We start from the raw sequence: 50,184 nt of genomic DNA on the forward strand, positions 1-50,184 counted from the left end.
AGTACATACACCCCCAGGCCTGATGGTGGCTATGGGGCGGGTGATCACCTCTTCCCATCCCGAACAGAGAAGTTAAGCCCCGCACCGCCGATGATACTGGTTAACAGCCGGTAAAGTAGGTAGCCGCCACCTCTTCACCACAAGAGCCCCGCCCTTAAAAGCGGGGCTTTGATGGTTTTAAGGCGCTAGAACTCTATGCCAGCTCTTCACAATTTGGGGCTGAACGGACAAGAACAAACAGTTTCTTGTCCGTTAATTATTCCCAATAAGTTATTTTAAATTCCACTCCCATACAGCTTAATCCTTTTTGAAAATGCTCAAAAAAGGAGAGGCCGGCCTGAACATTCTAGCCGGCCTCATTCGAATAATTTATTCTGTGAAACATTTTCCTAAGTACCCAAAGGAAAGCCCACTCCATTTTTGAAAATTAATAAGCCTTCTGGTAATCAGCCAGGGCGTTTTCTACGGTTGCTTTTGCATTAGCCACGGTATCAGCTACTGTTTCTCTGGTTTGGTTTACCGCTTTCTTTACCTTTTTACCCGTCCGGTTTAACTTGTACCGATACCGGGCTTTTTCGTAAGCGTTTAAATTTGAGTAGGAATTGGCTAACGCAAACCCCAACAATCCCACAACCGCCAGTCCAATTCCCATCGCTATCTGGTTTTGGGTCTTTTTAGACATGGACTTCGAGTTCTCGTCTTTAGGCTCCATGTTTTTGCGCATCATGGCCGCCAAAGCCTCTTCGGAAGCAATATGGGCCAATACTTCATACGACTTATTGACCAGGCCGCCCGCCACAACCTTGGCTTCCCCTTTCATCAGCGCCTTGTACCCGTCGCGGGCTACCATAACCGGATCGTCCAGTTGCTCCGTAACCCGGGTGTTTTCTGCCCCGGCTTTATTAAAGAAGTCCGTGTCGGTTGCGTTGGGCATTAGGGCGGTAATAGTCACATTGGTACCTTTCAATTCGTTGACCAGTGACTGCGTAAAATTTTGGACATAGGCCTTGGTGCCCGCGTACACGGCCATCAGCGGAGATGGCATAACCGATACAATCGAAGCCAGATTCAGGATTTTTCCTTCGTCACGGGCCACCATGTCTTTCAGAAACAACTTGGTCAGGTGCGTCAGCGAAATGGTATTCAAATGAATCATGGCGCTTTCCTGCTCCCAATCGGTTTCATTTGCGAACATACCATGTACGCCTACTCCCGCATCATTGACCAGCACATCTACTGTGATGCCCTGCTGTTTCACTTCATTGTATAATTCCTGAGCGGCTTTTTCTTTGGACAGATCCTTTTGAAGGACCGTTACCTTTTGGGTGTCGGTGGTACTCTTCAGCTCAGTTGCCAACTCATTTAAGGTATTTTCACCCCGCGAAACCAGCACCAGATTGTAACCATCCTGAGCAAACAACCTGGCTAGTTCTCTACCGATACCGCTCGAAGCTCCTGTAATCAGAGCTGTTTTACTAGTCCCTGTTTTCATGTTGATGTGTAGTTTAGTATACGTTTTAAAACGTCCAAACCCACTAAATGTTTACGGAAGCGGGCCTCCTGGGATTTCTATAGGAAACCGGAGCGGGTTTATTCAAAATGGCCAGTTTTTAAATAGAGATAGTTTTGGGAGAAAAGTCAGGGGGTATTGGTTCAAGGATTTTTAAGGAAGATGAACCAATGAGTAAAGCCAATAAGACCAGAAATAAGGTAGATTTGAGTAGCCAATTATAATTCAGCGTTCAACAAAATATTCCCCTGCTTTTAGCGAGCCGCCGGGAATTGAATATGGACTAGAGTACCAATGCCATCAGAAGGCTTTTGAAAATAGATTTGACCGCGATGGAGAGAAACCAGCTGATAGGTAATAGCGAGGCCAAGCCCGAATACGGCCACCTTTTCCCTGTTTTTTCCCTGGGCCAGGGGATCAAAAATGGGCGGGATATCTGCTTCGGCTATACCACGGCCCCGGTCTGTAATTTGAATACTGTACTGGGACGGGTTAGCACTTGAAAACTCAATCCTGACTTTTACAGCATCTTCTGAATACTTACAGGCATTCTCGATGACATTGGCAACTGCCGTGGTAAGCAGGGCCTCGTTCCCTTTAACAACGGGAAAGTCATCCAGGCCTTCAACGGTTAGTTCAATGGTCCGGTCCGGGTATTTTTGCTGGACCTGACCCACCGCCGCTATTACACATTCATCCAATCGTACCGGGGTTAGTTCCAGGGGTTCACTAATGAATTTGGTCAGACTTAATAAATTAGTGGTCAAGTGGTTTATTTCCTGTATTTCTTCAATTGTACTTTTCAGATTGCGGCGCATTTCTTCCGGCTCCTTATCGTTATAGAAAGAAGGCTCAAGGGTACCCAATACATGGTTTAAGGGCGTACGGAGACGAGCCTCCGAATACCGTCTTACGGTGTTCGCCAAAACGGCCAGTGGTTTTAAAAACCGGCCTGAGAAAAACCATCCGGCCAAAAATGCCAGCACCAGTCCGCCAACATTGCCCAGTACCAGCAACATCAGCAGGTTGTTGCGCCTGGCATAGCCCAACTCGTCGCTTCCAGCCACAAAAATGGCATACCGCTGATTGTCGTGAAGAAAAACCGTCCCAATGCCCTCTGTTTCGCCCTGGGTAAAACGAACCGGCACGGCAGGGTTGCTTAGTACCTGGGTCAGCAGCTTTTGTTCAATGGAATTGGGCTCTGCATTTTGATTATCAAAAAGCAGCTGCTTTTTTTGATCGTATATACTAATCTGTTCGTCGGTGAGGGTTAGCAAATCACCGGGCGGTATTTTAGCGCTACGCAGGTGCTTCACATCCGGTCGGCCCAGCAGTATTCGTCCGTAAACCCGAGCCCTGGACTGAAGTTGCCCGTAGAATTCTTCCTTGCGGTAAACCGAATAAAGGGTAAACACAAAACCTGAAAAAGTAACCTGAATAACAAGTACCAATCCTGAAAAGAGCAAGGTCAATTTTTTCCGGCTTACCATGTGTCTTACGTAACTTATCCTATTGGTTATCAATGGCCAAACGGTTCGTCAAAGTTGACATCCAGATCTGAGAATAACATAGGAATTGGATTAAATTTTGATTAAAGCTGACTTCTGCACAATTACTTCAACCAGTCGGCTCGTAGGAAACTGCGACGGTATAGAAGGTACGGTAGTCGAAAAGTAGAGTACTATAAGGCAACCAACTAAAAGAGGTGAAGGCCCGGTGGGAGTAGATACCTAGGAGCGCGGTACTTTTCCAATAAAGTACTGATAGACTTTGGCGTTAGTACTTTAACTTTGAAAGCCGAACTAGTATCTATGAGATCAATACCAAAAATAGTACTTATAAGCAGTGTCTGTTTCGCAATTCTGCTGGGGTTTATCAGCTGGAAAAATGAAGAGCCGAGAGCGGGTAAACCCAATGTTGTGGTGATCCTGACGGATGACCAGCGGTGGGATGCGCTGGGTGTAGCAGGGAATCCTTACCTGAAGACCCCCAATATTGACCGACTCGCTGCGGAAGGAGTCCATTTTAAAAATTATTTCTGTACTACCTCACTTTGCTCTCCCAGTCGTGCTTCTATCCTAAGTGGAAAGTACGCCCACGCCCACGGAGTGGTGGATAACTTCACCGAGTACCCGACCAACCTGCCCAGCTTCCCGGCAGCGCTACAGAAAGCAGGCTATGAGACCGGCTACATTGGCAAATGGCACATGGGAGAAGAAAACGACGAACCCCGCCCCGGCTTCGATTATTTCGTAACCCACAAAGGTCAGGGTAAGTACTGGGATACCGAATTTAATATCAATGGGCAGGGCAGCCGGGAAATCAAAGGGTACTATACCAATGTGGTAACCGGAATGGCCAATGACTGGCTCAGAAAAAAGCGTGATAAGCCATTCATGCTGATTCTGGGTCACAAAGCTCCGCATAGCTTTTATATTCCGGAACCAAAATATGCCAACGCGTTTGACGACGTACGTATTACCTACCCCAGGAGCGCTTTTGAACTGGAAGACAAACCCAAGTGGATCGCCCAGCGGTTGCCTACCTGGCATGGCATCTACGGTCCCCTTTTTGACTGGCGCAAGAAATTTCCTGATTCTTCACCCGAAGCAGTTAAGGATTTTGAAGCCATGATTCATGCCTACTGGGGTACGATCCTTTCGGTGGATGATAGCGTAGGGGAAATTTACCGAACCCTGAAGGAAATGGGGGAGCTTGACAATACCATTTTTGTATTTACATCCGACAACGGACTTCTCAACGGGGAGCATGGCATGGTAGACAAGCGAACCATGCACGAGCCCAGTATCCATATCCCGTTAGTAGTGCGCTTTCCGGGCCTGACGCCGGTCAGCAAACCGGTCGTAGTGGAAAAGCAGATTCTGACGCTGGATATTGCACCTACTATTCTGGAACTGTGCGGGGCTCCCGCCTTAAAGGACATTCACGGGCAATCTTTTAAACGCCTGGTTCAGGGTGATACCAAAAACTGGAGAAAGGCCTGGTTCTACGAGTATAATTATGAGAAGCAGTTTCCCTATACGCCCAACGTCCGGGGTATCCGCACGGATGAATGGAAGTACATTCATTACCCCACCGGCGATGAGCGGCCAGATCAGCATTTGGCCGAGCTGTACCATATTGCGGTTGATCCGGGCGAAAATCATAACCTGATTAATGATTCGCGGTACGCCGGCCAGCTCAAAGAGTTAAAAGCCGAGTTAGCCCGACAACTCAAGCAGACCGGCGCTAATCCGGATAAAATGCCTTTAGACCAGGGAATTAAAGCCGAACTACCGGATAAAGCCGTTCGGTAGTCTGGATTTACTAATCAATACTGTAACCCGGGAAGTACCTTATCCAGGTATATTTTTCCTAAATACGATCATCATGCGTACTACCTTTTTTTATAGCTTGCTGCTCCTGGTAGTTGGGGCTCTGTCAGGGAGTCACCTTCCGGCCGTTGAAAAATCTTCTGAAAAGACCCGGGTGAGACCAGCCGAGAGCATCCTAACCGGGGCTAATCAAACCGAAAAGTATATAGGTTATCTGAAGGACAAAAGAGTAGCCATCCTGGCCAATCCAACGACTATTATTGGGCAAAAGCACCTGGTCGACAGCCTGGTTACGAAAGGTATAAAAATTGTAAAAGTATTTGGTCCGGAACATGGATTTCGGGGTAATGCCAGCAATGGTGCCGTCGTGGGAGATGAGAAGGACCCGACAACCGGCATCCCTATTATTTCTCTTTACGGCAAAAAAAGAAAACCGACCGCCGCGGACCTGGCGGACGTTGACCTGATGATCTTTGACATTCAGGATGTAGGGTGCCGGTTTTATACCTACATCAATATCCTTCGCGATGTCATGGAAGCCTGCGCCGAGAACAATAAGGAGTTGCTGATCCTGGACCGGCCCAATCCCAATGGGTACCTGGTTGACGGACCCGTTATGGATATGCGGCTTAAATCGGGGATTGGCCAGTTCCCCATTCCAATCGCCCACGGAATGACCATTGCCGAATTTGCCCAGATGATCAACGGGGAAAAATGGCTGCCGGAAGGGAAAATCTGTCGGCTTAAAATAATTCCGGTGGCCAACTACCACCACGACATGGAATATGTGCTACCCGTGAAGCCATCCCCCAACCTGAATACCCCGCAAAGCATAGTGTTGTATCCTTCCACCTGCTTGTTTGAAGGAACTATACTAAACCACGGACGAGGTACCTATTATCCCTTTACGGTCCTGGGCAGTCCGGCCTTGAAAGACAAGTATTCGTTTTCTTTTACCCCGGTGGGGATACCCGGAATGAGTGAAACGCCCTTACACATGAACAAACTTTGTTATGGCCTTGATCTCAGAAACTATGACGTAACCCAACTGCGGAAGTCAAAAAGAATCAACCTGGACTGGATGATCCAGTTGTACCAGGCCTATCCGGACAAGGATAAATTTTTTGATCGTACCCAGAGCAACCAAATGGGAAATATTGACGGCCTGGCCGGGGTCTATGATTTTAAAAAGCAAATCATGGCCGGCCAGTCAGCCGAGGAAATCAGAGCCTCCTGGGAGCCCCAGCTTTCGGACTACAAAGCCCGGAGGAAAAAGTACCTGTTGTATCCCTGAATCAATGGGTAATAAGTACTTGCGCAAAATTTCTTTGCATTAGAATTATTTACAATCCGTTCTTATACAGTAATTTATATGTCATTGCCTAAAATAGGTTGATTTGTGGTCAACCTATTTTAGGCAATGACAAAAAGCTAATAGCTAAAAACTAATGGCTACCAGCTACTTAACTGCAAGTAATACGTCTAAACGAATATTGCCTCCCCGTCCTTCCCTTCATGTAAGGCGGGCTGGTAGGATATTTCACGAGGACAATTGAGTCCTCCTACCAAACTAGTCCTTCCCATACTAGTTAAAAAACTTACAATTCCCCCAAAAACCTGGGTGGAGGTGCGTAAACCAATCGGCTAGCCACTACCACTCAATCACATTTCTTCACAACTCAACCACTATTTCTGTCCATTCGTAGCGAAACAACCTTTTTCTCCCCATTTGACTCTATAAGTTTGTTTGCTTTTAGTCCCGAAGAAGCATACGTATTAGCCATGTAAAAATTTTCACTAAACTACCCGTTCGGGGCGCGGGAATACTATGTATGAAAAGTAAACTTTTATGGACATTTGTCTGGGTACTTACCGCCTTCCAAAGCTTAGCTTCACCACCCTCCACGACCGGATTTATTCGGGTCGATCAATTTGGGTACCTGCAAAACTCACGTAAAGTAGCGGTTATCGTAAATCCCCAGGTTGGCTCCAACGCCAGTCAACAGTTTAACGCCAGTACCGGCGAGAATCAGTACCAGGTACGCCGGTGGACGGACGACGCTGTGGTTTTCAGCGGCACTATTCAGGCCTGGAAAGACGGCATTACCCAGGCCACGTCGGGTGACAAGGGCTGGTGGTTCGACTTTTCGGTGGTCAATGCGCCGGGGTTGTACTACCTATTTGACGTAGGTAACAACGTAGGGTCCTATCGTTTTGAGATTGGCGATAACGTCTACAACGAAGTACTGAAAGCTGTCGTTCGCACTTACTATTACCAACGCATCAACTTCGCCAAGCAACCACCCTATACCGATGCAAAGTGGGCGGATGCTGCCACCCACGAAGGGCCGGGACAGGACCGCCAGGCCACCAGCCGGTTCGCCAAGGGCGATATGAGTACCGCCCGCGACCTGCACGGCGGCTGGATGGACGCCGGTGATATGAACAAGTACGTAACTTTTGCGGAAGAACCCGTAGCCCTGTTGGTTGAATCGTACCGGCTGAATCCCTCGGTTTTTGGTGACAACTTCAATATACCCGAATCCGGGAACGGTATTCCGGATATTCTGGACGAAGTAAAGTGGGAGCTTGATTTTCTTAAGCGCATGCAGGATGCTACCGGAACGGGTGGCTTGTTTCTGAAAGTGGGTGTTGACAACTACAACGAAACCAGCCCGCCCAGTGCTGACAAGCGGCCGCGCTACTACCTGCCCGAATGTACTTCCTCCACCTTATCGGGAGCCGCTATGTTTGCCGTAGCCGGAGCTGTTTACCGTACTATTCCGGCCCTGGACCCCTACGCGCAGGACCTAATTGTGCGGGCCGAACAGGCTTTTGCCCGCGCAAAAGTTACGACCAATAACTTTACTACCTTCGAGACTGCCTGCGATGATGGCAATATCAAGTCGGGTGATTCGGATAAACCTGCCGACATTCAGCGTCAGTCGGCGGTGGTAGCCGCTATCTACCTGTTTGAAGCCACGGGTAAGGCCGAATACAAAGCATTTGTGGAGTCGCAGTACGCACAGATTCAACCCATTGCCAACGAATGGTGGGGGCCGTATACCATGCACGTACATATTGCCTTGTTGCGCTACGCGGCCAATCCGGCCGCTACACCCACGGTAGCCACGCGCATCCGGAGCCTGAAAAGTCAGCAGAACAGTGTGCTGTCTGTCAACGACTACAACGCGCGTACCGATTTGTACCGGGCACACATGGCCGACGCTCAGTACCACTGGGGCAGTAACCAGGTACGCGGTAACGCCGGCATAGCAAATCTGGACTTTGTAGACTTCAACGTTAATTCGTCCAACAAGGCACTGTACCGGGAAGTAGCCGAACAGTACCTGCACTGGTTTCACGGCGTTAACGCTCAGGGTAAGGTGATGCTGTCAAACATGTACGGAAATGGAGCGGAGAATTCGCAGAATGAAATTTACCACACCTGGTTTGCGGATGGCACCGAATGGGACAACGCGCTCACTTCGCCGAAAGGACCCGCACCGGGCTATCTGACCGGCGGCCCCAACAACATGAACCAGTACGATGGTACGCAGGGAGACATCCGCAATGAGCCCCTGCAAAAACGTTACAAGGACTGGAACGCCGGCTTCCCCGAGAATTCGTGGATTTTTACCGAAGTGGCTATTTACAATCAGGCCCCCTACGTCAGTCTGCTCAGTCGCCTGATGACGCCCACCTCGGACCCGACCGATACGGAAGCACCGACCACCCCCACTAGCCTGGTAGCCTCTGACCTGTCTCCTTATTCGGTCAAGCTGAGCTGGAACGGTTCGGTTGATAACCGCGCCGTCACGGCCTATGAAATTTATCAGAATGGGACAAAGGTTGCCGAAACACCCCAGACGTTCCTAAACCTGACGACGCTGTCGCCGGGTACCAGCTACGAGTTCACCGTAAAGGCCGTTGACTTCTCGGCCAACCGCTCCAATCCCAGCAATACGGTAACGGTCAACACGCCCGCACCCAGTCCGAACGACTACATTATTTACGGGGATGCGCTGAAAAGTACCTTTTCAAACTGGTCGTGGAATAGTAATCAGGATTTTGCCAATACAGTACCCGTAAAGGAAGGCCAGCGGTCGCTGAAAGTGAACGCTACTGCGGCCTGGGGTGCTCTGAGCCTGCGAAACAGCGAAGTACTACGTACAGCCAACTATCCCGGCGGAGTGCAGTTCTGGTTTTACGGAACCGGGAAGAGTGTACGCGTGACCGTAAATCAAACCGAAACCGCCGAGCCTTCTTCCTCCTACCGCATTAGTGCCGAGCCAAACGCCTGGACCCTGGTTCGGATTCCGTGGAGTGAATGGGGAGATATAACCCAAATTCAGCGGATAAATATCATGGATGGTTCAGGAGAACCTCAAAGCTTTATCATTGACGACCTGCGACTGGTTGCGGGTGAGGCAACTCCTGATACGCAGGCCCCAGGCGCGCCGACGAATCTTTCGGCCAGTAACGTGACGGGCACGAGCCTGCGCCTCAGCTGGACTGCTTCGACGGATAACATAGGCGTTACTGCCTATGAGGTATACCAAAACGGTACCTTACTCAACAGTACTATTTCGGGTACTTCGTTAGCGGTAACCGGATTGAGCTGTAATACTGCGTATAACTTTACCGTGCTGGCAAAAGACGCCGCCGGTAATAAATCGGCTCCAAGCAGCGTGCTATCTCTGACAACTACTGCCTGCTCCGATACCCAGGCGCCAACCGCACCTACCGGCCTGGTAGCAGATAATATCACCGCTTCCGGCCTGACCTTAACCTGGACTGCCTCCACGGATAATGTGGGCGTAACGGCTTACGAAGTGTATCAGAATGGTACCTTGCTGAATGGTACCATTACAGGTACTTCTTTAAACGTAAGCAATCTGGCCTGTGGCACGGCCTATACCTACACGGTGCTGGCAAAGGACGCGGCTGGAAACAAATCGGCCATGAGTACAGCCACAAACGCTACCACGCGGGCTTGCCCGCCCGCCCTGCCTACCGGTAGTGAGGTCATATACGAGGAGGCCTTACATACCAACTGGCAGGAATGGGGATGGGGGATTAATCCTAACTATGTAAATACAAATCCGGTCAAGGTGAATCAAAAATCGCTGGCGATTAACTATACCAGCGGTTGGGGAGGGTGGTCCATTATCCGTAACAGTCACTTTATAACGACTCCCCAAACTACCGTTCGGTTCTGGATGTATGCTACTACCAGCAAGACGATAGGAGTATGTACATTTTCGGAAAATGAAACCGGACAGAGTCCCTATGTATCCTTCCAGCCTACGCCTAATGTGTGGCAGGAGGTGGTAATCACTATGCCGCAACTGAGCAATCCAGCTAAGATCAAGCGTATGATTATTCAGTCGCAGGCATCGGATGCCAACCTGATTTACATTGACAACATTCGGCTGGAACCCTCCTTCGGTGTATCGGTTAGCAACCTTACGACCAACAGCCTGCAACTAAACTGGAACAGCGTTTCCCTGAATAATGAAACTGCCGCGGTCTACGAAGTGTATCAGGACGGGACGCTATTGAACGGTAGCGTAACGGGTACTTCCCTGCCTATTACCGGCCTGGTTTGTAACACGACGTATACGTATACCGTGCTGGCCAAAAATGCTTCAGGAAATACGATGGTCCATAGTCTTCCGGTACGGGTAACTACGGCCTTATGCCCCGGCTCCTCTACCGTTGAAATGATTTATGACGAAGCCCTGAAAAGTACCTGGAAAGACTGGTCGTGGGGACTCACAACGAACTACGCCAATTCCAGTCCGGTCAAAGTGGAACAACAATCGGCTTCACTTTACTACAAAGATGGCTGGGGAGCTTGGTCAATATTCAGAAACACGCCCCTGCCCGTTACGGCCAGTACCACGGTACGCTTCTGGATTTATGCTACCACCAACAAAACCTTAGCGCTTACAACTTACGCTGAAAATGATAGTCAGGCCAGTCAAACGTATAGCTTTCAGCCAACCCCCAATAGCTGGCAGGAGGTAGTGGTCACTATGGCGCAACTGGGCCATCCGTCGCGTATCAAACGCCTGGTGCTGCAACTGCCTACCTTTGGACCCAACCAGATCTACCTCGACAACGTGCGAATAGAAACGCCCAACGAAACCGCCCGGATGGCAACTCCGTCGGCAGAGCTTTCTGATGAGGTACGGATGACCGTCAGTCCTAATCCGGCTACTGGTCCGGTAAAGGTGCAGATAATGGCAGACGCAGCACAACCAGGGACTCTTTCAGTACTGGGCCTTACCGGCGTGCCGGTCGTTAGCCAGCCCATATCCGTAGTAGTTGGGATGAATGAGTACACGCTCGAACTGAACGGCCTGAGTCCGGGTCAATACCTGGTACAGTGGAGTACCCCCACCCGGCGACTCGTGCAGCGATTGGTACTTGTGAAGTAGTTTGAAATTTAAAATTAGCCTGGCTACCAGCCTGCCTTGGGGTTGGAGCCAGGCTTTTTCATTAAGAATACCTATTTATTAGCGGGCTGCAACGATTAATTGAACTATGCGTAGCTGACAGCAGCCAGCCGGGGATATTAATCCAGCAAGTTAAGCAGCACCGACTGCCTTTAAAATACTTAAAAAGCGGGATGTTAATGAATACAAGTCCTATTAGAGCGACAGAATACCAGGCATTTACCGTATGAGACAAGTACTTCTGCTTAGGTAGATAATTTACCGAAAAATAGACGAGTTGCGAAAGTCAAAGGGAAGAAGTAATTTAACCCCTCCGTTTCATGGTCTTCTCAAATTGTTTTTTGATGGTACAAAAGATAGTTACATGGTACAATATTAAAGAGAAGAGGCCGTGGAATATGGAATTAGTTATTGTAATAAACAAAACAGGTATCAAGTTTGAAGCTGCCTTATACTATCAAAATGAAGGTGAGGGAGGTTTTTATAGATTAATCGATGAGCGAGGTTATGAAGAAAGAATTCCGTTTGAAGTAGCCTATTGGGCCCCCTTGAATTTTTTTCCAATTGAGTAAATCTGTACCTGTTTACTTAAGTATCCAGGATAGGGCAGGTATAAATCTTCAAGTACTTTAATTGTCATGAAATCAATTAGAAAGGCAGGAAATATAGTACTTGGAATGATACAATAGGTACGGTTCTGAGCTTAGCAGAACCAGCTTCAATAGCCTTGGTACTAAGGTGCCATCAAGGTTATGGTTATTAAATAGTTGTAAAGCCCTGGATTGTAGGAATACCCTAGCGTAGCTACCCCAAAATCAAATTCATAGATATCTTCTTTATCAGCCGTATCATATTCCCGGAACAGCAACTGATCAGCGTTGGAAAGGTAAAAGGGGGTTAACGGTACATTTTTGGCTGGAATGGTATTATCCACCTGAAGGAAAAACAAATTAGGGGGAATTTGAGAAAGGCCCGTGCCTCCATTGGGTTCAATACGGGCATAAAGACTATAATTTGACTTTTTAGCCCGGGTTACCACCCGAATTGCCTTATCAACTACCTTAGGGTTTTCGTAATCGACCGCCGTGGCGTAGACAAGGATAATGGGCTGCTGGGTGAGACTGATGTAATAGTTGGCATTGGACAGGGTCTGACCAAAGGCCCAGGAATGAGAGATTGCCAGGGATAATATAAAGGTAAGCAGGCCCGAAAGCTTTCTTACCTCTACAGCCTTGACCTGCCTGACAAACAAAATAGTAGGATACATTATGGAAAAAGAAGCGTCTATTAGCACAATACAAATTTTTTAAAAGTACTAGTCCAGCAACTATGATTTACATGGGTAAAAGCAATAGTTTTTTATTCCCATTTTTCCCCGGTGTTTAGAAATAGTTGACTTCTGGACTGGAGAAACTTCTCAAGGAAACCCAGGTGCCGGGCGGCAATTGGTTTATTTATGAGGTATATTACGCAGGAGTAACTCAATGACTTTAGCTTATCTTCCGGACTTTTAGAAGCTGATAGTAAGCAAAAGCAGGTCTGGGGAAAGCGGTCCCTGTATCTGATTGAAAATGCATCCAGAAATTCCCACCCATTCATGATGGGCATGTACAAATCCAGAATGACAAGTTCAGGAGCGGGAACATTGGGCTCAGTAGCGAGCAAGTTAAAATAAGACAGGCCTTCACGGCCATTGGCAAGTACCTTAATTTTTTCGGCAAACTGATAATCCCGTACTACATGTTCAGTTAATTCAACGCTGTGCGGATCATCATCTATGATGAGGAGGTTTTTTATCATTACTGTAATAGTGTGTGTCAGGAAAACCTGATGTGCATGAATTTGCAAACCTAACTAAAGAAATGTGATAATACTATACCTGTTCCACATTACATAGTGTAAGGCATTTCTTAGTTTCGAACCTTTTTTATTTATCACAAGGCAGCAAACGCTGATACTGAATTCAAGGCCATTCGGCGCTCCGATTCCAGCCCGGGTAATGAAAAGCGACGCACCACTGATTTATTGACTGGCGGCAATCTATTTTTCATATAATTCTGCAAAGTGTAGCATCTCCTCGATCAATGGTTTTATATTTTTCCCTTTGTCGGTTAAAGAATATTCCACTCTGGGGGGCACTTCCCCAAAATTCTCCCTGTGTACAAGTCCGCTATCAACTAATGTTTTAAGTTCCTGTATGAGCATTTTTTCGCTTATATCTGGGATCAAAGATTTTAGTTCACTTAATCTCAATACTTTATCGTAAAGTTGTTGCAAAATTAAAAGCTTCCATTTGCCACCTACTAATTCCAAAGTAGTGCGAATGGGACATCTGGCGGTTACGAATATCTTTTCTTTCTCCATACACACGAAAAGGTTAGTACTATACCAGTGGACCAGTACTACAAATGTAGGTACCTTCGCTAATAATTTAAAGACTTAATTGAGAACCATGAAAAAAATCGCATTATTCGGTGCATCAGGTCAGACAGGAATGGAATTTGTGACAATAGCCCTTGACAAAGGCTACCAGGTTAATGCCCTGGTCAGAACACCAGAGAAACTTTCCATAAAACACCAAAACTTAGAGGTTTTTAAGGGTGATGTACTAAATCAGAAAGATGTGCAGACTGTTATTAAGGGTTGTGATGTTGTGGTGAGCTTGTTCGGACACGTAAAAGGTTCACCGGAGTGGCTCCAAACCAACGGAACAAAACATATTACTTCGGCAATGAAGCAAGAAAAAGTAGATAAAATAATTTCATTATCAGGTGGGGGATTACCGTACCCTGAAAAGGACCAACCAAAATTCCCCGATAAAATGATACGTTTTATCATGAAAATCGCTGTGCCCAAAATTTTAAATGATGCAGTAGAGCATCACAAAGTACTGGCAAATAGTGATTTAAAGTGGATAATTGTCCGTGGTCCAAGACTTACTAACGACAAAAAGGCAGGTACCTACCGGGTAGGTTGGGTAGGAGTAAACGCAAGTACAAAAATTGCCAGGGCTGACTTAGCAGATTTTATACTGAAACAAATAGAAGACGAGCAGTTTCATTTTCAAATGCCCTTTGTGAGTTATTGAGCAGGTAGTAAAAGAGTCAAGCGATACAGATCAGCTCCAGGCCATTAGTTGCGGACAGATTAACAGGTGTAAGATATACAAACTAAACTTCTGCTGATATGGGAAAGAGTAATAGTAAGCTTATAAATCAACTGTTTGATTTTAAGGGCGCACCGCTGCTGGCCGTAGGAGTACTGGCCCTATTCTATCTCGAAAAGCGGTACGCCCTCCGAAAACGGAAGGACTCGCTCCGGGAAAGGCTGAAAACCAACTCCATGGTTTCTTCCACGGCGATAGTAGCCCTCCGCCTGTCCCTGATCCCCGCTCTGGTAAAGGCAGCATTCCTGGCCGGGGAGCGTAACCTGGGCTTGCTGCGGGTGCTCCGGCTCCCGTCGCCCTTCAATCACATAATTAGTTTTCTCCTGCTTGACTACGGGAGCTACCGCTGGCACAAGCTCAACCACCGGATGCCCTTTCTGTGGCGCTTTCACCAGGTACACCATGCTGATCTGGACCTGGATGTCACGACGGCGCTGCGCTTTCATTTCGGGGAGGTACTTATCTCAGTTCTATACCGGGGGGGCTGGGCCCTGCTGGCCGGGGTGACGCCCCGACAGGTACTGGTGTATGAGCTCATCTTTGAAGGCGCTACCAACTTCCACCATACCAACCTCCGCTTACCGCGGCACATCGACCGCGGACTGGCCCGCCTCATCGTAACGCCCCGGATGCACGGCATACATCATTCGGTAGTAAGGGATGAAACCGATAGTAATTACAGCGTAATCCTGAATATCTGGGACCGGCTGCACCAGTCCCTGCGGCTGGACATTCCCCAGGACCAGATCAACACAGGAGTACCCTACATCCGGCACCATGCCAATGCCAGTGAGCTGATGGTTATGCCTTTACAACCCAAAGCAGAATGGAAATTTCCGGATGGACAAGTACCGCTGAGACTATGATATACTAAAAAGATAGTAATGATTCTGCTGCAATCCGGGCAGGACGAGGGGCTCCTTTGTACAGCACGGAGGAGCTAGCGGGTCCTGCCCGGATTGCGAGTTTTGCCGCTCTACGAAAAACAAAATGCAAAAATATAGGTTCGGAAAAAGATATGAAGGGGTGCAGTAGGTACTAACAATACCCGGTCCCGGAGTAGTTGTAACCGACCATAAAAAGTATGGTTAAATCCAGGTACTTTTCATTTAATACAAAATCTACTATCCACACCTGAACTATGGCAGAACAAAGCACAACACAAAATCAACTTACCAAAGTAGCTTCCTTCAAAGGAGTACAGGTAACGGGGGTAACCATGAGCCCACTCGGACGACTGTTTGCCTGCTTTCCGAGGTGGCGGGAAGGAGTACCCTTTTCGGTGGTCGAGGTTAGGCAGGATGGCAGCTACGTTCCCTATCCCGACGAGTCGTGGAACCACTGGCTGGGAGCCCCGCAGGATAATAAATTCACCTGCGTACAGGCGGTGTGGGCCCAGGATAACTCCCTGTTTGTGCTGGACCCGGCCAACCCCGAAATGAAGGGCGTGGTTGGTAACCCGGCTCTTTATGAATTTGATCTGAATACGGACCTACTAAAGAATAAGTGGATTTTTGACCGGAAAATCGCACCAGAGCAGTCTTATCTGAATGACCTCCGGATCGACGAGGAATTTGGTAGAATATATATTACTGAGTCCGGCACCGGCGCCATTATCCTATTGGATATAGTATCGGGAGTACCTCGTCGACTACTTGATAAACATCCATCCGTAAAAGCCGAAGATATATACCTGACTGTAGAGGGGGAAAAGTGGCTCCGGGATGGCAAACAGCCCCAGATGCATGCCGATGGCATTGCCCTTTCCCCCGATAAGGCCTTTCTGTACTACCATGCCCTGACAGGCTATCACCTGTACCGGGTATCCACGGATATGCTGACCAGTGAGGTCATGGATGAAGAAAAGCTGGAAGAACAGGTTGAGGATTTAGGTAAAACTCCGGCTCCGGATGGGATGATATTCGACCAGAACGGTAACCTGTATATGGCCGACCTGGAAAAAAATGCCATTGTGTACCGGACACCGGAGGGCGACATCAGGACGCTGATTCAGGATGAGCAGATCAAATGGGCCGATACCTTCACGCTGGATGGCCTGGGTAACCTTTTGTTTACCACCTCGCGTCTTCACGAAGCGGTGGGCGACATATCGGACATAGAGTTTTGTATTTATAAAGTACCCCTTGCGGAGCCAGTTGCCTGATTCCGGTATCCCACCTGATAGAGCTATGGAAGTAAAAACGCAGACTACCATTTCTACCGAAACCATCACCCTGACCATCAACGGTACCGAACTGCAGCTGCAGGTAGAGGTGTGGACTTCCCTGATGGACCTGCTGCGGGAGCACCTGCACCTGACCGGGACCAAAAAGGGCTGCGACCACGGGCAGTGCGGGGCCTGTACCATCCTGCTGGATGGTAAGCGAATCCGCCACCTGCCCATCACGCTGGACAAACTACTTTGAAAGCAATGATCAGTAACCAATGACCAATTTGCAGTAGTCAGTGATCAATTGATCCGATTCGGTTGTATGTTCACTGTTTCGTGGTAGGTGTAGCGGTGACGGAGCGACTTCTACCAGCTTACAGCCAGACTTCCAGCGTGTACTGGTGCTTTTGCTGGTTATAGTCGAGCTTGATGGTATAGGTGATGTGGCTGCCTACCGGGAAGTCGTCCTGATCGGTATAGGGAGGCCGAATGCCTTCTACCAGCAGTTTTTCTTCCCCACCATCTACAGTACGGGAGATCATTACCTCCCCGAGACAGTCGCGCCGGAAGGAGATTTTTCTGCCGGAGTCCGTTAGTTCTACGAAGGGCAGTCCGCTTGGATGTTTGGTACTTACATCAGTCATAGTAGGTGTTGGTTTAGCCTAAACTAGTTAGTGAAGAGAAAGGAGGTGCTGGTTTGGCACCTCCTACATATCACCTCCGCCAATAGCCTGGACCCGAAGTACCTCTGCTTTGAACCCAGCTTCCTCCACCAGATTTTTGACGTGTTGGGGCTCTAACTCCTCTCCGGATACGCTCAGTATCTTATCGGGTGTTTGGGTATCTACTTCCCACATTGAGATGCGCTCTTCCCCATCCAGATAAGGGGTTACTTTAGCTACGCAGTCTCCGCAATTTATGTTGGTCTTGAATTTTAGAATTTTCATAAGTGGTAAAAGTTAAAATTAGAAACAAATCAGGAGCTACTTTAAGGCTCCTGGTTTATCATTGTATATAAAACCATTCCAAAAGGAATATTCCTGAGTTTATTAAATTCACCGGCAAGCTAAACTTAACCGCCCGGATCTACCGGAACGGATCAACTTTACCGGTGTTTCCATTTGGATCGTTTTCATGGTTAACCAGCAGGTAGCCCTGTAAAGTCCAATTGAATACTACCCAGGTAGGGCCCCGCCAGATGCATAAGGACGCATCCGGCTTGAAAGCCGGTTCATCAATGGCAAGCGATGGGACCGGATAGGGGACCCTGAATCCATCATTCTGGAACAGGTGCCTTTCCAGTACCTGCCGACACACCCGTCGGGCCTCTGCATTGCAAATAGGCTCCGAAGGTGTTTTTTCGCCATGTCCACTTCCCCAAAAGCATTCAGGGTAAAGACGTGGAAACAGATATCCCAAAAGTACTGGAATGGATAAGTGCCCGGAGAGAGCTTGGTACAATGGTAGTCATAGCCGGCCTTCCGGCCACTTATCATATTTTTATAAAGTACCTCCCGCGCCTGAGATTTAATTTCCTCATCCGAAAGTACCTGCTGATCCGGTATGTCTTTGGGCTTACCTGATGTACTCATCCCAGCCGGCGTAGCGTTGCGTTTTTGGCCCAAGAGGTATAGACAAGGCCGCTACGGCCAACCCCAGCACAACTCCGGTTATATTCAGACTGGTGGGACTATCATCCAGGAACCAGGGAGCAATCGCAACAATTAACCCAATTAAAATATTTAGGTAACGGCCCAGCCGAATGGGCTCTCCCATACAAATGACAGACACCACCACGACCAGCGAACCACCCAGGTGGAATATATCCGCGGGCGTAGCCTTGATGGGTACCCCCAATACTCCCGGAGCGAAAACCATGACAATACCCACCAAAGTAGCTACGGTTAGTGTCCAGGGAAAGCTCATGCCCCAGATGGAAGCTGCGTACACAGCACCTGGCTTCTGCGGGAATTTCATCATTGCGGGTGCTTCATCCTGCTCATCACTTTCTACGGTGCCGCCTTTCCAGAATATTTTCCAGAACTTTTCCCCCTTTTGAAGTTTCTTTTTCATGAACTGTCCCATGGCAATTACCTCATCCACCTCCAGCGGGAGCATAGGTAGCATGATCGCGGCCGCCAGTAAACAAAAGGTACACCAGGCCCCTACCACCACGGGCTGGCTAATAACCAGAAAGATGTGCACCAGCCCCAGGGGGATTACCAGTATCCCAAAGAAAGCCACCATCCAGGGCATTGTTCGCCAGCGGGTAGGGGCTCCCATCCAGCCCATCAGAAACTCGAAGGTATAGGCAATGGCTCCCAGACCGGCATCCGATATGGGCATTGAATGGGACATGCTGGAGTTGAGTACCCGCTCGCTCTGCTCCCCAAAGAAAGGGTCCCAGACCGAATCCAGGTACCCTAACTGAAAGGCCGCCAGGTACCGGGACACTATCCAGCCAAAGAATCCCAGTACCATCATGATCCAGCGCTGCGGCCAGCTGGAGGGGTTGTAGCTCCAGCCCGGAGGAGTTTCGGGCCCCATTTTCATGTACATGATCATGTTGGGCATGCCGGGTATGAGTATCGTCAGGGCTATGATCAGGGCACCTACCAGGGTATCGTTGTAGTAGGCGACTGCCGTCGGAGACCAGAAGACAATGGGCGCTAAGGTCAGCCAGACTCCGATAAAACAGCAGATCCAGAGGCTGACGGGGCGGTTGGGCGTAAGGCCACGCCAGCCAAAAAAGATCAGCAACGCTCCGCTGATGATATCGCTCCACTTCATGAACAGGATACGCTGGTCCAGCGTAAGCCACACACTGCGCCCGCCGGAAGGTTGGACGGTACCGATGCCGTAGTCAAAAGTTAGGGGATTGAATACCATCCAGAAGCCCAGCATCACAATCATCCAGTACACCCACAAGGTCTGCATGTGGTGCATGTGGAGCATCTGTCTGCGCATGTCATCCGACATCATCATGCCATGGTCGTTTCCCTGCCCATGCTGCTCACCTTCGTGCTGCTGCTCCCCGTCCCCGTGCATTTGCTGGTTGTGCTGGCGTACCTCTTTCTCCGCCATGGGCCGGGTTACACCGCGCATCCCCATGCCCCCTTCTTTCATGCCTTTTTTATTGTTTTCCTTATCGTGATTCATCATTGGCTAGTCGTTTTGTCTGCTGTGGGTTTCTCATTCGATAAGACAGAATTCTCTGAGTCAGAATATTTCTTTTCAATCTGGCAGATTCGACGTATAGTCTAAGCTTTTTAAATTCAGAACAACAAAAGCAGGAAATGGTTTTTAAGGGTTTGATTAACAGTTAACTAGTACCGCATTTTGCAAAAAAGTCTGGACCTGCCACCATTGAGTGGATGGCAAGGTTAGGGAAGAAACAGAAAACCTATCGTTATATCCAAAGAACGAAAGAGAATACGGTTAAGGCTTAAACTTTACATACAGTACCTCTTTTTCTATGCCTGCTGTTTCTACCTGGTGTAGGCTACCCTGTAAATAACGCCATTATAATCATCCGTAAATAGTAGTGAGCCATCCTGGTATTGGCTGATTCCCACGGGTCGGCCAAACATTGAGTTGTCATTATTGATCAGAAAACCATTTACAAAATCCTGGAAGCGAACGGGTTTGCCATTTTCGAAATGCAGCCGAACCAATTTATATCCCACCGGATTACTTCGGTTCCAGGAACCGTGAAGGGCAACAAAGGCATCATTCCGGTATTCGGCCGGAAACTGATTACCGGTATAAAAAATCATAGCAATAGGAGCACTATGGGCCAGATAAGTCAGTAAGGGTAAGGTGGTTTTTTGCAGGTACTGCTGGTAGGTCGTGTCTCCTGGGGGTCGATCCGCCGGATTGTATTTGCCTTCCCCATAAATATAGGGCCAGCCGTAGTCAGCATTTTGTTTTATGGAGTTAACCTCCTCTTTTTGTTCATTATCCCCCAACCAATCAATGCCATGGTCCATTCCAAACAGTTCCTGGGTCTGAGGATGCCAGCCAAACCCAATCGTGTTTCGTAAACCTTTGGCAAATATTTTGCGGTTGGAACCATCGGCATTAGCCCGTAGTATGGTAGCGCTTTCCGGATTAGGTTCGTCGCAGGCGTTGCAGGTACTGCCAACGGTAATATACATCATTCCATCAGGGCCGAAGGCTAAAGTACGATTGGGATGCTGGCCTCCATCGGGTAAATCATTAATCAGCATTTGGGGTTGCCCCAAACTGCCGTCAGCATTTATAGAGGCAGAATATACCTCTTTCACCGTTATCAGGTACATAGTACCCTTGTGTATCGTAATACCATGTACCTGTTTCAGGCTAAGTACAGTCCGCTTTTCTTCGGCTCTGCCATCTTGATCCGCATCGCGTACTAAGGTCACAGTACCTGCTTCCCGGTCGGTTACGTATACATTTCCGGTCTGACTCACTACAAGCATCCTCGGTTTGCCTAAACCTTCGGCAAATTTAGTAATGGTAAAACCTGCCGGAACTTTAAGTTGGGCCACATTTTGATCAGTTGCGGGTACCAGAGCGGGTTTAAATACATATCCGGTATACTGAGCAGTAGTACGTTTGTCATCGGTTTCGGGTATCACCTCGTTAAAAAGCACTTGCGTCCCTTTACAACCTACCACAAGTGCTGCCCCAGTAGCAGCAAAAATCAATGATTTTCGTAGAGTCCTCATGGTGAATGGTGTATAATATTTACTGACTTTAATTCTTCTCTAAAATTGTTCACCTTAAACCCCAATAATTTCAGATTGTTTACCCTGAACACAGGAAGGGCCAGACATCTTGCTGGCCCTTCCTGTGGCAGGAAATGATGACATTCACAATCTAAGAGGTTATAACCACTGCGCTGTCTTCTATTTTAAAGCTTCTCTCAGGCGTTCAGCGGCAAAGTCCTGCGCTCGTGCCGCATCGGGTACAATGGCATAGGTACCAAAGAATTCATGAGTGACCCCTTCGTAGAGCTGGTAGGCTACCGGTACGCCCAGGGACTGTAATTTATCAGCGAGTTGCTTGCCTTCAGTTTGAAGGGGGTCAATCTGGGCCCCAATAATGGTGGCTGGTGGCACACCGCTCAAATCAGCCTTATCGACCAGAGAAATATAGGGATGCTCCCCTTCGGCCGGGTTGTTGAGGTATTGTTCAAAAAACCACATCATCAGCGGCTTATCCAGTGGTTTAGCATTGGTATAGCGCTGGTAGGACTCTGTATTAAAGTCGTTATTGGCAATGGGATATACCAGCAGTTGGTGCAGTGGCATGGGGACACTTCTTTCCTTAGCCATCAGACACACCGCCGCGGCCAGATTTCCCCCGGCACTTTCCCCGGCCACTGCAATCTTGTCAGGCTTGCCGTTGATCGTAGCAGCATTAGCTCTTACCCATTGATAAGAGGCAAAAGCATCTTCATGAGCGGTCGGAAATTTATGTTCAGGAGCCCTTCGATAATCAACAGAAACCACCACTGCTCCTGTGTTCTGTGAAAGGGCAATGGTTGAGGCTTCGTAAACATCAGCATCGGCAATGACCCAGCCTCCGCCGTGGAAGTAGACGATTACCGGGAAAGGCCCCGTTCCTGTTTTAGGGGTATAGATTTTAGCCCGCAAACTGGCCCCATTCCAGCCAGGGATCATCTGCTCGGTGATGGTGACATTTACGGGCGGAGGGGTAATATTATTCTCCCGCAACAGGTTGTTCACTGCATCTTTGATAGTGGGCCGCTGACGGGCTTCCTGAGGCGTAAGCTGGGTAAAAGGAATCGGATTTAACCGCAGAAACTCTTCGACCACCGCCCACATCGGCGGGTCAATGTTGGGAGCCCAGTCGGGATTAGGACTTTTAGGACGGATATTTTGCCCCGGTGAGGGGGTCTGTGGCGTCACATCAAAAGTATGATCCTGACAGGCCGCTAGGCTCGTTAGGAGAAAAATGGCCGTAAGACTAAGACGGATATCAATGGATATTTTTCTAGTAAACAAACGCCATATTAGTAGGTGTATACTTCTAATTAATTGTTCCATAATCATTATTGATTTAAAAAATGTCTCACAAAATCTATCTCACTAAATCGATTTATGGTTCTAACTCCTGGTAACTTCTTTTGTTTGCCTTTGATCTCTTTCTTTCCAGCGGCATAAATCAGGAGCATCGACATTCGTATTTACGACCGGGATTGTCTAAATAGCTCAGTAGTTACTCCAGGTGGCTTTTGGTCATGGCATGGAGTTTATTAACTTATTGTTAAAAGCAGAAGACTAACTTTTGTAGGGGAAAGCTTTGTAAACATGATATATCTTAAACCGAATTCAACATTTGTATAACTTAGCACATACACCCATGGCAAAAGAAATGACACAAGGAATTATTCTCTCCTTAGGTAGTGTAAATGCCGATTTTCAGGTACGGGTAGATCAGAAGATCGGTGAAACTACCACCGTACTTGCCCGGGACTTCAGGCGCCTGAGTGGTGGAAAGGCAGCCAATGTGGCCTATCTGGCCAGTAAACTAGGAGCACCGGCCTCTATAATAGCGCGGGTGGGAGACGATGATCTGAGCCTTCAGGCCTTGGGAGCCCTGAAAGAAATGGCGATTGACCTTCGTCATGTGGAAAAGGTGCAAGGGGCTACTACCGGCTTCTCTATGATTATGGTACCTGCTGATGGAAAGAAGAATATTATGCTTTCCACTAATGCCAACGATGCTTGGGAAGAAAGCGACCACCAAAAAGTAAGAGTGGCCATTGCAGAAGCACCAGAAGGTTCAGTGCTGGTAGTGGATTATGAAATTCCTGCTTTCATTGTTGAGGTAGCCATAAAGGCTGCTCATGAAAAAGGTTTTTCCATTGTGCTGGACCCCTCACCTCCTGTCCGCGTAAACAAAGCCTTATTCTTTATGGTAGATTATATAGTGCCGGATGCATCCGAAGCGGAAGGTCTTACGGGTAGCAGGGCCACATCGGCTGAGGAAGGAAAAAAAGCGGCCTTAAAGCTGCTTCAGGATGGGGTACGGCATGCCATCATAAAGCTGGAAGATGGGGGTTGTGTGATCGCCAATGCTGAAATCATCCTGCATGTTCCTCCTGTTGAAGTGGAGGTGGTAGATACTACAGGTGCCGGCGATGCTTTTGCCGGTGCGTTGGCTGTGGCCATTCTGGAGAAGCGCACTCTCAAAGATATGGCTTGCTTTGCCGTTGCTGCTTCTCATGCCGCAGTTACAGCCTACGGATCTCAGCCTGCCTATCCCGCGCGAGAGCGTCTCGAAGAGCTCTTTGATCAAATTAGTGCTAAGGTAAAGAAGTTACATGCAAAGTAATAAGGGTACTTTTCTGGATTGGAGCATTCGCTACCACCATTATGATGCTGCCGATGAGGGCCGGCGGGAGGCACTTTTTGCCCTGGGAAACGGGTATTTGGTAAGCCGGGCCGCCACCCCTGAATCAGCTGAAGACAAGATTCACTACCCGGGTACGTATCGGGTAGGCTGCTACAACCGGCTTAGCACCCTGATAGAGGGCAAAGTAGTAGAAAATGATTCGCTGGTGAACTTGCCTAACTGGCTGCCACTAACCTTCCGGATTGAGGGAGAAAGCTGGTTTTTGCTGGAAGAGGTCGAAATTCTAACCTACCAGCAGGAGTTGCATCTGGACAAAGCCCTGCTGGAGCGCCACGTACGCTTTAAAACAAGGGAGGGCAGGATCTGCAGCCTGTTTGAAAAAAGATTTCTGAGTATGGCTCAGGAACACCTTATGGTGCTGCAGCAGGAAATTAAAGTAGAAAACTGGTCCGGAACCCTGGAAGTTCGCAGTGGCCTTGACGGAGACGTACAGAATAATAATGTTGCCCGCTATGCGCCCTTCAACAAGCGCCACCTGCAGATACTTAGTTCGGCTCGCATTGGACAGGAATGTTTGGAGTTGGTAGGCAGAACTGTTCAATCCGGCATCGACATTGCTTTGCTGGCCAGAACCCGTTTGCAGCAAGGGGGAAAGTCTGTCTCCTGCCATAGAACTGTCCAAGCGAGTGTTAACAGCATCAGCGAATACGTATATGTAAAATTAAAACAGGATGAAAGCCTGGTGGTTGAGAAGGTGGTAGCTCTCTATACCTCTCACGACAAAGCACTCTCAGATTGCCGGGAAGCTACCCACAAAGCTCTTGCCCAAGCCCAGGATTTTGAATCGCTCTTCAAGGCACATGCAGCTGCCTGGAAAAAACTATGGCAGCACTGCCGGCTGGACATGATCCCACAAGATCAGCTCCCTTTTTTACGATTACACATATTCCAGATCCTCCAGAACATTTCTCTGCACGCAGCCGATCTGGATGTAGGGGTGCCACCCAGCGGCTGGCAGGGCGAGGAGTATCATGGGCAAATCTTTTGGGACGAGATGTTTTTATTTCCTTTTCTAACTTTTCGCTTTCCTACCATAGCCCGTTCACTACTATTATACCGCTACCGCCGACTGGATGCGGCTCGAAGTTTGGCCAGAGAAGCAGGCTATCAAGGAGCTATGTACCCTTGGCGCAGTGCCAGAAGCGGACGCGAAGAAACACCTCTGCTTCAATATAATCTCTATTCCAAACATTGGATGGAGGATTTTACCTACCTTCAGTACCACATTGGGGCCATCATTGCCTACAGCATTAGCAATTATGTAGAGGTGACAGGCGACAAACTTTTTCTGGCAGATTATGGTGCTGAAATGCTTATAGAAATTGCCCGCTTCTGGGCTAGTTTGGCCCAATACAATCCAGAGTCAGACCGCTATGAAATAAGGGGTGTGGTAGGTCCCGATGAACACCACACCCGCTATCCGGATGCCAATCCTAAGGATAAGTTACAAAGGGGAATAAATAATAATACGTATACTAATGTAATGGCGGCCTGGACCCTGCTGCGGGCTGGTCAAATGTACCATCAGCTTACGGAGCAACAGCAAAAGGATTTACAGGAAAATATTCAACTAAGCCCCGGAGAGCTGGAAAAGTGGGAAAGCATCAGCCGAAAGATATACCTGGTTATACTCAAAGATGGAACATTGGATCAATTTAAAGGATTCATAGACTTAAAGAGTTTTGACCTGGAAGCATTCCGACAAAAATGGGGAAATCAGCGGGTAGACTGGAGGCTTGTGGCCCAGGGGGACGATACTAACCATTATAAGCTTTCTAAACAAGCAGACACTTCGCTGCTGCTTTACCTTTTCTCCCCAACCGAATTGCAAGGGATACTTCAGCACATGGGCTATTCTCTATCAATGGAGCAACTGAAAAAGACAATAGATCTTCAAATGGTCTATACCGCGAATGAATCAAGTCTGTCGCGTATCATTCATGCGGGGGCGCTGGCGCATTTGGATGGGGAGGCCTCCTGGTTGTTATTTCAGAAAGCTCAACAAATAGATCTTTCCCCCAGTGAAGACGAAGGCAGTTCTGAAGGCATACATTTAGGGGCCATGGGCGGCACTTTGGGCGTTATTCAGCATCATTATGCAGGCATTGGGGTTCAGGAGGGTACATTGTCTTTTAATCCTGCATTACCCGATTCCCTAATGGAGTTTAGCCTTAACCTACTGTTTCGTGGGGTAGAACTGGAATGCAGAATCAACCGTGAAAGAATTTGGGTAAAGTCTCTTAACAGGCAGGCAACAGATGTTACTATTAGACATGCCCGTACTACCCATAAGCTTACAGGTGGTGAAAGCTTTTGTTTCATCATAAAAGTATAAGTGAAGAGGCCAATAGATTTGTATTCCGCTGAAATAACGAATACACCTAGTTACATAAGCCTCGCTAGGTGAAGAAAAGGTCGTTTTCTTATTAGGGCAAGACACGGAATTGGATAATTATAAGTAAAGAAAAATGGAAAATATGTAGCTCAGCCTTATTTTTACTTTTCCATCTTTTCAACCCATCCGGAAATGAATCGTCTAAATGTTTTACAAAGCCTTTCCAGGCAGAAAAAGCTTAAGAACTACCTCGAGATTGGCGTATTAAACGGGCATATCTTCTTCAAAATACAAAGCCATTTCAAAGTCGCAGTGGATCCAATGTTCAAGTTTGATACATTGCGGAGAATTGGTAAAACCATCGTGAACCCGTATAATCTGACGAGCCAGTATTATGAGGTGACAAGTGATGATTTTTTTGAGCAGCACGCCCATCAGGTGTTTGCCAACAGGCCCATCGATCTATGCCTCATCGACGGGATGCATGCGTACGAGTACGTCCTGCGTGATATTGAAAATACACTCAAGTACCTGAGTGACGAAGGAGTGATCGTGGTGCACGATTGTAATCCTGTAACACCCCAGGCCGGAATAACTTTCCAGGAGTGGAATGGCCAGGGGTTCTGGAACGGTGATGTCTGGAAGGCTGTCCTGCACCTGCGTAGCTTAAATAAGGACATCAATGTATTTGTACTGGATTGTGATTACGGCCTGGGTATCATCACCAAAGGGAAGCCTGAAAATCCACAGAGTATGTCGGTGGCCGAAATCAAAAATCTCAGTTACCAGGACCTTTCCGAAAACCGGGAGCAGTGGCTAAATCTTAAGCCTAAGGAATATTTCTACGAATACTTTAAGATACCCCGGCAGTAGCGGATTTTCAATTTTCTTATTATCCAATACATTGGATAATAAGAAAATTGATTTTTTGTTTTTGTGAGTTAGTATTGATGAGCTTTAATTTTATTCTTTACTATTAAGGTGAGGCTTGTGTATGTATAAATTGTAATCATATATTACTTATAGATGCTTCCGGCCGGAGAGAGTAGGTGCGATGAGTAATACACGTTGCCTTTATTATTAAAAGCTTATTAGACTTCTGATGTGAGTTGGGATGAAATTAATTCATTAATTTGTAACTAAGATATTACAACAGGCCGTACAGCGCCGATGGCCTGTTTTAGAGAAATTGTTATTCCTCCAAAAAGATAATTTCAAAAGCTTTAACTTATGCATTCTTTTGAATTGGAGTACTTTGAAAAGTCGTCTGATGCCTTTTTGCTTTGTCGGAAACGGAATGGGGAGGATAGCTTATTTGAGGTTACCTGGGTTAATTCACAAGCCAAATCCGTACTGGGTTGGATAGCAGAATTCCCCACTCCCTTTCCCATAGAACAGCATATACCCTCAGCTGTACTACAAAAAGCACTTGTTCAAGCAAATACATCCAGTCAAAAACAATCAGGCTTATTGGTAGGGCTTCCTGCTGCAGACCTTGAATCACCCCTGGCCTTTGAAGTAACTCCCCTTTCCAGCACCTTATTGGTACTTGTCAAAAAAGAATTACAAAATAAACTGTTGATCCAGGCACTGGGAGATCAGTTACTTTCTACCCATTTAACCGGAGTAGTAGCTCTTGATGCCTTACGGAATCAGGAAGGGTTAATTGAAGACTTTAGCTTAACATTTCAGAACCAGGACCCACGTAATTATCCATTTTTAGGAATTTTGGGCAAGGAAGGCGAATGCCTGAACGATTGGGTGAATCAACCGAAGGAAGTAAGTCAGTTTAGCCATTTTGTTAAAGTCGTTGAAACCGGTACTCCCTATGTCCCGGAAAAGTACTACTCCGAAAAAGATCAGACCTTTCAACTAGCTGTAACCAAATACGGGGATGGTGTTCTGGTGAACTATTACGACCGAACGGCAAAACAGCAGGTTGAACGCAAGCTTGAGCTCCAGTCTCAGGTGCTGCAACAGCTGATAGACTGCAGCCAGGATATCATTGTGCTATGGGAGCCGGTACGAGACGCCGAAGAAAATATTATTGATTTAAAAGCTTCCCAATTCAATAAAGCGGCGCTATGTGAAGGCTTTTTCTCGGCAGAAGATTATCAAAAGGGGACTCTTACGCAGATGTCTACTGGTGCGAAGGAGTTTATTCCTCAGTATGCTCAGGTACTTCAGACAGGTATACCCCTTAGGGTGGAAAGACATAATAGAAGAGAAGGCAAAGACCTTTGGACGGATGTTTCGGTTAATAAACTGGAGGATAAGCTATTGATGTTTGTCCGGGATATTACCCAACAAAAGCTGGCTACTTTGGAAGTGGAGGAGCAGAATCTTCTTTTAGAAAATATCCTGAATAGTACCGAAAACTATAAACTTGTTGCTGAGGCCATACGGGATGAATCTGGTTGCGTTATCGACTTTCGGATAACCAAAGGGAATAATGGCACAATACACACCCTCCAAAGCCTTTTTGGATTTAATACTATTGGTTATTCCATCAGGCAGCTGGTTGGAAAAAAAGCCAAACTATTTGAACAGGCTATTCAGGTGATGGAGACAGGCCTGCCTTACATTAAGGATCGCTGGCATAATCGCATAACCGATAGCTGGTATAAGTTCACTATGCATAAGCTGAATAATGGAGTTGTCATTACCTATGTTGATATTACTGCCATTCAAAAAGCCTTGCTTAATGTCCAGCATCAGAAAGAGTTGGTAGAAGGGGTACTTGATAGCTCCATTAATGGCATACTTGCGATGGAAGTGATAAAAGATGGCCAAGGCCAAATTGAGGACTTCAAAATTGTATTGGCAAATCAGGCGGCAGAAACTTATACCTTCTTAACCAATGCTGAGATAGTCGGAAAAACGTACCTTTCCCTGTTTCCCACCGCCAGGGAGGTAGGCTATTTTGCCAGGATGAAACAGGCTGTTGAGGCGAGTGTACCTTTCAGGGCTGAAGTGTCTTTTCCGTCTCCTAAACTGAACACGATTCGATGGTTCACCCTGTCTTTAACACAGACTGGCAAAGGCCTGGTCATTCTTACCTTTATGGAAACTACTGATCAGGTACTGCTGCGGCAAAATCAGGAACTACTTCTGGAAGAATTACGACAGTCCAATAAAGACCTGGAGCAATTCGCTTATATAGCTTCTCACGACTTACAGGAACCAGCGCGAAAGATCAGCTCCTTTTCCAAAATGGTGGTGAAACAATTTACACCCTTACTGCCCCCGGCAGGAATAGACCTGCTAAATAGGATGCAGTCAGCCAGTATACGGATGCAGGATCTGATTGATGGGCTGCTAACCTACTCCCAGTTTTCTACTCAGAAGGAGTCCCATCAACCCGTTTCCCTCCACGCTCTTGTCCAAAACATTCTGTCAGACCTTGAAAGCAGGATTGAAGAGAAAAAGGCCCATATACTACTAGCAGAGCTACCCGATACAGAAGGGAATGCGATTCAACTCAGGCAACTGTTCCAGAACCTAATCAGTAATGCCTTGAAATTTAGCCATACTGATATACCCCCACAAATCTGCATAGAGTCGGGAGTGGCAACCCAGGAAGAGATCATTCAGTCAGGACTGGATATTGGGAGCTGCTTTCTGGCTGTTCGGGTGAAGGATAACGGCATAGGTATGGAACAGGATCACGGAAGAAGAATATTTGAGTTGTTTGTCCGACTGCAAGGCCGGAGCCATTACCCGGGTAGTGGATTAGGATTGTCTATATGCAAAAAGGTGGCAGAGCTGCATGGAGGTGGCATCACTGTGACTAGTACTCCGGGCGCAGGAAGTACTTTTGTTGTTTTATTACCATCGCCCCACTAAACTTTCGGGTGGATATATTTTCCTGTTTACAACGGGGATAGCTGGTTATCAACTGGATAGTACGTCTCATCTACATTGGGATTTTGACAAAAAGTTGGAAAGTCCGGGACGTTTACCTGACCTCCGCAATTTGTATAGATAAATCGCCGGAAAGTCCTTTGTTTTTCAATTCGAACACAATCCGGTTTACCTCCTTTCCCAGGTTGTTGACCAGTCTCGGATCTTCCACCTTAATGTTTTCAATGCTTGCCGCCAGCAATTCCGGGTTATATTTCATTTCCAGGGTATACCCATCTCCGGACAAATGTATGGTCCCCGGCTTTACGATCTTATTCGGCAGCCCTGTCATAAAGTGCAATTTGTTCTGGCCCGTGTTGGCTGCCAGTTCATACCGGTCCAGGATGGTAAACTTCTTTCCCCGCTCCAGTGCATAGCCCCGGCTCCAGGATTTCACTTTGGCCTCTTCAGTATAGGCTTTCGAAATGTCTGTTATAAAGCTGACCCTATCTTTCGAGGTCATATATTTTGAATTATGAGCTCTGAACTTGATCCCATCCTTCTGGCCCTGCCCGTTGATCACCGGCAGGTTGTGGTAGTTAGACTGCATGGTCCAGATATTGTACCTGCCCCGGCCAAAGGTTTCCCGGGTGTAGGTACCAACGCCCAGATCCAGGAAAACCGGATCTCCGTTAAAGTAAAGCATAAAAGTACCCACATCGTTGTGGTTATGCTGTTCGCCGTTACTACCCCCTTTGGCCGTAAAATAAAAACCGTCAGTCGTTCCCGGTTTATCGCGGGCGATCACCACATCCCAGTCCGGAAAGTGAAAATCAGAGATCAGGGGTTCGACGGGGTTGGTACCGGTCCAGTCTACGGGGGTGAACAGGTTTTCCAAGTTTTCGCCAATTCGTCCACCCAGTGGCTTTTCATTTTCGCCCGCTATTTTATTCAGGTAGGTGGCAAACGATTTCATTACCGGGTCCTCAATGCGGGTCCCGATCCGGTAAATGGAGGCTGGGCTACGTTCTATTTTGACGGCGGCATCGGCATAGTTGGTAAAGTACATGCCTTTGCTGATGTAGACCCGGTAAATATACCGGCCCATTTCCTTTACTTTCTCGTTTTTAAAAATATTAATTTTGCCCTCACTGGCCTTGTGAACCATTTCCAGGTAGCTGTAGAACCTTCCGACCGCGCTACCCCAGTACCCGGGGCCTTCGCTGCACGAACCATCCTGAGGATAATTGTTAATAAAGACGTCCACCGAGGCCAGATTTTTGTAGACTGCGTCCGCTTTTTTCACCGGGTCAGTTTCCATCAGCAGGATGCAGGTGAGCACGTTGTAGTTCACCCAGGGATTCCAGTTGTTGACATTTCCATCGGCCTGCCATCCGTACAGCCACCAGAAGTCATTCCGCACGTAATACGGATCTAGTACTTTCTTTTGGAGTTCGTTTTTCAGCCTCCTAGAGATAACCGGGCTTATTTTATCGAATTCCTCGTGCAAAAAATACCAGGTCCAGGCCAGGTCGGCCGCCATATCCCCAACCGCCAGATCAATAATCGGATCCTCATTATCCGGCAATACAGTCGTAGGTTTGTCAATGGACCCTTCGTGTCCATATAAATAAAAATGGGCAGAAGATCCCCAGTAGGTCCTTTCACAGATATCAAATACGCCGTTAATTAAATCGTCAATAAATCGTCCTTTGCCTTCGATCAACTCGGCCATCAGCAGGGATCGGTAGGCTTGGCTGAATTCCACCCGTTTGTTGTCCACCACCGCCCGGTTTCCGGTTCGGGTAAATTCAAGATAGTCGGTAGCCTTAATGGCCGGCCACTCGTAGCCCAGGTACTTCTCCCCCTGCGCGATAGCCATTTTCCTGACCTCCGGGGGAAGCTTTTGCCAGGCGCTTCGGTCGGTATAAGCAGGGTACTTGATCCAGCTATTGTCCCGGGCGATAAATTTAATGATATCACCCCTGGAATAGGTAGTGGTGATCACGTTTTTGTATTCCTGGGCATAGGTGGATGACGCAAATACAATACAGATCATCAGGAGCAGGATTGGTATTCCTTTTTTCATAAGGCTTCTGTAATTTCTTTAAACTTTGTTTTCCAAACTTTTCTAAGGGGTTCAACCCAACCCTGAATAACCTGTACTTCCCGTCCGGCTCCTCTACTATGGTAAAGCCCAGGGTCAAAACAATAAAAACCAGGCAACAAATTTTTTTACCCCTCCCTGCTAATTAACCTGTTTGATTTCCTGCTTCCACTTCTCCACTAAACCAAGCATCTCCTTCACAATTCCAGGGTGCTGGGATGCAATATCTGTCTTTTCCCCGATGTCCTTTCTTAAATCAAATAAGGTTGGCGGAGTATGATCGAGCGGGGCCACTATCTTCCAGTCGCCCATGCGGGCATAAACCGGGCGGGATTCCCCGCCTTGCCAGAACAGGATTTTATGGGGATCTTCTTTTTTCCGCCCCGTCAGAAAGGGAAGCAGGTCAGTACCATCTGATTTTGTTTCGGGAGCATTAGCAGCCACCCTGAATGTTTCGTACAGATCAAGCGTGTTAACCGGTCTTGTATACACCCGATTGGCTTCTATCTTACCTGGCCACCTGATAATAAATGGTACCCGGATCCCTCCCTCCAGAAATTCAGCTTTTCTTCCGGACAAAGGCCCCGCCGAGCCCACAATGGTGGAAGGCCAGCTTTCAGGCCAGTTAAAGGCAGGATAATTTCGTCCCCATTCCGGTCCGTTATCACTGATGAACAGAACCATTGTGTTGTCAGCCACACCTGATTTTTCCAGTTGTCTTAGAACTTTTCCTACATTCTGGTCCAGGGAATGAACCATAGCGGCATATAGTTGCATTACCTCCGGTGAAATATGTTTGAATTTGTTCTTTAGCTCCAGTGGCGCCTGCCACGGGGCATGGGGCGCGTTGAAGGCCAGATACAGAAAGAAAGGTTGCGGTTGTTCGGATTGTTCTTTGATAAACTTTACAGCAGCATCCCCGTGAAGATCCGTAAGGTAGGGCATATTCTTTTTACTGCTCCACCCATGTACCATGGGTGATCCCAAATGACCAGGAAACTGACCCTCCGGGCCGGGAAAATAATCCGCTGCCCCTTTGAGTTCATTAAAAACATCATCAAAAACTGATTTTGCCGGACGGTTGATATGCCATTTACCAATGTGAGCGGTGCGATACCCCGCTTTTTTTAACATCTGTGGCAAAAACAAATGGTCTTTTGGGATGATAGCCTGGGGAGCAGTCGTATTGCTGTACGCACCCATGCGTTGCTGGTACCTACCCGCCATCAGCCCCAGACGGCTCGGAGCGCAGGTAGCCGCCGAAGCGTACCCATCGGTACAGCGTACACCCGCCGCTGCCAGTTTGTCAATATGGGGGGTAGGCGTAAGTTTGCTCCCATAACAACCTACATCGCCATAGCCCAGGTCGTCCACAAAAATCAGGATAATGTTGGGCCTGGTTTCTGGTTGCGCTTTCAGGGATCCGAAAAGTATAGCCAACAGCCCGATCAGTACCGAGAGGCGGAAGCAAAGCGTTCGATGCATAATATTTAATGTTTTAATTCCCGAATCTGAACCCTTTTTACCAGTCCGGATTTTGGATCATTTTAGATCAGGAGGCACTCGTAACAAAAAGGTATTTTATACGTCCTCGCCCGTACTCTGGTGAAAGGCCATTAGTACATCACTCCCTGACCCATCCAGCTGGGTTTAGCCCTTCCGGGTCAGACCACCTACTTCAGCCATGCAATTACCGTGGAGGCCATGTCTTCTGGCTTGACGGCATATTTGATCCAGGAAGTAACCGCAGGTTGTCGGCCTAGGGCATCGGCGTAGGCTGACTGAATGGCTTGCTGACCGATTTCCGTATCGGTGGCATCAACAGGGTTTACCAGTAACAGATTCTTCGTTGCCAGGCCCGCCACCAGGTCGGGCAGATCGTACGCATGGATCGCTCCGGCCACCGCCGACATGGCAAATTTGGGTTTGTACAGCCTTTCTTCTGCGATTGATTGGTAAGATACCAGTGGGTTCAGCAGGATAACGCGGTCAAAGGGGTTGCTGAAAGTAGCCGCATGCAACAAGTCCGAGGTCAGGGTTCCGGAGGCCGCTGCAACCAATGGTCCGGCGGAAACCCTGGACATCTTAATGAACTCGGCCAGAATAGCAATTTCAGCCGCCCGTACAGCCACCAGATTCTGGTGCGTCTGGATGCCCATAAACCACAAATTTAAAGGAGTTTCCTCAATCACAGAATCTCCTCCTTTCATATAGCCATTGCCCAACTCGCCGATGCCACTCAAATCAGGAAGGATTACCTCGTAGCCCTCCCGGGTCAGGCGGTCCGCCCACTCCCCGGTCCCTGCGGCCATGGCCTTCCCTCTGTCGTCCAGAAACAGAATAGCTTTTCCGGTACTTGTGGCTGGCTTCAGCCACAAGACGGGCACATAGTAGTCACCGGACCCTTTCACCAGGTATTTTTCGAGATGGTAATTGGGGCGTGCGGTTCTTCCCGAAAAAATCACCGACCCACCGGTGGGAGGAGTCTTATACCCAGAAAGGGAAATTGCCGCGGTACGGATATTTTTAAACGCAGTCGGATCTTTTTTTCTCCTTTGGTCTCTTTTCTGTAGCACATCCTGGGTGTATTTTTTATTCATAGCAAACAGCGACTGGCCTTTCAGATGCTTATGGATATTACCTTCGGGGGTCACGTACAAGTCTTCTACCGGGAAAAGTTCCACCTGGCTGTCCTCAGGATTACCCGGATTATTGAGATATTTTTGAAAAAAAGCAAAAGCAGCTTCCCGGTTTTTAGGCGTAGAGGCATGGGCCGCATCATCTTCCACCTTATTTAAATGACCTGCCTTTCCAAATGCTTCAAATGCCTTCCGGGCCTCTAAGTAGGTATCCCTGACACCCTGGATGCTGAACATATCCCGCGTAGTACTGACAATCAGGGTGGGTTTAGGAGCCCTTACTTCAATAAAATCCGCCAGATCAAGGCCCTTTTCTATGCCATGGAGCAAATTCTGTTCGGCATCCTGAGGACCATTGGACAGGAGCAGTTTGTCAAAAGAAGTAATATAGCATTCAGGGGCAGAGGCCAGTACCCGCTCATCCAAAGCGGCAATATAGGCCGTTTGGGTACCTCCGCCCGAACGCCCTGTAACTCCAATCCGGGACGCATCTACCTCGGGTCGGCTGATGAGGTAATCAATAGCCCTAATGCCATCCCAGGTGAAATAGTTGGCCGGTGAAATACCCGTTATGAATGTTTGCACACCAGCATAGGAATGCTCCTTGGTGGGGGCAGATTTACCCTCCAGGTCCCGGTAATCCCGGCGTTCCCCCTGCCCGATGGGATCAAAGGCCAGTACGATAAATCCTTTTTCTACATAATTCAGAATCGTATGTTGATATACATCGCTTCGGAAACCTGCAATATGATGCCCGCTGCAGTACAGGATAGCGGGTGACTTGCCTGATGTGTTCTTGGGAATAAAAAGCGCGGCGGTAACAAAATAACCCGGCTGGGACTCGAAATATAATTTCTCTACTCTGAAATCGGCACGCTCAACGGTACCCGTAACTACGGGGTTGAGTGGTGTTTTGGGAGGAAAAGGACCGAAAGCCTCGTTGAGTCTGGCCCTGACAAATGCCTGTCTCTTCTGCCAGTCCTCTTTCGTTTTCAATTTACCTACTGCCGTTTTTCGCCTGTTTAACTGATCGGAAGCCTGACCGTACAGGTGTTTGTAGAGGGATACGGAGGGAACCTCTGGGAATGATTTCCAGTAGGGAAAAACCGATAGATCAGCCTGGGCAAAAGCCCAAAAGGGATTCAGCAAGGCAAGAACCAGGTAAAGAGCCCTGGCTTTCCTAACCACAAGATTCAGATTCATTAGAAAAGTAAGTAAGTTGAATGACAACTTTCATGGATTTAAGGCAAAAGGTACAAAATGATTACCGGATTTGGCCACCTCCGCACGCAATGACAATGTATTGCCTGCTCTTTACTGAGTAAGTAGCCAGACTTGCATAAACGGCTGCGGGCAATCAAAAATTCCAAACGATCCTTCCCGTGTATTCATCGAATGCCCTGAAATGTTCGTCCTTGAAGGCATTTGACTAGGTATTATTTTTCAACTTTTGAATGACTTAACCTATCCTACAACCTTACTACTTCTGGGGCGTTTCTTCGCTCTGTTCCCGCTTTTGTTTCCTGAAATAATCATTTACATTGTATTGAGATGCGGCCGCCCATTTGACATTGGTCGTTGGCAGGAATTGCTTGAGCTCCTCCTTTACTTTTTCGTATTTTTTCTGGTAAGCTACATTCTCCCATTCGTTCGGGTCCTTTTTTACCAGGTATAACTCTTCGGTTCCGTCTTCGTATCGTATGTATCGATATTCCCTGGTTTTGACCGTATGGTTATTACGTCCCCAGGTTGAAAGAGCGGGATGAAACCATTTAGCCTTAGGTTGTTTTAGCAGGGGGTACAGACTCCGGGCTTCCAGATTCTTGGCAGAATTTAATCCACAGAGATCGGTTAAAGTGGGATAAATGGAGAATAGCTCTACGGGGGCGTCAATTTTAGTATTTTGGGGAATTCCGGGACCTGAAAAAATCAAGGGTGCCTTAGTAGCCCGATCCCAAAGGCACACTTTGGCAAAGGTACCTTTCTCCCCCAGTCGGTAGCCATGATCCGACCATAAAACGACAATGGTATTTTTTGCATGGGGGCTTTTCTCCAGTGCATTAAGTACCTCCCCAATGTAATGATCCACAAAGGACAGACTCGCCAGGTAGCCCTGCATAATATTTTTCCATTGCTTATTCTCAATGGCCCATTCGGTGGTAGGCATCATCGATAACTCATCAATATCAAGGGCAATGGCTGGTAAATCTTCCCGGTCCGCTTTCAGGTAGGGAGGTAGGGTTAGTTTATCGGGGTTGTACAAGTCGAACCACTTCTGAGGGACGTACCAGGGCACGTGCGGTCGCAGAAAACCCACTGTAAGAAAGAAGGGCTTATCGTAGGTCCGGTTAAGACGTTCTACGGCCCATTGGGCAGACAGGTAATCAGGCATTTGTTCATCCTTTTCCGGAAAAGCCCCCCAGTCCGTTGATGTACCCTTTTTCTTCCAATGAAAAGGTTGGGCGGGGGAGGGGCCGAAACCGTTTACCCGCCCCCCGCTTTCATCCAGTAATCCATCCGGAGCGTGCTCATGAAAGATTTTTCCTATTCCCATGGTGTAGTAGCCACTATCCTTAAAATACTGGTGCATGAACACCGTTTTACGGGTAGCCTCATTGGTTTCCTTTACCAAATTGTCGTCAATAAAACCGTAAATGCCGGTCGTGGAAGGCCGCAGTCCAGTCATTATGGCGGCCCGGGAAGGACTACACATGGGGGACTGACACTGGGCATTGGTAAACAGAGCTCCGTTCCTGATCAACTTGTCCAGGTTTGGGGTGAGGGCGTCCGGATGTCCCATGCCCCCAATGAAATCATTCATATCGTCTACACAGATCATCAGGACGTTGGGGGGCTGCGGCTTTTGGGCGAACCCCCTCAGGGGTATTCCGGACAGAAGCAAAACCAGAAGTAGGAAATCCCTCATTGAATCGAACAGGTTAAAGGCGAACGAAAATTCTTTTAAGGTAAAAATTCTTTAATTAATAGCCCGGATTCTGGGTCCAGCCGTTGAGTCTGATTTCGTCCAGAGGAATGGGCAATAGATAATCCCTGGCCGGGTCTACTTTCCGGGCTTCCAATGCGTTGGGACCAGTAAATACTTGTTGCAGAATACCCCAGCGCTTTATATCATACCATCTCTTAAACTCAAAAGCCAATTCCAGTCGCCGTTCTTCCCTGACCAGACTGATAAAAGAAGCGGTGTTAATGGTAGGAGAGACCTCTGCTGGAAAATCTTTCATTTTGGTTCCGGTAAATCGCGCCCGTTCCCTAACCTGGTTTACGTAGCCAATGGCCTCCGGCGTGACGCCTTCTGATTCGGCTATGGCTTCCGCCGCCATCAGCAATACATCGGCATAGCGGTAAATATGGTAATCGTTGTCGGCCCGGCGGTCATCACCAGCGCTCTGGGTACCGGGAAAACGAAAATACTTGGCAATGTGCGGGCGTTTGACAGAGGCACGGGCGGCCTGGGTGATCGCCGTTTTGACACCATTGACCATGACAGAATCTTCCAGGCTCACGGCCCGGCGGTAATCGCGGGCATCCCAGCTTTGGTACACGTTCATGGTAGGCACCACCACCGACAGGCTGCGGTCAAACAGGCCCCGCATCCGGGTTTGGGAAATCAACCAGTCTTCGTTCACCCCACCATCGGCAATGGTATTATGCCAGTCAGTAACAAAAATCGGTTCTTTCAGCGAACCCGCCAGTGCCCCGTTAAACAGATTCTGGTAGTTGCGTTCGAGCGAATAGTTATAAAGGCCCTGGGCATTGGTGATGACGTACCGGGCTTCCGCTGCGGCTTTGTCAAACTGTTTCAGCGTAAGGTATACATCTGCCAGTACAGTGGCCGCCGTTCCGGAGGTGGCCCGGTTTCTCACATCCCCGGTATGCCGGGCAGGTAAGTGCTGCTTTGCAAAAAGCATGTCATCCACGATTGTCTTGTAAATCTGGTCAACCGGGGTGCGGGTTACTCCCACGAGTTGTGCAGTAGATTCTACCGGGCTGTCCAGGTAAGGTACATCGCCGTAGAGCCGCACCAGATTGAAATAAGAGAAAGCGCGAATAAAGCGGCCTTCGGCCTCCAGCCGCGTCTTGATTGCCTGGTCTCCGGACACCGTCGGGATGGCCCTGAGCGTAGTGTTGGCGGCAGAAATGGTACGGAAAAAGGCATTCCAAACGTTTCTGGAAATGGGATTTTCTGAATTCATGTTGAATTCATCAACCTGCTTCCGGTCAGCGGTGGTCCCCTGATCCCCAATGGCAGCCATATCGCTGCGAAGCATGAGCAGGATGGACAATTCCCGACCGTACAAGTTCACCGAAACAAACTGGCTATAGGCACCGTACAGGCCGGCCTCTACGTCCGGTATGGTTTTAAAGAACGATTCCGGAGCCAGCAGCCCCTTGGGCTCTTCCACCAGATCGGTGCAATGAGTAAAAGTAAGTGAAATGAAAAGCAGCGTTAAAAGGAATACTTTTCTGGATGGATGCTGGAGGAAATTTTTCATGTTAAAATCCCAGGTTTAGGCCGATTGTATATGATTTTACATTGGGATAGCTGTCATAATCGCCGCCCAGATTTAAGTTTCCTTGTCCTTTGTAGGCTACTTCGGGATCTACGCCCGAATAGTTGGTAAAGGTCAGGATATTTTGCGCACTTACGAACAGCCGGGCATTCCGTACCCTTATGCGCTTAAGTAGTTCAGGCGAAAATGTATAACCCAGAGCCAGGTTTTTGAGCCGGATATAGGTACCGTCTTCTACAAAACGGGTGGAGGACCGGTTAGTACGGCCAGTTACGGCCTTGGGGACGTTGGTGTTCGTATTTTCCGGAGTCCAGCGCCTGAGGGCATCCGTAGTAGCATTGGTGATTCCGGCAAGCCGGTCGAGTTCCATTTTGGTAAAGTTGTATATATCTCCGCCCATACTAGCCTGGAAAAATACACTCAGATCGAAATTCTTAAAGGATACATCGTTATTGAGGCCCCAGATATAGTCAGGATTGGGATTGCCAATAATCGTGCGGTCCAGCGTAGAAAGTTGCCCGTCCTTATTTAAGTCCCGGAACTTCTCCCCTCCGGCTAACTTTTCAAATCCGGCACCGGGTATGATTTCGTCCGAAGTCTGATAAACCCCATCGTAGATATACCCATAGAAACTACCCACCGGCTGTCCTTCGCGCAGAATAGAAGTAACACCAGCGGCAAGTACCCCGGGGCCGCTGGAAAACTCCCGGTCAAGGCCTCCTGGAAGAGCAAGTACTTTATTGCGATTAATGGTCAGGTTAAAGCTCGTGGACCATTTGAAGGCGTTGACCAGATTGCGGCTGTTGACCAGGAATTCAAAACCTTTATTTTCGATTTTTCCTAAATTTTCTACCCGGTTCGAATAACCGGAAAATGAAGGAATCGGGACTGTAAAGAGCAAATCCGAGGTTTGCTTATTATAATAATCTCCCGATACATTGATCCGGCCACCGAGCAAATCAAGGTCTGCTCCAATGTCAAACTGAGCGGTGGTTTCCCACGTCAGGTCTTTGTTGGCAATGGCTGTGGGCCGTACTGCGTTCACCACCGAGCTTCCGAAGGAGAACAGTACCGGTGATATCCGGGACAGCGACTGGTAGGGACCAATGGCCTGATTGCCGGTAAGTCCATAACTGGTTCGGAGTTTCAGAGAACTTATCAGGTTGTTTTCCGGGAAAAAGTCTTCGTTTGAGACGTTCCAGGCAAAAGCGCCCGAAGGGAAAAAAGACCACTTGTTTCCGTCGCTGAACTGCGAGGCCCCGTCGTAGCGGCCCGTGGCCGTAAACAGGTACCTATCCCGGAAATTGTAGTTGAGCCGGGCGTAGTAGGACACGATCTCTGAGGTAGTAGTGTTCGAACTGGCCGGTTGCCAGTTCGAGCCCGCATCCAGGTTCCAGAAGCCAAAGGCGTCGGTGATAAACCCGCGGTTGGAAGCCGAAAAATCTTCTGCGTTAAACTTCTGGTACGAATAGCCCGCCGCCAGACCCAGGGTATGTTGTCCGGCCAGGGTTTTGGAATAGTTGAAATAATTTTCGTTGATTAAATTAAGCCTCCGCCCCGTTGAAAGGATACCCGAGCCATTGGCCGAAAGTCCCTCACTCGAAATACGGTTGTTGTATTGTCCGTTTCGTCGGTTCGTAAAACCGATACCGAGCGTAGAGTTGAAGAAAAGATCATCCAGAATTTTATACCGGAGTTGCAGGTTGGTCTGCATATTTTCGTCCACATTTTCAATGGTCCTTCCGTCGATCACGGCCATAGGGTTCTCGTAGGGAGCAGTTCCTACGTTACTGGTCGTATAAATACCGCGGTTGTCCAGAATCCCGCGGTTAGGCTCAAACCGCTGGGCAGAGGCGATCACGCCCGCGTCATTGGCCCCGTTGGGGTGCTGACTGTATATCCCGTCCTGTTTCCCCCGACGTAAAAACGTATTGATACCGATCGTCAGGCGGTTGGTTGCATCAATACTGATTTTGGAATTCAGTGAAATTCGGCTGTATTCGGAGGTCTTGATGATACCCTGCTGATCAAACATGGCCGCTGAAACGTAGTACTTGACATTGCTGCCACCTCCCGAAACGGACAACTGGTTGTTTCGTATAAAACCCTGGCGGAAAATCAGGTCCTGCCAGTCGGTTTCTGCTTCGGGATTATTTACGTCATAATAGTTAGTATTTCGGGCTTCGTTAATGTACTTCGCGTAGTCACGGGCATTAAGGACAGCTAGTCGGCCTACTTCCTTTTGGGTAGAAAAAGAACTGTTCAAGGTAATTTGAGGCTTCCCGTTTGCCCCGGATTTGGTGGTAACCATTACCACACCATTTGCACCACGGGATCCATAAATGGCCGTGGAAGAGGCATCCTTTAGTACTTCAATGGAAGCTATATCTTCCGGAGGAGGCATAACCCCTCCCACCATACCGTCCACCACGATCAACGGATCACTGCTCGCATTGATGGAGGTAGCGCCCCGGACCCTGATCTTAAATCCGGCGCCGGGCTCTCCGTTTGTGGCCTGAATCTGTACACCTGCCGCGCGGCCCTGCAGGGCCTGCACGGCATCCAGCGCCGGATACGCTGTAAGCTGATCACTGTTGACACTAGACACCGCCCCGGTCAAGTCACTTTTTTTCTGCGTGCCATACCCAATAACCACCACTTCACTCAGCGCTTTGATGTCGGCAGCCAGTTTGACAGTATAGGTACTGCTGTTGCTGATGGGTACTTCCTGCGACGTATACCCGACAAAACTGAATACCAGCACCTGATCCCGATCGGTTACCGAAATTTGAAACTGACCGTTCTGATCGGTGACGGTACCTCGCTGGGTGCCTTTTACCAGAACACTCACACCGGGCAGACTGCCTCCCTCCTCGTCGGTCACCTTCCCATTTAGGGTCCGGTCCGCCGGAGCCGCCATGCCGGAGTTTTCCGGTTTTGCAGCGGGAGCAGCGCCAGACTGTTTCGGTTCGCTTTTTAGAAGAATACGGTTATCCTTTACGGTATAACTAACCGAAAGTGGCTTTAAAAGTGCATTAAGTACCCAATCCAGCGATTTGTGGGAAGCGCTCAGGCTGACCTTTTGATTAACATTGATGCTGCTGGAACTGTACACAAAGCTTACACGGGTTTGCTCTTCAATGAGCCCAAGTACCTTTTTTAACTGGGTATTCTCCACATTGAGGGATACGTAGGTATCCTGAAGTACCTGACCGCGGCTGTCGTGGCCGTACGCAAATCCGCCGAGTAACAAACAAAAGCAAACCTGATGAATCGACCTTCTGAACCAGGTTCGGATCAGAGAAGGAGTTTGTAGATTTTTGTACATAGAAAGTGAATTTTTACTGAGTAGTTGACTTAATGACCCTATACTGGTTTTTTGGTATTCGTTAGGACGTACTTCTCCTGCCTCTTTTGTCGAAGAGTTTCAATCAAACGGAATGTAATTTTATGGCGGTCAGTGGCAGCCGCTACCGGAAATAAAAACGGTTACTCCTCGGATCTCATACGTGGCGTTGATCGACTCACTCAGCAGATGCAATTGTTCATACATGTCCAAACCTTCTAAATTACCCGAAAACCGGCAGTTGTTTAGTGAAGTATCTGCTACCATTATCTCTACCCCGTAAGAGGTTCGAATGCAGTTTAATACCTCCTCAACGGTGTTTTCAGTAAATAGAAAGGTAGGTTTGGATATTTGATTGTTAATAATTTCAGGCGAATCAATGATGCCTAACCGGATGGTTTTCTTTTCGGTGTCAAAAAGCACCTTCTGATTCTGCGTAATTATGACCCCTTCAAACTTGCCGTTTTTTTCGGGTTTACTGGCATAAACGGAAACCTTTCCGCTCTTTACGGATACTTCTATTTTGGTTTCCTGGGGCTGGGGTTTTATGCGGAAGCTGGTACCAAGTACTTCTGTAACCAGGTCGCCGGAATATACCTGAAAAGGGACTTTTTCATTTCTTTTTATGTCGAAAAAGGCTTCTCCGGTCAGGTACACCCGGCGGTTGTCTTTCCCGAAATTCTCATCAGCAATCAGGCGGGCATTTCTTTCTAAAAGGACGCTGCTTCCGTCCGCCAGGATCATTTTCTGGCTGGTACCGGAATTATTTCTGGTTTCCACACCCTGCTTGGCACTTGACCCAAGAGTAGTACCAGAGATAGGAGGGACAAACAGGTAAGCACCTGTAATGAGAAGAGCAATACAGGCCGCCGAAAGCCATACCCAAGGCGATATTCGTACCATCCGGGCGGAAGGAAGGGCTGAAGACTCCTTGATCCTGTTCCACAACCGCATCCGGACCCGTTCTACTTCCAGTTCATTTTCAAACACGTCCGGGATATCCGGCCGGTCCAGGGTGCGCTCTGCCCAGTATTCGAGCATACGTGTTTCTTCCGCTGAGCACTTTCCCCGCAAATATTTTTCAGATAGTTGATCAAATTCATATTTAGTCATGGTGGAAGATATCAATTATCAGAAGTGTAATTTTCTAACTGCTTACGCAGCAATTTTAAAGACTTGGTAATATGGTACTCCACCGCTTTTTCGGTCAAATCCATTTGGGAGGCAATTGTCTTCACTGGCATTTCATCTATTTTACTCATCCTGAAAATCCGGGCCGTCTTTTCGGGCATTCCATTGAGGATGTTTTCCACGGCCGCTGACAGATCATTCATGCCAATCAGTTCGCTGGTTTCAGAACTTTCCCAGACTCCACGAAGTACCTGGTACTCCCGGTACTTTCTCAGGTTGATCTGAGATTTTATAAATTTGTTGGTCAGGTTCCGGGCCGCTATCAACAGGTACACCCGAAGACACTGAATGTTGGAATGCTGACGATTGGCCCATAGGCTCAGCATCAGGTCGTGGACAATTTCTTCGGTATCTTCCTTTGAACCCAGCTGCTGAAATACATACCCATAGATTGGCCGCCAATACCTCCGATAGATGATTTCGTAGGCATTGGCATCATTCGTCCTGAGGAGGGAGACCAACTCTTCATCGGTCAGTTTTGGGTCTTGCATAACACAGCCGCCTTATTTTCGGATAAAGGTTCACTTTTAGGGCCAAATCCCTAAAAAGATTCTACTTTTTTTTAGAATATTTTTATTTGGGCGTCTATATACGCTGGAACACTAAGGGAGCACCGCATTTTGTCTTTCTATCCGGTACTTGTTCTGATATTTAATCCGGCTCAATAAAGTCTTCTACTGGTACCCGTAAACGGCTGGGTCGAAATCACTTCCAGCATCAGGCGCTCAACCAGGCACACGTCAGGCAGACCCGGTTGCTGGGCGCATTAGGTTATATGGTTAAGCCGGTTGGCTATATCCAGCTGGTGCAGGCACTTGGTCATGTACTTGCAACACCAGTGGCTGACAGCAACTATTTCTACTATCATAGCAAAACCCGCTGCTGACCCAACCTAATGCCCTTGCCCGTAGTTATAGTACCAGTTCATGCAGACATTTTACCTAAGTGCCAATAGGTGAATAAAGGGTAATTTTTTGTGTTGTTTAAAAAATGGTAATGTGACCGAAAGTAGATTCACAAGAATATTATAGCTCTCTATAATTAAGAGTACATTTTTCACTTCAAGATTTCTTCAAAAAGTAATCTGAACTTAGTAGTTGCTATGAAATTACTAATCGTTGAAGATAATCAGGAACTCTCCCGGAATATTTATCAGTACCTTCTGAGGGAGGGATATATATGTGAAGTGAGCTATTCGGTACAAGAGGCTGAGGATAAATTACTCTGCTTTCCCTACGACTGTATCGTGCTGGATGTTATGCTACCGGATGGAAACGGTCTGGATCTGCTCAAATTTCTAAGGTCGGAAGGGATTGATAGTAGTGTATTGATTATATCAGCAAAAAATGCCCTGGATGATAAAATTCTGGGGCTTGATCTTGGGGCGGATGATTACGTGACCAAGCCGTTTCATTTGCCGGAATTGCACGCCCGGCTCAAAGCGATCTACCGGCGGAAGATTCTGCGGGGTGATCCCATTATTACCTGTAATGAGATTTCCATCAATACGAATACCCTGGAAGTTTCGGTGCAGGACCAGCTCCTGGACCTGACCAAGAAAGAATTCGATCTGCTCCTTTACTTTATAACCAACAAAAATCGGGTGCTCACCCGGCAGACCATTGCCGAGCACCTGTGGGGGGATTATACAGACAGCCTGGCCAATTTTGACTTTGTTTATCAGCACGTGAAGAACCTGCGAAAGAAGATAACAACCGCTGGCGGCAATGATTATATTGGTACAGTTTATGGTCTTGGCTATAAATTTAATGGGAATCTAGCATGAAAGGTATTCGTCTAAAACTGATCGATCAGTTTACGCTGTGGTTTTTAGCCATGACCGTAGTCGTGCTGGTAGCCGGCGGTATTATTGTGTTTATGAGCGTACAGAATGAGATCATCCGGGAAGATAGCCGCAGACTAAAAGATACAGTGCATTTGGTAGCCACCCGGCTGCAGCAAGGAGCCACAGTAGACCAGCAACAGGGGTATATGGTTAGGATTCAGGAGTTGAGCTACTTGGCTCCGGCCGTCCCTTTACACGTTCTGGATACGCTATTCTGGTTTCCTTCCCACGAACACTACGAGAGGCAGTTGATGGCTGTTGCCTCCTATAAAATCAAAGGCAAGCATTATCACATAGCCGCCTCCAATCTGGTGGCCGAGCCCGACGAGATAGCGGAGGGAATCGCTAAATCATTAAGCTGGATTTTTATCCTGCTGTTGGTGCTGGTAGGGCTTTTAAGCCGGTTGCTCTCCCGCAAGTTGCTGGCACCCTTTCATGAAACGTTGATCGCTGTACGCGGCTTTTCTTTATCCGGACAAACTCCTCTGCATCTAAAGAATACCCAGATCAGGGAATTTGAACAGCTGAATCGTTTTCTTGAATCAATGACCCAGAAGGCCATAATTGATTATAAGTCTCTAAAGGAGTTTACGGAAAACGCTTCCCATGAGTTACAGACCCCTTTGGCTGTCATACGGGGTAAACTGGAATTACTGATGGATTCGCCCATCACAGATCAACAGGCCCTACTGGTGCAGGCAGCCCTCGATTCGATTGAAAAGCTCTCAAAAACCAATGAGGCACTCACCTTACTGACCAGGCTGGACAACCGGGAATACCAAACTACTGAATCCATTGATATCAGCCGTCACCTCAGCAATGGAATTTTTCGTCTGCAGGAGTTATTCGAACTCAAAGGGCTCCTGCTGGAATACGACCTGGCTGATAACGTACGGGTTTGGCTACATCCAATCCTGGCTGATATCCTACTCAACAATCTGCTCAGTAACGCGATCCGTCATAATGTTCCGGACGGTAAAGTATCCATCACCTTAACGGAGACTTCCCTTGTTATCCAGAATACTGGTCTTCCCCCACAGATCGCTACCGAGCAACTGTTTCAACGATTCAAGAAGAGTAACCCCAGCCAGAACTCAACGGGGCTCGGGCTGGCCATTGTCAAGCAAATCTGCGATCTGAATGACTTTGATGTGAGTTATCTGTATAGTCAGGGGTGGCACCGTATTGAGGTTGTTTTTCGGAGGGGGCAGTTCGGGAAGCGGGGTATAACCGCCGAAAGAAAAAAGATGTTCAGCGAAAAGTGAGAAGCTCTCTTTTTTATGCCAAATGCCTAAAAACTGTTCAATGTGGTACTTTCCAGGTACCCAACAATTCTCCTGCTTAGTAAAAATTTTAATCATAAAGTAACAGGCTGATGCAGGTTTGGTGATAAAACCACAGGTACTTCAAATTCTCTACAAAATGTGTTTCTTCCTTTGGGTTGAAAAAGAACGCACTTGTGAATTATAGAAGTTATGAAGTACAGCCTATGTTTTCTGCCGGTACTGTTACTAGTATCCACCTCACTGGTCGCCCAGACTATTCCGCAAACAAGCAATGCCATCAAAGGAAGCTTAGTGGACGGAGCCCAAAAGCCCATTCCTTACGGGGCCGTTGCCCTGTATATGGCCGCTGACTCTTCACTCGTTACCGGTACTACCTCCGGGGAAACAGGGGAGTTTGAGCTTCTGGCTGAACCTGGCCTATATTACCTGAAAATATCCATACTTTCCTTTAAAGAAAAGATCGTTCCCAATCTAACGGTTACTGATCAGCCCGTACAGGTAGGGGCTATCACTTTACGACCCGATACCGAACTCCTCGAAGAGGTAACGGTACGGGGGGAGAGAAGTATGATGGAGCTACAACTGGATAAGCGAGTTTTTAACGTTGGGTCAGACCTGAGCAATATAGGAGGAAGTGCCGCTGAGATATTGGACAATGTACCTTCGGTGTCGGTAGATGTAGAAGGAAATGTAAGCCTTAGAGGGAGCCAGAACGTACGAATTCTGATTGATGGTCGTCCTTCGGGGTTGACCGGTATCAGCAGCCCTGATGCCTTGCGACAACTACAGGGCAACCTGATCGAGCGCATCGAAGTTATTACCAATCCGTCTTCCCGCTACGACGCCGAAGGGGAAGTAGGTATTATCAATATAATCCTGAAGAAAAACAGGAATCAGGGAGTAAATGGCTCCTTTACCGTAAATGTCGGTACGCCGGCCAACTACGGAGGATCGTTTGACATCAACTACCGGAAAAACAAAATAAACCTGTTTTCGAGCTATGGCGTGAACTACCGGTCCCGGCCGGGTTTCGGATCTTCCTATCAGTCCTTCACGGGTAGTGATTCCACCTTCTCTTACTCCGAAACCAACCGGCGGACCCGCGGAGGGATTTCGCATAATTTCCGGGTGGGGCTGGATTACTATCTGAATGATAAAAACGTTCTGACCGGCTCGGTGCTTTACCGCCGTTCCGACGGCCGGAATACTTCACGGTACGTGTACCGCGACTTTGGACCATTGGGAGAATTGATACAGACGACAGAACGCAATGAACGGGAAAGGGAGCCGGAGAACAATATCGAAGCGGCCCTTAGCTTCAGTAGGGAGTACGATCGGGCCGGACGTACCCTTACGGCCGATGTCAAATGGATCGTAAGTGATGAGGATGAGTTTTCTACGTTTCAGCAGGGAGTACTTGGTGGTCCTGTTAATTTGCGTCAAAGGTCCAGCAATACCGAAGATGAACGAAACTTCCTGTTTCAGGCGGACTATGTACATCCCTTCGGTGAAAAGAGCAAATGGGAAGCTGGCGTGAAAAGCACCTCCAGGGTACTTAATAATGACTTTCTGGTTGAACAGCAGGAAGAGGGTGAAGGCTGGCTGGCGTTACCCCGCTTTGACAATAATCTGATATATCGGGAAAACATCCATGCCGCCTACCTAATGGCAGGAAATCAATTCAGAAAGGTGTCGTTACAGGCTGGCTTAAGAGGAGAATTTTCGGATATTTCAACGGAGCTACCGGAAGAAAATCTGGTCAATCAGCGTACCTACTTTAATCTTTTCCCGAGTGTTCATCTTTCGTATGCGTTAAACAAGGACAAAGCCCTTCAGTTGAGTTACAGCTACCGCCTGAGCCGTCCGGGCTTTCGCGAACTACTGCCCTTTTCCGGCTTTAGTAACGCCCGCTCCCTGATGGTGGGAAATCCGAACCTGAATCCGGAATATACCCATTCGCTCGAGGCCGGACACCTGCTCAACTGGAGTACGGGCTCGCTGCTTTCAAGCATGTACTACCGCTACCGGTTGGGCGTTATCCAGCGGATCACCCTGGTTGATTCAGTAGGTTTTAACCGGATATTTCCCGTAAATCTGGCTACTCAGAATGCCTACGGCCTTGAATTTAACTACTCGAACACAATTAAGAACTGGTGGCGACTGAACGCGAATTTTAACTTTTACCGGGCTATAACCAGCGGTCGGTACCAGGATCAGCTACTGGAAAGTGATACTTACACCTGGACCAGCCGGGTTACCTCCAAGATGACAGTTCTAAGAAAGTGGGAATTTCAGGCCGGTGTCAACTACCGGGCCCCCCAGCAGATCCCCCAGGGACGAGAGCTCTCATCGTACGCCATTGACCTGGGACTTTCCAGAGACGTCATGAAGGGGAATGGTACCTTTACGTTAAGCGTTAGGGATTTACTTAACACCCGCCTGCGCCGGACTATTATTGAACAGGAAGGCTATTACTCCACCTCATCCTTTCAATGGAATGCCCGGCAGATACTGCTTACCTTCAACTACCGGTTAAACCGTAAGAAAGAGGCAAGAGAAAGCATGGATGGGGAAAATGAGGGTGAAAATTAATCCTGGAAGATAGGAGCGTACCTTTCAACCTTTTAATCTTTTTAAAGTTTTATACTGCTTTAGTGGTGGCTTTGACTGTGACCCGGCCAGTAGAGTCAACGACAGAGAGGCAGACGTGAAGCGTGTCTTTGCTGATATCCAGCCCCACGCAGTAACGCAGAAAAGAAGTCATACTAAGGGTATAAAAAGTAAAACATAGCTTACCTGACTGCTTTCCCGACTCAGGTCTTGAACTAAATTTGTACTATTTTAAACAAATAAGTAGTCGGTCAAAAATATGGATGTAATTTTTATCTTTCCTTCATGCAAGGAAAGAAACGATACATAACATTGAGTGCCGAGCAACGCGAGGCACTTGTTGAAGGCCACAAGCGGGGCAATAAGGCCACCTTTCGCC

Annotated in this window: 33 protein-coding genes, 1 rRNA gene and 1 pseudogene; 16 read left to right on the forward strand and 19 right to left on the reverse strand. The window is 47.9% G+C overall.

From position 1 onward, the window contains the following. The first annotated feature begins 21 nt into the window (after positions 1 to 21). Positions 22 to 132 (forward strand): 5S ribosomal RNA (gene rrf, locus VGN67_RS01075). A 295-nt stretch (positions 133 to 427) separates the two neighbouring features. On the opposite strand, the gene VGN67_RS01080 is transcribed toward rrf, so the two are convergent. Next, the gene (locus VGN67_RS01080) at positions 428 to 1,492 is read right to left on the reverse strand and encodes an SDR family oxidoreductase (protein WP_327484909.1); all 1,065 of its coding nucleotides are present in this window, start codon (positions 1,490 to 1,492) and stop codon (positions 428 to 430) included. A gap of 272 nt (positions 1,493 to 1,764) precedes the next feature. Continuing rightward, positions 1,765 to 3,000 (reverse strand): HAMP domain-containing sensor histidine kinase, encoded by a 1,236-nt coding sequence (locus VGN67_RS01085; protein WP_327484910.1) that lies wholly within the window; start codon positions 2,998 to 3,000, stop codon positions 1,765 to 1,767. A 321-nt stretch (positions 3,001 to 3,321) separates the two neighbouring features. Between VGN67_RS01085 and VGN67_RS01090 the strand changes: the two genes are divergently transcribed. The 4 genes from VGN67_RS01090 to VGN67_RS01105 all read left to right on the forward strand — a co-directional run bounded on the left by VGN67_RS01090 (position 3,322) and on the right by VGN67_RS01105 (position 11,881). Next, on the forward strand, positions 3,322 to 4,827 hold the full coding sequence (locus tag VGN67_RS01090) for a sulfatase (RefSeq protein WP_327484911.1): 1,506 nt from the start codon (positions 3,322 to 3,324) through the stop codon (positions 4,825 to 4,827). A 73-nt stretch (positions 4,828 to 4,900) separates the two neighbouring features. After that, positions 4,901 to 6,139 carry a DUF1343 domain-containing protein gene (locus VGN67_RS01095; protein WP_327484912.1) on the forward strand — a complete coding sequence of 413 codons (1,239 nt, stop codon included), beginning with the start codon at positions 4,901 to 4,903 and terminating at the stop codon, positions 6,137 to 6,139. A 538-nt stretch (positions 6,140 to 6,677) separates the two neighbouring features. Next, positions 6,678 to 11,291: a glycoside hydrolase family 9 protein gene (locus tag VGN67_RS01100; protein ID WP_327484913.1), complete on the forward strand. Its 4,614-nt coding sequence runs from the start codon at positions 6,678 to 6,680 to the stop codon at positions 11,289 to 11,291. A 416-nt stretch (positions 11,292 to 11,707) separates the two neighbouring features. Next, the gene (locus VGN67_RS01105) at positions 11,708 to 11,881 is read left to right on the forward strand and encodes a hypothetical protein (protein ID WP_327484914.1); all 174 of its coding nucleotides are present in this window, start codon (positions 11,708 to 11,710) and stop codon (positions 11,879 to 11,881) included. 161 nt (positions 11,882 to 12,042) lie between these two features. On the opposite strand, the gene VGN67_RS01110 is transcribed toward VGN67_RS01105, so the two are convergent. From VGN67_RS01110 to VGN67_RS01120, 3 genes are all read right to left on the reverse strand, one after another. Further along, positions 12,043 to 12,576 carry a hypothetical protein gene (locus VGN67_RS01110; RefSeq protein WP_327484915.1) on the reverse strand — a complete coding sequence of 178 codons (534 nt, stop codon included), beginning with the start codon at positions 12,574 to 12,576 and terminating at the stop codon, positions 12,043 to 12,045. 92 nt (positions 12,577 to 12,668) lie between these two features. Then, positions 12,669 to 13,109 carry a response regulator gene (locus VGN67_RS01115; RefSeq protein WP_327484916.1) on the reverse strand — a complete coding sequence of 147 codons (441 nt, stop codon included), beginning with the start codon at positions 13,107 to 13,109 and terminating at the stop codon, positions 12,669 to 12,671. Between the two features lie 240 nt (positions 13,110 to 13,349). Continuing rightward, positions 13,350 to 13,673 carry a helix-turn-helix domain-containing protein gene (locus tag VGN67_RS01120; RefSeq protein WP_327484917.1) on the reverse strand — a complete coding sequence of 108 codons (324 nt, stop codon included), beginning with the start codon at positions 13,671 to 13,673 and terminating at the stop codon, positions 13,350 to 13,352. Between the two features lie 88 nt (positions 13,674 to 13,761). On the opposite strand from VGN67_RS01120, the gene VGN67_RS01125 reads away from it, so the two are divergent. The 4 genes and pseudogenes from VGN67_RS01125 to VGN67_RS01140 all read left to right on the forward strand — a co-directional run. Next, positions 13,762 to 14,397 (forward strand): SDR family oxidoreductase, encoded by a 636-nt coding sequence (locus VGN67_RS01125; RefSeq protein WP_327484918.1) that lies wholly within the window; start codon positions 13,762 to 13,764, stop codon positions 14,395 to 14,397. Between the two features lie 98 nt (positions 14,398 to 14,495). Then, the gene (locus VGN67_RS01130) at positions 14,496 to 15,341 is read left to right on the forward strand and encodes a sterol desaturase family protein (protein WP_327484919.1); all 846 of its coding nucleotides are present in this window, start codon (positions 14,496 to 14,498) and stop codon (positions 15,339 to 15,341) included. A 275-nt stretch (positions 15,342 to 15,616) separates the two neighbouring features. Beyond that, entirely contained in the window at positions 15,617 to 16,639 is a 1,023-nt protein-coding gene (locus VGN67_RS01135) for an SMP-30/gluconolactonase/LRE family protein (RefSeq protein WP_327484920.1), read from the forward strand. A 25-nt stretch (positions 16,640 to 16,664) separates the two neighbouring features. After that, positions 16,665 to 16,865: pseudogene (locus VGN67_RS01140) on the forward strand ((2Fe-2S)-binding protein); the annotation flags it as partial. A 154-nt stretch (positions 16,866 to 17,019) separates the two neighbouring features. Here the strand turns inward: VGN67_RS01140 and VGN67_RS01145 are convergent. From VGN67_RS01145 to VGN67_RS01170, 6 genes are all read right to left on the reverse strand, one after another. Next, positions 17,020 to 17,289, reverse strand: coding sequence for a hypothetical protein (locus VGN67_RS01145; RefSeq protein WP_327484921.1), 270 nt, complete (start codon positions 17,287 to 17,289; stop codon positions 17,020 to 17,022). Between the two features lie 63 nt (positions 17,290 to 17,352). Beyond that, positions 17,353 to 17,592, reverse strand: coding sequence for a copper chaperone (locus VGN67_RS01150; protein ID WP_327484922.1), 240 nt, complete (start codon positions 17,590 to 17,592; stop codon positions 17,353 to 17,355). A 139-nt stretch (positions 17,593 to 17,731) separates the two neighbouring features. Beyond that, complete coding sequence (locus VGN67_RS01155) at positions 17,732 to 18,064, reverse strand: MGH1-like glycoside hydrolase domain-containing protein (RefSeq protein WP_327484923.1); 333 nt, start codon at positions 18,062 to 18,064, stop codon at positions 17,732 to 17,734. A 156-nt stretch (positions 18,065 to 18,220) separates the two neighbouring features. Beyond that, on the reverse strand, positions 18,221 to 19,807 hold the full coding sequence (locus VGN67_RS01160; RefSeq protein WP_327484924.1) for a vitamin K epoxide reductase family protein: 1,587 nt from the start codon (positions 19,805 to 19,807) through the stop codon (positions 18,221 to 18,223). A gap of 326 nt (positions 19,808 to 20,133) precedes the next feature. Continuing rightward, complete coding sequence (locus VGN67_RS01165; RefSeq protein ID WP_422664343.1) at positions 20,134 to 21,354, reverse strand: PQQ-dependent sugar dehydrogenase; 1,221 nt, start codon at positions 21,352 to 21,354, stop codon at positions 20,134 to 20,136. A 180-nt stretch (positions 21,355 to 21,534) separates the two neighbouring features. Beyond that, positions 21,535 to 22,656, reverse strand: coding sequence for an alpha/beta hydrolase (locus tag VGN67_RS01170; RefSeq protein ID WP_327484926.1), 1,122 nt, complete (start codon positions 22,654 to 22,656; stop codon positions 21,535 to 21,537). A gap of 358 nt (positions 22,657 to 23,014) precedes the next feature. On the opposite strand from VGN67_RS01170, the gene VGN67_RS01175 reads away from it, so the two are divergent. The 4 genes from VGN67_RS01175 to VGN67_RS01190 all read left to right on the forward strand — a co-directional run bounded on the left by VGN67_RS01175 (position 23,015) and on the right by VGN67_RS01190 (position 30,251). After that, positions 23,015 to 23,989 carry a ribokinase gene (locus VGN67_RS01175; protein WP_327484927.1) on the forward strand — a complete coding sequence of 325 codons (975 nt, stop codon included), beginning with the start codon at positions 23,015 to 23,017 and terminating at the stop codon, positions 23,987 to 23,989. Beyond that, a complete protein-coding gene (locus VGN67_RS01180; RefSeq protein ID WP_327484928.1) occupies positions 23,979 to 26,405 on the forward strand; it encodes a glycoside hydrolase family 65 protein in 2,427 nt (808 codons plus the stop codon). The genes VGN67_RS01175 and VGN67_RS01180 overlap by 11 nt, the downstream gene beginning before the upstream one ends. A gap of 192 nt (positions 26,406 to 26,597) precedes the next feature. Continuing rightward, positions 26,598 to 27,278, forward strand: a complete 681-nt coding sequence (locus VGN67_RS01185; RefSeq protein WP_327484929.1) for a class I SAM-dependent methyltransferase — start codon at positions 26,598 to 26,600, stop codon at positions 27,276 to 27,278. A gap of 357 nt (positions 27,279 to 27,635) precedes the next feature. Then, positions 27,636 to 30,251, forward strand: a complete 2,616-nt coding sequence (locus VGN67_RS01190) for a PAS domain-containing sensor histidine kinase (RefSeq protein WP_327484930.1) — start codon at positions 27,636 to 27,638, stop codon at positions 30,249 to 30,251. Between the two features lie 112 nt (positions 30,252 to 30,363). Here VGN67_RS01190 and VGN67_RS01195 read toward each other — a convergent pair whose 3' ends face one another. From VGN67_RS01195 to VGN67_RS01230, 8 genes are all read right to left on the reverse strand, one after another. Continuing rightward, the gene (locus tag VGN67_RS01195; RefSeq protein ID WP_327484931.1) at positions 30,364 to 32,337 is read right to left on the reverse strand and encodes a heparinase II/III domain-containing protein; all 1,974 of its coding nucleotides are present in this window, start codon (positions 32,335 to 32,337) and stop codon (positions 30,364 to 30,366) included. A 159-nt stretch (positions 32,338 to 32,496) separates the two neighbouring features. Further along, complete coding sequence (locus VGN67_RS01200; RefSeq protein ID WP_327484932.1) at positions 32,497 to 33,840, reverse strand: sulfatase family protein; 1,344 nt, start codon at positions 33,838 to 33,840, stop codon at positions 32,497 to 32,499. 188 nt (positions 33,841 to 34,028) lie between these two features. Then, positions 34,029 to 35,990 carry an alpha/beta hydrolase gene (locus tag VGN67_RS01205; RefSeq protein WP_327484933.1) on the reverse strand — a complete coding sequence of 654 codons (1,962 nt, stop codon included), beginning with the start codon at positions 35,988 to 35,990 and terminating at the stop codon, positions 34,029 to 34,031. Between the two features lie 484 nt (positions 35,991 to 36,474). After that, positions 36,475 to 37,920, reverse strand: a complete 1,446-nt coding sequence (locus VGN67_RS01210; protein ID WP_327484934.1) for a sulfatase — start codon at positions 37,918 to 37,920, stop codon at positions 36,475 to 36,477. Between the two features lie 55 nt (positions 37,921 to 37,975). After that, a complete protein-coding gene (locus VGN67_RS01215) occupies positions 37,976 to 39,508 on the reverse strand; it encodes a RagB/SusD family nutrient uptake outer membrane protein (RefSeq protein ID WP_327484935.1) in 1,533 nt (510 codons plus the stop codon). Position 39,509: 1 nt separating this feature from the next. Continuing rightward, positions 39,510 to 42,854, reverse strand: coding sequence for a TonB-dependent receptor (locus VGN67_RS01220; protein WP_327484936.1), 3,345 nt, complete (start codon positions 42,852 to 42,854; stop codon positions 39,510 to 39,512). Positions 42,855 to 42,983: 129 nt separating this feature from the next. Continuing rightward, positions 42,984 to 43,913, reverse strand: a complete 930-nt coding sequence (locus tag VGN67_RS01225; RefSeq protein ID WP_327484937.1) for a FecR family protein — start codon at positions 43,911 to 43,913, stop codon at positions 42,984 to 42,986. Between the two features lie 83 nt (positions 43,914 to 43,996). Next, on the reverse strand, positions 43,997 to 44,554 hold the full coding sequence (locus VGN67_RS01230; RefSeq protein WP_327484938.1) for an RNA polymerase sigma factor: 558 nt from the start codon (positions 44,552 to 44,554) through the stop codon (positions 43,997 to 43,999). A 611-nt stretch (positions 44,555 to 45,165) separates the two neighbouring features. Between VGN67_RS01230 and VGN67_RS01235 the strand changes: the two genes are divergently transcribed. The 3 genes from VGN67_RS01235 to VGN67_RS01245 all read left to right on the forward strand — a co-directional run bounded on the left by VGN67_RS01235 (position 45,166) and on the right by VGN67_RS01245 (position 49,787). Next, positions 45,166 to 45,849 (forward strand): response regulator transcription factor, encoded by a 684-nt coding sequence (locus tag VGN67_RS01235; protein ID WP_327484939.1) that lies wholly within the window; start codon positions 45,166 to 45,168, stop codon positions 45,847 to 45,849. After that, positions 45,846 to 47,174 (forward strand): HAMP domain-containing sensor histidine kinase, encoded by a 1,329-nt coding sequence (locus tag VGN67_RS01240; protein ID WP_327484940.1) that lies wholly within the window; start codon positions 45,846 to 45,848, stop codon positions 47,172 to 47,174. The genes VGN67_RS01235 and VGN67_RS01240 overlap by 4 nt, the downstream gene beginning before the upstream one ends. 210 nt (positions 47,175 to 47,384) lie before the next feature. After that, positions 47,385 to 49,787 carry a TonB-dependent receptor domain-containing protein gene (locus VGN67_RS01245; protein WP_327484941.1) on the forward strand — a complete coding sequence of 801 codons (2,403 nt, stop codon included), beginning with the start codon at positions 47,385 to 47,387 and terminating at the stop codon, positions 49,785 to 49,787. The last annotated feature ends 397 nt before the right edge of the window (positions 49,788 to 50,184 follow it).

This window comes from Telluribacter sp. (assembly GCF_035998675.1).
In the GTDB taxonomy this organism is placed as follows: Bacteria; Bacteroidota; Bacteroidia; order Cytophagales; family Spirosomataceae; genus Telluribacter.

What these genes read in the sequence shown, in the direction of transcription:
- VGN67_RS01080 (WP_327484909.1), bottom strand. Translation starts at nt 1,492, where the DNA reads ATGAAAACAGGGACTAGTAAAACAGCTCTGATTACAGGAGCTTCGAGC.
- VGN67_RS01085 (WP_327484910.1), bottom strand. Translation starts at nt 3,000, where the DNA reads ATGGTAAGCCGGAAAAAATTGACCTTGCTCTTTTCAGGATTGGTACTT.
- VGN67_RS01090 (WP_327484911.1), top strand. Translation starts at nt 3,322, where the DNA reads ATGAGATCAATACCAAAAATAGTACTTATAAGCAGTGTCTGTTTCGCA.
- VGN67_RS01095 (WP_327484912.1), top strand. Translation starts at nt 4,901, where the DNA reads ATGCGTACTACCTTTTTTTATAGCTTGCTGCTCCTGGTAGTTGGGGCT.
- VGN67_RS01100 (WP_327484913.1), top strand. Translation starts at nt 6,678, where the DNA reads ATGAAAAGTAAACTTTTATGGACATTTGTCTGGGTACTTACCGCCTTC.
- VGN67_RS01105 (WP_327484914.1), top strand. Translation starts at nt 11,708, where the DNA reads ATGGAATTAGTTATTGTAATAAACAAAACAGGTATCAAGTTTGAAGCT.
- VGN67_RS01110 (WP_327484915.1), bottom strand. Translation starts at nt 12,576, where the DNA reads ATGTATCCTACTATTTTGTTTGTCAGGCAGGTCAAGGCTGTAGAGGTA.
- VGN67_RS01115 (WP_327484916.1), bottom strand. Translation starts at nt 13,109, where the DNA reads ATGATAAAAAACCTCCTCATCATAGATGATGATCCGCACAGCGTTGAA.
- VGN67_RS01120 (WP_327484917.1), bottom strand. Translation starts at nt 13,673, where the DNA reads ATGGAGAAAGAAAAGATATTCGTAACCGCCAGATGTCCCATTCGCACT.
- VGN67_RS01125 (WP_327484918.1), top strand. Translation starts at nt 13,762, where the DNA reads ATGAAAAAAATCGCATTATTCGGTGCATCAGGTCAGACAGGAATGGAA.
- VGN67_RS01130 (WP_327484919.1), top strand. Translation starts at nt 14,496, where the DNA reads ATGGGAAAGAGTAATAGTAAGCTTATAAATCAACTGTTTGATTTTAAG.
- VGN67_RS01135 (WP_327484920.1), top strand. Translation starts at nt 15,617, where the DNA reads ATGGCAGAACAAAGCACAACACAAAATCAACTTACCAAAGTAGCTTCC.
- VGN67_RS01145 (WP_327484921.1), bottom strand. Translation starts at nt 17,289, where the DNA reads ATGACTGATGTAAGTACCAAACATCCAAGCGGACTGCCCTTCGTAGAA.
- VGN67_RS01150 (WP_327484922.1), bottom strand. Translation starts at nt 17,592, where the DNA reads ATGAAAATTCTAAAATTCAAGACCAACATAAATTGCGGAGACTGCGTA.
- VGN67_RS01160 (WP_327484924.1), bottom strand. Translation starts at nt 19,807, where the DNA reads ATGATGAATCACGATAAGGAAAACAATAAAAAAGGCATGAAAGAAGGG.
- VGN67_RS01165 (WP_422664343.1), bottom strand. Translation starts at nt 21,354, where the DNA reads ATGAGGACTCTACGAAAATCATTGATTTTTGCTGCTACTGGGGCAGCA.
- VGN67_RS01175 (WP_327484927.1), top strand. Translation starts at nt 23,015, where the DNA reads ATGGCAAAAGAAATGACACAAGGAATTATTCTCTCCTTAGGTAGTGTA.
- VGN67_RS01180 (WP_327484928.1), top strand. Translation starts at nt 23,979, where the DNA reads ATGCAAAGTAATAAGGGTACTTTTCTGGATTGGAGCATTCGCTACCAC.
- VGN67_RS01185 (WP_327484929.1), top strand. Translation starts at nt 26,598, where the DNA reads ATGAATCGTCTAAATGTTTTACAAAGCCTTTCCAGGCAGAAAAAGCTT.
- VGN67_RS01190 (WP_327484930.1), top strand. Translation starts at nt 27,636, where the DNA reads ATGCATTCTTTTGAATTGGAGTACTTTGAAAAGTCGTCTGATGCCTTT.
- VGN67_RS01195 (WP_327484931.1), bottom strand. Translation starts at nt 32,337, where the DNA reads ATGAAAAAAGGAATACCAATCCTGCTCCTGATGATCTGTATTGTATTT.
- VGN67_RS01200 (WP_327484932.1), bottom strand. Translation starts at nt 33,840, where the DNA reads ATGCATCGAACGCTTTGCTTCCGCCTCTCGGTACTGATCGGGCTGTTG.
- VGN67_RS01210 (WP_327484934.1), bottom strand. Translation starts at nt 37,920, where the DNA reads ATGAGGGATTTCCTACTTCTGGTTTTGCTTCTGTCCGGAATACCCCTG.
- VGN67_RS01215 (WP_327484935.1), bottom strand. Translation starts at nt 39,508, where the DNA reads ATGAAAAATTTCCTCCAGCATCCATCCAGAAAAGTATTCCTTTTAACG.
- VGN67_RS01220 (WP_327484936.1), bottom strand. Translation starts at nt 42,854, where the DNA reads ATGTACAAAAATCTACAAACTCCTTCTCTGATCCGAACCTGGTTCAGA.
- VGN67_RS01225 (WP_327484937.1), bottom strand. Translation starts at nt 43,913, where the DNA reads ATGCTCGAATACTGGGCAGAGCGCACCCTGGACCGGCCGGATATCCCG.
- VGN67_RS01230 (WP_327484938.1), bottom strand. Translation starts at nt 44,554, where the DNA reads ATGCAAGACCCAAAACTGACCGATGAAGAGTTGGTCTCCCTCCTCAGG.
- VGN67_RS01235 (WP_327484939.1), top strand. Translation starts at nt 45,166, where the DNA reads ATGAAATTACTAATCGTTGAAGATAATCAGGAACTCTCCCGGAATATT.
- VGN67_RS01240 (WP_327484940.1), top strand. Translation starts at nt 45,846, where the DNA reads ATGAAAGGTATTCGTCTAAAACTGATCGATCAGTTTACGCTGTGGTTT.
- VGN67_RS01245 (WP_327484941.1), top strand. Translation starts at nt 47,385, where the DNA reads ATGAAGTACAGCCTATGTTTTCTGCCGGTACTGTTACTAGTATCCACC.